Origin of the sequence: Pantoea sp. ACRSC (assembly GCF_022346785.1) — a bacterium.
GTDB lineage: Bacteria > Pseudomonadota > Gammaproteobacteria > Enterobacterales > Enterobacteriaceae > Pantoea > Pantoea alvi.
The window spans coordinates 57,672-115,342 of the sequence record NZ_JAKRNN010000007.1; the positions used below are offsets into that span (position 1 = coordinate 57,672).

The following is a 57,671-nucleotide window of genomic DNA, read 5'->3' on the forward strand; positions in this document are numbered from 1 at the left end:
AAGAGAGCCTGCCGGTCTCCATCAGCCTTGGGCTATGGAGCACGCTGATTATCTATCTGGTGTCGATTCCGCTGGGCATTAAAAAAGCGGTGCGCAACGGCAGCGCCTTCGACATCTGGAGCAGCACCTTTATTATCATCGGCTACTCGGTGCCTGCCTTCCTGTTCGGTATCATGCTGATCGTGCTGTTCGCTGGCGGCAGCTATCTTGACTGGTTTCCCCTGCGCGGCCTTACCTCGCCGCAGTTTGACTCCCTCTCCTGGTACGGCAAGATCGGCGATTACCTGTGGCACATCAGCCTGCCGGTGCTGGCGACGGTAATTGGCGGTTTCGCCACCCTGACCATGCTGACCAAAAACAGCTTTCTCGATGAGATCCGCAAGCAGTATGTGGTGACGGCGCGCGCCAAAGGGGTGAGCGAGCGGCGCATCCTCTATCACCATGTGTTCCGTAACGCCATGCTGCTGGTGATCGCCAGCTTCCCCGCCACCTTTATCAGCATGTTTTTTACCAGCTCGGTGCTGATCGAGGTGATGTTCTCGCTGAACGGCCTGGGCCTGCTGGGCTATGACGCCACCATCCAGCGCGACTATCCGGTGATGTTCGGCACGCTCTATATTTTTACCCTGATCGGTCTGCTGATGAATATCCTCAGCGACCTGACCTACACGCTGGTCGATCCCCGTATCGATTTCGAGGGCCGCTGATGCGCTTGTCTCCCGTTAATCAGCAGCGCTGGCTGCGTTTCCGCCACAACCGACGCGGCTACTGGTCGCTGTGGATTTTTCTGGTGATTTTCCTGCTGTCGCTCGGTGCCGATCTGCTGGCCAACGACAAGCCGCTGCTGGTGCGCTACCAGCAGCACTGGTACGTGCCGCTGCTGGTGAGCTACAGCGAAAGCGACTTTGGCGGCGCGCTGCCCACCGCGGCGGACTATCAGGATCCCTGGCTGCAAAAAAGGCTGGAGCAGCAGGGCTGGGCGCTGTGGGCGCCGATCCGCTTTAGCGACAGCACCATTAACTTTGCCACCTCGACCCCCTTCCCTTCGCCGCCCTCGGCGCAGAACTGGCTGGGCACCGACGCCAGCGGCGGCGACGTGCTGGCGCGCCTGCTTTACGGCACGCGCATTTCGCTGCTGTTCGGCATCTTGCTGACGCTGTTTTCCAGCGTTATCGGCATTATCGTCGGCGCCGTGCAGGGCTATTTCGGCGGCCGCGTCGATCTGATCGGCCAGCGCGTGATTGAGGTCTGGTCCGGCATGCCCGCGCTGTTTTTGCTGATCCTGCTCTCCAGCGTGATCCAGCCTGACTTCTGGTGGCTGCTGCTGGTGACGGTGATTTTCGGCTGGATGGGGCTGGTGAGCGTGGTGCGCGCCGAGTTTCTGCGCACGCGCAACTTCGACTATATCCGTGCCGCGCGGGCGCTGGGGGTGAGCGACGGACGCATTATGCTGCGGCATATGCTGCCTAATGCGATGGTCGCCACCCTCACCTTTCTGCCCTTTATTCTGTGCGGATCGATTACCACGCTGACCTCGCTCGACTTTCTCGGCTTTGGTCTGCCGGTGGGATCGCCGTCGCTCGGCGAACTGCTGCTGCAGGGCAAAAATAACCTGCAGGCGCCCTGGCTGGGGCTGGCGGGCTTCTTTACGCTGGCGATCCTGCTGTCGCTGCTGATCTTTATTGGCGAAGCGGTACGCGACGCCTTCGATCCGGCCAGAGGGGTCTGATTATGTCGCTGCTTGCTATTCATCATCTTTCCGTCGCCTTTACCCGCGGCGGCGTCACGCGCAATGTGGTAGAGGATGTTTCCCTGAGCGTCGACGCGGGCGAAACCCTGGCGCTGGTGGGCGAGTCGGGCTCGGGCAAGAGCGTGACGGCGCTTGCGACGATGCAGCTGCTGCCCGCGCCGCCGGCGAGCTATCCCACCGGCGAAATTATCTTTAACGGCGAGGATCTGCTGCGCGTCGGCGAGCGGCGGCTGCGCGCGCTGCGCGGCAACCAGATGGCGATGATTTTTCAGGAGCCGATGGTTTCCCTTAACCCGCTGCACACCCTCGAAAAGCAACTTTACGAAGTGCTCTCACTGCATCGCGGTATGCGGCGCGAGGCGGCGCGCGGGGAGATCCTCAGCGCTCTCGATCGGGTCGGCATCCGCAGCGCCGCCGCGCGGCTGAATGACTTTCCTCATCAGCTCTCGGGCGGCGAGCGCCAGCGCGTGATGATCGCCATGGCGCTGCTGACCGAACCCTCGCTGCTGATTGCCGACGAGCCGACCACCGCACTCGACGTCACCGTTCAGGCGCAAATTCTGCGACTGCTGCGCGATCTGCAGCGCGAACGCAATATGGCCATGCTGTTTATTACCCATGATTTAGGCATCGTGCGGCAGCTGGCGGATAAGGTCAGCGTGATGCGTCAGGGCAATATCGTCGAGCAGAGCAGCCGCCGCCTGCTTTTCAGCCAGCCGCAGCATCCCTATACGCGCCAGCTGCTGGCGGCGGAGCCGGAAGGCCGCGCCGTGCCGCTGCGCGACGGCGCGCCGCCGCTGTTGCAGGTGCGCAACCTGCGCGTCGGTTTCCCGGTGCGGCGCGGCCTTTTCAGGCGGCAGGTGGCGGAAAAGGTCGCCGTCAGCAACCTCAGCTTTACGCTGCGGCGCGGCGAGAGTCTGGGGCTGGTGGGCGAATCGGGCTCCGGCAAAAGCACCACCGGCCTGGCGCTGCTGCGGCTAATTGCCGCGCAGGGCGAAATCTGGTTTGACGGCCAGCCGCTGCACGCGCTGTCGCGCCGCGAGCTGTTGCCGCTGCGCCGCCGCATTCAGGTGGTGTTTCAGGATCCCAACTCGTCGCTCAATCCGCGTATGACGGTGCAGCAGATTATCGCCGAGGGGCTGGCGGTGCATCAGCCCGATCTCAGCGCTGCCGAACAGCAGGCGCGCGTTATCGCGGCGATGGAGGAAGTGGGTCTGGACGCGGAGAGCCGTCACCGCTATGCGGCGGAGTTCTCCGGCGGTCAGCGGCAGCGGATCGCCATTGCGCGTGCGCTGGTGCTGGAGCCGCAGCTGCTGGTGCTGGATGAGCCGACCTCATCGCTGGATCGCTCGGTGCAGAAACAGATCCTGACGCTGTTGCGCAGCCTTCAGCAGCAGCGTCAGCTGACCTATCTTTTTATCAGTCACGATCTTCAGGTGGTGCGCTCGCTGTGCCATCAGGTGATGGTGCTGCGCCAGGGCGAAGTGGTGGAGCATGGCGACTGCGAGACGCTGTTCGCCGCGCCTGCCGCAGGCTATACGCGTGAGCTGCTCGCCTCGGCGCAGCTCAGTGACCGTTGAAGGTTTCCGCGATCGCTACGCCCTGGTTTTTCAGGCAGCAGCTGGTGGCGCTTTCGTCGCTGCGCAGGATAAAGAGACAGGGCGAGCCTTCGCATTCGGCCACCCGGCACTCCACCTGAATCGACGCCAGCGCGTCCTGCAGCTGATGCATAATCTCCCAGCCGGGATGTCCGTCGTGGCTAATCAGGCGCAGCGCAATAAGATCCTGCTCATTGGCGACGCCCTCTTCCGCCACGATGGCGCTATGTAGCTCGCTGGCCCAGCGATAGCGCTGCGGCAGGCGGTGCACGATGGAAAGTTGCAGCATAGTTAATTGGTATCCCCAGAGCGATTCACTTCGGTCACGATGAACAACGCTTGCTGTTGCTGCTAAACGGCAGAAACGGACGTCAAGGCCTGCTCTCTCGTTTCCCAATATACGACGTGTGGAAAGATTGTTATTTGCGAGTCGGCTCGCATTTTGGCCTATTAGTACCGCGTTCATCGACAGTTAACAATCAGTTTAGACGCATTTTCGTTACTTTCTTAATCATTAATATTCACAACTAAGAAACATACTGGACTGAATACAGGGGAGCGGAGCGGAAAAAGGGATTTTTACTGCGCACCTCATCCCTGAGGTGCGTCCGTTAGCGGGCCAGGACCGGGTTAGTGTCCGGTCGCGCGAGGACGTGAGGCGTACAAAAAGAAAAGCATCGAACATGTGGCGCACGCCGCGATGGTGCCGACCATCGGCCAGGCGCTGTTAAAGGTGGCGGTCGACAGCAGCGCGCCAACCAGCGCGCCGACGCCAAACCGCAGCGTCCCCGCCAGCGACGACGCGGTGCCCGCCATATGGGGAAACTCATCGAGGATCACCGCCATGGCGTTGGAGGAGACCATCGACACGCAGCCGATAAACATCGCGACGCCCAGCACCATGGGAATAAACCCCATATGCAGCGCGCTCACCGCCAGCAGCCAGATCCCCATGGCAAACTGAATCACCAGCCCGGTGCGAAACATCGCCAGCGGACCAAAGCGGCGCACCGCCCGGCTGTTGATCAGCGTCATCACAAACAGAAACACCACGTTCAGCGCAAAGTAGTAGCCGAAGTTCTGCGGCGAAACGTGGTTCACCTCGATATAGACAAAAGGACCGGCGTTGAGAAAGGTAAACAGCCCGGCAAAGGAGAAGCCGCTCGCCAGCATATAGCTAAAGGCGCGCTTGTGGCGAAACAGCGTAACGAAATTGCCCAGCATGGTGCGCAGGTGAAAACGCTGGCGCTGCTCCGGCCTGAGCGTCTCGCGGATCTGCGTCATCACCATCACGGTAGTGATCAGGGCGGCGATCGAGAGCGTCCAGAAAATCGCGTGCCAGTCCCACGCCAGCAGCAGCCAGCCGCCGATAATCGGCGCCAGCAGCGGCGCGATGGTGGTGATCAGCATGACAAACGACATCATGCGCGAGAAGTCCTCTTTCGAGTAGCTGTCGCGCATCAGGGCGTTAATCACCACGCTGGCCGCCGCTGCGGAAAGGCCGTGCAGAAAGCGCATCAGAATCAGCTGGTCGATGGTCTGCGCCAGCGCGCAGGCCGCCGCCGCGCAGGCGAAGATCAGCGTGCCGAGCACGATCACCGGCTTGCGGCCGTAGCTGTCCGCCAGCGGGCCATATACCAGCTGGCCGATGGCGAATCCCAGGATATAGAGGTTAAGGGTCATCTGCACGCTGCCCGCCGCCACGCCGAATTCGCGGGCGATCTGCGGCATCGCGGGCAGATACATATCGATGGAAAGCGGCATCAGCATCGCCAGCAATCCCAGAATCACCACCAGTCCCGCAGCTGAATTTTTTTCCTTGCGCACGGCCGCTCCGCTATTTCTGCTTTAACTCGTCGGGCAGCCCAACGCTGTTAATTTCATCTTCCGTCAGCGGACGATATTCGCCCGGCTCCAGATCCGCATCCAGCACGATATCGCCGATGCGCTCGCGGTGCAGCCCGACCACGCGGTTGCCAACGGCGGCAAACATGCGCTTCACCTGATGATAGCGCCCTTCGCTAAGGGTCAGCAGCACCTCGGTCGGCGTAATTTCTTCCATTTGCGCCGGCTGGGTAAGCGATTTTTCGCCGTGCAGCTGAATACCCTCGGCGAACTGCTGCGCCACATCCGCGGCGACGGGATGCTCCAGCATCACGCGGTAGGTTTTCTCGCAGTGGTGGCGCGGCGAGGTAATGCGGTGTGACCACTGGCCGTCATCGGTCAGCAGCACCAGCCCGGTGGTGTCGATATCGAGACGGCCCGCGGCGTGCAGCTTCCACGCGGTTGGCTCTTCGATAAAGTAGAGGATAGTCGGGTGATCGGGATCGTCGGTGGAGCAGACATAGCCCTGCGGCTTGTTCAGCATAAAGTAGCGCGGCCCAACCTGCAGATGCAGCGGATTGCCATCATATTCCACCTCATGCTCGGGCTGGATTTTAAAGGCGGTGTCGCGTACCACTTCGCCGTTAACGGTGACTTTTTGCGCCCGGATCTCACGCCCGGCGATAGCCCGGCTGACTTCCAGTTGCTGAGAGATGAATTTGTCGAGTCGCATGAATTCGCTTTGCCTGTTACTGCGGAGGGAAACTGAAACGGGGTTTTACCCGTTGAAAAAGTATGGGAAGTATATCTTGAACCACCGCTGCCGCACAGAGCCGTTCCTGCGTTTCATCCATTTTCATGGCATAATCTCGCTCAGTTTCGCAAAAGTGATCGGCAATGGCTTTTACTCTACGTCCCTATCAGCAAGACGCGGTTAACGCGACCCTTAACCATTTTCGTCAACACGCCGAGCCGGCGGTGATTGTGCTGCCTACCGGCGCCGGCAAAAGCCTGGTGATCGCCGAGCTGGCGCGGCTGGCGCGCGGCCGCGTGCTGGTACTGGCGCACGTTAAAGAGCTGGTGGAGCAGAACCACAGCAAATATCAGGCCTACGGCCTGGAAGCGGATATCTTCGCCGCCGGCCTGCAGCGCAAAGAGAGCCAGCGCAAGGTGGTATTCGGCAGCGTGCAGTCGGTCGCGCGCAATCTGGCGCAGTTCGACAGCGCCTTTTCGCTGGTGATTGTCGACGAGTGCCACCGCATCAGCGATGACGACAACAGCCAGTATCAGCAGATCTTTACCCATCTGCGCCAGCATAACCCGCAGCTGCGCCTGCTGGGCCTGACGGCGACCCCGTTTCGCCTCGGCAAGGGCTGGATCTATCACTTCCACTATCACGGCATGGTGCGCGGCGACGAAAAGGCGCTGTTTCGCGACTGTATCTACGAACTGCCGCTGCGCTATATGATCAAGCACGGCTTTCTGGTGCCGCCGGAGCGGCTCGATATGCCGGTGGTGCAGTATGACTTCAGCCGCCTGACGGCGCAGGCCAACGGGTTGTTCAGCGAGTCGGATCTCAACCGCGAGCTGAAGCAGCAGCAGCGCGTGACGCCGCATATCATCAGCCAGATCCTTGAGTTCGCCGAAGATCGGCGCGGGGTGATGCTATTTGCCTCTACGGTAGAGCACGCGCGCGAGATCCTGACGCTGCTGCCCGCCAACAGCGCGCTGATTTCGGCGGAGACGCCGGCGAAAGAGCGCGATGCGACCATCGCCGCCTTTAAGGCGCAGCAGCTGAAGTTTCTGGTCAATGTCGCGGTGCTGACCACCGGCTTCGATGCGCCCCACGTCGATCTTATCGCTATTTTACGCCCCACCGAATCGGTCAGCCTCTATCAGCAGATCGTCGGCCGCGGGCTGCGCCTGTCGCCGGGCAAAACCGACTGCCTGATCCTCGACTACGCCGGCAACCCGCACGATCTCTTTACGCCGGAAGTGGGCGCGCCGAAAGGGGCCAGCGACAATGAGCCGGTGCAGGTGTTCTGCCCCGCCTGCGGCTTTGCCAACACCTTCTGGGGCAAAACCACCGCAGACGGCATGATTATTGAGCACTTCGGCCGCCGCTGTCAGGGCGTGCTGGAAGATGACGAAGGCCATCGCGAGCAGTGCGATTTTCGCTTCCGGTTTAAAAGCTGTCCCGACTGCGGCGCGGAAAATGATATTGCGGCGCGGCGCTGCCATCAGTGCGACAAAATACTGGTCGATCCTGACGATATGCTGAAGGCGGCGCTGAAGCTCAAGGACGCGCTGGTGCTGCGCTGCGGCGGCATGACGCTGACGCACGGCCGCGACGATAGCGGCGAATGGCTAAAAGCGACCTATTTCGACGAGGACGGCACCAGCGTTGACGAGCGCTTCCGTTTGCGCACGCCCGCGCAGCGCAAGGCGTTTGAGCAGCTCTTTATGCGCCCGCACCAGCGCGCGCCGGGCGTGCCGCTCGGCTGGCAAACCGCGGCCGACGTGGTGGCGCTGCAGCCGCTGCTGCGCCATCCCGATTTCGTGGTAGCGCGCGCTAAAGGGCAATTCTGGCAGGTGCGCGAGAAGCTTTTCGACTATCAGGGCCGCTTTCGTCGCGCCAATGAGCTGCGCTAAGCGGCGGAATCATTTGCCCGCCTCGCCCATTACCGCTATACTGCCGCCCGCTTTTGCATTCGCAATCGCCTTTGAACAACCTGCCTGCTGCTGGGTCGCCTGTAGCAGGAATTATTGAAGAGACATAACCATGTTGACCATCAACGCAGAAGTACGTAAAGAGCAGGGTAAGGGTGCGAGCCGCCGCCTGCGCACAGCGAACAAATTCCCGGCCATCATCTATGGTGGCAGCGAAGCCGCTGTTTCTATCGAACTGGATCACGACGCCGTGATGAACATGCAGGCTAAACCTGGGTTCTACACCGACGTGCTGACTCTGGTTGTCGACGGTAAAGAAACCAACGTGAAAGTGCAGGCCGTTCAGCGTCACCCGTTCAAGCCAAAACTGCACCACATCGACTTCGTACGCGCGTAATCGCCTGCGAATCGACATAAAAAACGCCGCTTATGCGGCGTTTTTTTTTGGCTGGCTGACGCCTACTTGCCGCTGGTGCGGCGCTGCAGCTGATCGCGCAGGTTCGGCGGCGTGCCTTTGATGGTTAAGGTATCGGTGGCCGGATCCCAGAAAACGCGCTCGCCCAGCAGCCCGGCGTCAAAATTGAGCGTCAGACCGCCGCCGCTGCCGGCAAATTTAGTCAGCTGGCGCAGCGTGCTGCGATCCGCCGGAAAATGCTCTTCCAGCTCGTAGCCCTGCTCCTGAGTAAAGGCCTGAAAGGATTTTTCGCCGAGCGGCGGCAGCTCTTTCGACAGCTCCTCCAGCGCGATCTCCTCGCCCGCCTGCAGCTGTTCGTTGCAGTAGCTGTAAACCTGCTGGCGATAGTTCTGCCGCTCGCTTTTATCCAGATCCGACTCGGCGCAGTAGTCATCTACCGCCTGCAGCAGACCGCGGTTTTGCGCTTTGGTATCCAGGCCAACGCTGGCGCCGAGGAAGTCCATAAAGAAATCGGCGACTTTGCGCCCTACCCGTCCGCGCAGGAAGGTCAGATAGCGGGTCGATTCCGGCGTCAGCTCCCATTCGGTCAGGTCGATGCGCGCCACGATATCGGCATGGTTGATGTCGAGATAGTGCGTGCTGCTGATGTCGAGCTGCTCGTTGACGCGCATGCTGCGCTGGCTGTTAAGCACCGCTATCAGCAGATACTCCACCGCCAGATAGCGGTAGTGAACAAAGAGCACCACCCCGCCTTCGGCGAAAGGATATTTAGCCAGTTCGTCGCGCAGGCGGCCGGTCGCCGCGCGGCTGAACGCCAGGAAGTCGTCATTGCCTTTGCGGCAGTTGCGCAGCGCCTCCGCCAGTTCGCTCTCCGGGTTAAACAGGCCGTAGGCTTTATTTTTTGCGCTGTAGACGCGGTGCAGCTCTTCTACCATCGCTTCCACGGTGGCGTTGGCGGGCAGCAGCGTATCGCGCAGCACCAGCTCAAGCTGATTCTCGTCGCGCTTGATCAGCTGATGCAGGGCAATCTGGTCGATATCCAGACTCATGGTAGACTCTCCTTTAAGTTCAGGCGCGTATTCAAACACCGCCCGCATCGGCTTTCAACTCCATGCTTTAGCCGATCGATGCGCTTTCGATAAAATTGCGGTAAAAACCCTGTTGTTACGGTACTATATCGCCTTTTGAAACGAGATTAGTCGACGATATGCCACAATCATCCCGTTACAGCGACGAACGCGTGGAAAAACTCCTCGCGCAACTGGCCCAGGTGCTGCAGAAAGACAATGCGCCGACCGACCTTTCCCTGATGGTGCTGGGGAATATGGTGACCAACGTGATCAACAGCGACGTTGCCCCGGCGCAGCGCCGTTCTCTGGCACGTTCTTTCGCGGAAGCCCTGCAGGCCTCCGTGCGCGACGACAACGCCCATTAATCGCCTATTTGATCGCATAATATGGTAACCAACCGGCAGCGCTACCGCGAAAAAGTGTCCCAGATGATCAGTTGGGGGCACTGGTTTGCTCTGTTTAATATTTTATTCGCGTTGATTTTAGGCAGCCGCTATCTGGTGGTTGCCGACTGGCCCGCGTCGCTCGCCGGGCGCATTTACGCCTTTAGCAGCTGGATCGGCCACTTCAGCTTTATTGTGTTCGCCGTCTATCTGCTGGCGATATTTCCGCTGACCTTTGTGGTGATGTCGCAGCGGCTGCTGCGCGTCCTGTCGGCGATTATCGCCACCGTCGGGCTGACGCTGATTATGGTAGACAGCGCGGTGTTCAACCGCTTCCACCTGCACCTTAATCCGGTGGTGTGGGAGCTGGTGATCAACCCCGACCAGAGCGAGATGGCGCGCGACTGGCAGCTGATGTTTATCAGCGTGCCGCTGATTTTCCTCGTGGAGATGCTCTTCGCCACCTGGAGCTGGCAAAAGCTGCGCAGCCTGAACCGGCGATCGTTCGGTAAGCCGCTGGCGGCGCTGTTTATCAGCGCCTTTTTTGCCAGCCATCTGCTCTATATCTGGGCCGATGCTAACTTCTATCGCCCAATCACCATGCAGCGCGCCAACCTGCCGCTCTCCTATCCAATGACCGCGCGACGCTTCCTCGAGCGCCACGGTCTGCTGGACGCGCAGGCTTACCAGCAGCGCCTGATCCAGCAAGGCGATCCGGAAGCGGTTTCGGTGCAGTATCCGCTCAGCGATATCGCCTTCCGCGACGGCGGCACGCGCAATAATTTGCTGGTGATCACCGTGAAGACGCTGAACGCAGGCGATATGGCGCAAGCGCTGCCGCAGCTTAATCAGTTCGCCAGCGATAATGTGCGCTTTACCCAGCACTTCAGCGCTGGCGACCTGCCGGAGAAAGGGCTGTTTGGCCTGTTCTACGGCATTTCCGCCAGCTATATGGATGGGGTGCTGGCGGCGCGTATGCCGTCGGCGCTGCTCGGCGCGCTCAGTTCGCAGGGCTACCAGTTCGGGCTTTTCTCATCGGAAGGCTTCAACCAGCCGCTCTATCGCCAGGCGCTGCTGACGGACTACACGCTGCCCACCACCGACAGCCAGCCTAACGCCAGCACCGTCACCCAGTGGCAGAACTGGCTGAACGGCCAGAAAGGCGACGGCAATCCCTGGTTCTCCTGGCTGGCGCTGGACGGCGTCGATCTGAGCGGCACCACGGTGAAAACCCGCCAGCGTAGCTACCTGCGCCAGGCTGCATCGATTGACGAGCAAATTCACCATGTGCTCGCCACCCTACAGCAGCGCGATCTGCTGAAAAATACCGTGGTGGTGATCACCGCGCAGCAGGGCGTGGCGCTGAATGGCAACCTCGACAGCGTGGGCAACCGCGCGACCCTGCAGGTTCCGCTGGTCATCCACTGGCCGGACACCCCTGCGCAGACCATCGATCGTCTTACCAATCATCAGGATGTGATGGCGACGCTGATGCTGCGCCTGCTGCACGTGCGCACCAACCCGGTGAACTATTCGCAGGGAGAAGATCTCTTCGCCGCCCAGCGTCGCCACGACTGGGTCGCCAGCAGCGAAGAGAATCGCCTGGTGGTAACGACGCCGCGGGTGACGCTGGTGCTTAACAATAACGGCAGCTATCGCGCTTACGACGCGCAGGGCAACGCCCTGAAAGATCATAAGCCGCAGCTGGCGTTACTGCTGCAGGTGCTGACGGAAGAGAAGCGTTTTATCGCTAACTGATTAATTATGAGGCAGTTAGACGGCCGCTGCTTGCATTCCGCCAGAGAAACAGTAGACTAAGCCCCACTGTTCGGCACGTAGCGCAGCCTGGTAGCGCACTGTCATGGGGTGTCAGGGGTCGGAGGTTCAAATCCTCTCGTGCCGACCAAAATTCCCAACTAAAGCAGCCTGTTAAGGCTGCTTTTTTTATGCCTGCCAGCCGTGGCGCCCCGCTCGCGCAACATCCTTTTTCACGCTCCGCATTAATAGCCGAAAACCCACCAGCGCCCTGAAAACCGGCCTAATGTCGCCCGTCGCCGCTTTTATCAGTGCGCTGCTGAACCCCGCCCGCTTCGCCACAGGATGAAAAAGGGGTCTATACTGACCTGTGTGTGGGTAAAAAGAGGAGAGTTTATGCATTACATTGAAAAAGACGATCCAAACAATGCGCCGGAGTCAGGCGACAAACGTCCTGAACCGGATCAGAAGTAGTGACCCACAAAGGCCGCCGCGTGCGGCCTTTTTACTGGCCGCAGCCCACCGGGCAAGCCGATCTCTCCCCGTCAGGTGCGACAGCGTCTCCTCTTCCAGCTTTCAACTTTTTGCAGTCGACTCTGATCTTTCTCACAAATTCCACAGACCGCTGCGCTTTTTAACCTTACTGAAACAAAAATGTCATAAAAGATCATTAATCTTAATGACTCTGAATATCGGATGGATATTACTATGGTTATCAAAGCGAAGAGCCTGCAGGATGCGGAAGAACTGCTTCACTCAGGCGTCAGCAAAGTGGAACTGGCTTACAATATCGGCAGCGACGATTTTTTTCGCCTGGCATCACGCTGGTGCGAGCGCGGCGCGCGTATCACCAGAGGTCACCATCACTTCGTTGTTTCCGTAAAGGGCTTTGCCATTCCGCCTAACGACTAAGCGGTTGCTCCAGCCATGGCGGGCTGCTTTAATGCCCTTTTGTGCGCCGCCGTGGACCCTGATGAATTCTCAGAACATTTCTCTGCCGCCTCCCGAAGGCGGCTTCATTCGCTGTGCGCATCTGCGAGGTGGCAATACCCTGCTGGCGCAGGCGCGCTTCGACCTTGATCGCTATGACGACAGTTTAGGCGTGCGCTGGAATCTGCCTTTTCCGCCCGCGCTGCAGCAGGCGGTAAAGAAGCGCCGCGCCGAATATCTGGCCAGCCGCTGGCTGGCGCGCGAGGTGATGGGCCAGATGGGCATCGCCGGTTTCCTGCTGCAAAACCACAGCGATCGCTCTCCCCGCTGGCCAGACGGCCTTCAGGCGTCGCTGTCGCACACCGACGGCGCAGTGGCGCTGGCGGCAACGCGCCAGCCGCGCTGCGTTGGCGTCGATATCGAAAGCGTGATGAGCCTGCGCACGGCTGAGGAGACCGCCGCGCTGCTGATGAGCAGCGATGAAAAAGCGCAGCTGCGCGCGCTCAGGCTGCCCTTTTCGCTGGCCGCGACGCTGCTCTTCTCGCTTAAGGAGAGCCTGTACAAGGCGCTTTGGCCGCAGCTGCATCAGCCGATGGATTTCCATCAGGCGAGCCTGCTGGAGGCGGATATCGCCGCAGGCAGAGCCGTGCTCGCATTGAACCAGACATTTAGCACCACCTTTGCCGCCGGTACGCGGCTGGAGGCGGAATTTCAGCTAGAGGCGGATCGGGTGCTGACGCTGCTGACCCATCCCGTGGCAGGCAATAAAAAACCGGCTGAGCAAAGGGGCTGAGCCGGTACAAACACAAGACGACAGAAAATATTCCAGGGAGGCAAAAACCGCTGTTTTTGCCGGGGTCAGCTTACCGCCTGCCGTGGGCGCTATGCCACTAACCCTTTCCGCTAAGCTTTCTCATCCTGCTGATAAAGCGCATCGGTGCGCTGCACCGCATCCAGCGTCGCCATCTCGCGCTCGCGTCCGGTCAGCTCGCTGAGTTTGCCTTCGCGCATCTCCAGCAGGCGATCGGCATGCATAAAGTAGTGGTCGTCATGGCTGATGGCGAACACGGTTTTGCCTGACGCCTGCAGCCAGGGCAGCAGCTCGCGATAGAAGACGCGCCGGAAATGGGGATCCTGATCCGCCGCCCACTCATCCAGCAGCAGCACGTCGCGCTCTTCCGCCGCCGCCAGCAGCAGCGCTACCCGCTTGCTCTGCCCTTTCGACAGCTGCAGGTTAAGGATTTTATTGCCTTCGATTTTCAGCTTGTCCTGCATTTTCAGGCGCTCAAGCCAGGCCTGCACCAGTTTAGGACTGGCGGGCGCGCCCTCGCGCCCAATCAGCCGATCGAACAGATGCACGTCGGTAAACACCGCGGAGAAGTGCTTACGCCAGCGATCGCGATCCTCCGCGCCGATAGGCTTGCCATCCAGCAGCAGCGTGCCGCTGAGCGGTTGATAGAGCCCGGTCAGCAGCATCGCCAGCGTCGACTTGCCGCTGCCGTTGCCGCCGATCAGAAATATCAGCTCGCCGCGCCGCAGCGTCAGGTTAATCGGCCCGACTTCAAAGCCGTTTTGTCCGTAGTGGAAGCGGACATCGCGCAGTTCCAGCGTGCGCCACGCCGCCAGCGGCGGCAGCGTATGGAAGCCCTCCTGATAGGGCGCCAGATCGAAGGCGTTCAGCTTGCGAAACGCCACCTGGGCGCTGAGCAGCGTCGGCAGCGCGCCGACCGCCGACAGCAGCGGCGTACGCAGGAACAGCAGCGTCAGCGAGAAGGTGGCCGCCACCGCGGTATTGGCCCAGCCCAGGCTGTTGGCCATGAAAAACACCATGCCAATAGCGCCGAGCGTCATAATATTCGACCAGTTTACCGCGCTGAGATGGTAGGTATCGGCGCGCACGATATGGTGACGGTAGGCGTTCGCATCTTCCTGATAAACGGTTTCGTAGATCAGCTGGGCGCGCTCGCGGTTGAGATGCAGCTCTTTACGCCCTTCCGTCACCGTCTGAAAATCGCGATAAAGGTCATCTTCGACCTCGCGCAGTTTCGCCATATGACGATAAACGCGCGACACCAGCAGCCAGCCGCCCACCAGCGTGACCGCCATCCACAGGCTGGAGACCATCAGCATTTTCGGCGAGAGCCAGGCGAGATAAAGCGCGCAGCCCAGGGTGATAATAATGCCCTGTATCAGCTCCGGCAGACGCACGAAGGCGATGGTGATCGCGCGGATATCGCTGGTCAGCCCGGCGAGCAGCTGCGCGTTGCCGATCTGCTCCAGCCGCTCGACGCGGGTATCCAGAATACGCTTGATAAATTCGCCGCGCAGACGCCAGACAAACTGGTGTCCCAGCAGCGTCAGCGCCAGCTGGGCGGCGAGCGTTACCGCCATCAGCAGCACCAGCTGTAGCAAAAAGCCAGGCAGCACCGAGAAAGAGGTATTGATGGCCGAGATCATTTCGCTGTTGATATAGGCGATCATGGCGATGCCGAGCGCGGCGCTGAGCAGCGTCAGCAGGATCACGCCAATGAAAGGCCAGCGAAACTGGCGAAAAACAACCTTAAGCAACGCCATAAAAAAGTCCAGCAGTCAGGAAAGCAGCCAGCAGTTTAAAGCGATGCGGAATGATAGCAATAGTTATTCGCAATCGCGCCGCGCTCAGAAGGCGCGGCGAAAGGTCAGGTTGTAGCGGAACGCCCCGGTCAGCGGGTGAACGCCGGGCTTGAGCGGTAATATGCCGTGATAGCGCAGGCGCGACGGCCCGCCCCACACCACGACGTCGCCATGCTCCAGCAGCACGCGCTGGGTGGCGTCACCGCGCGCGAAGCCGCCGAACTGAAACACCGCCGGCAGCCCCAGCGACACCGAGACGATGGGATGGCGCAGATCGCGCTCATCTTTGTCCTGATGCAGCGTCAGCTTGGCGCCTGGCTCGTAGCGGTTGATCAGACAGGCGTCGGGATTGAACTGCGGGAAGCCCGCCTCGCGCGCGCAGTCAAGCGCCAGCTGGCGAAACAGCGGCGGCATCGGCGGCCACTTGCGGCCGTTCTCCGCGTCCTGCTCGGTGTACTGATAGCCGCGCGAGTCGCTCGACCAGCCGAAGTCGCCGCAGTTGGTCATCGCCACCGACATGCGGTGGCCGCCCGGCGTAATGCGATGGTGGAATGGATTCTGCTGCGCCACCGCCAGCAGCGCCTCCATCAGCGCCGGCGCCGAATCGCGCGCGCGGCGACGCAGGATCACCGCCCCTTCTGCCAGCGGCTCCTGCCACGGCGCGTCTTCACTAAACAGATCAAGCATGATTTCCCCTTGCGCCGCTACTTGCCGTCGATAAGAAAGGCTTTGAACTGCGGCGACATCCAGCTGACGAATTTATCGCCCTCTTTACTAATAAGATAGACCGCCAGCTGCTGCTGCAGCGCCAGCGCTTTCGCCTTTTCGCTGCCCAGCACCATCAGGCCGGTGTCCCAGCCGTCTGCTTCCAGCGCCGTGGTGGCGATCACCGTGGCGGAGACCAGCTTATGCTCGATGGGACGGCCGGTCGCCGGATCGATGACGTGCGAAATGCGTTTGCCGTCCAGTTCATAATAGTTGCGATAGCTGCCGGATGTGCTGATGCCGTGCCCCTGCAGGTCAACGCGCGCCTGTACCGCGTTCTCGCTGTCGGTGGGTTTCTGGATCGCCACGCGCCAGCCCTGGCCCTGCGCATTCTCTCCGCGGCTCAATACCGCCCCGCCGACCGAAACCAGATAGTTGGCGATTCCTTCGCGCTCCATCAGGCGCGCCAGGTGATCGGTGGCGTAGCCTTCGCCCATGGTGGAGAGATCGACATAGAGCCCCGGCAGATCTTTCTGCAGCCACTGCCCTTCCACCGTCTGTACCACGCGCAGGTGCTGGAGCCCGGTTTGCGCCTTCGCCGCAGCGATCTCCGCCTCCGTCGGGCGGTGCGCTGGCTGTTTCGCCGGGCCGAAGCCCCAGAGATTCACCAGCGGCCCCACGGTGATGTCCATCGCGCCGCCGGTTTTGGCGCCGATACGCAGCGCTTCGGTAACGATATCGGCCATATCGGCGCTAATCGGCTGCGGCGCATCGCCCTGATAGCGGTTAAAGCGCGACAGCACGGAATCCTCTTTCCAGGTCGACAGCGTCCGATCGTCCGCGTCAAGCTGTCGCTGGATCGCCTGCTGTAGCGCCGCTTTGCGCGCCGCGTCGACGCCCGCCAGCGAAACCCGCCACACCGTGCCCATGGTTTTGCCTTCCAGCACCATCCCCTGCTGCGAACTTTTGCTGTCGCAGGCGCTCAGGGCGCCGAGCGCCGCTGTCATTAGCAGAATATTCCAGTATCGCATTCTTCTCTCATCTGTAACGCTATATTCCAGCCTGAAACAAAGCATAAGTCGTTAGTAAAGTAGTCAAAAGCGGCTTGTAAACCCGCCCTGCCTGACCCAGGCTCTGGCAGGCTACCGGCTGATAACAGGAGGCCCCATGATCTATCTGATTCTCGCGTTCGCAGGCGGACTATTTATTTTCAGTATTGTTAAGCTGCTGCAACAGCGGCGCCAAAAACGGCTCGCCTGGGGCGCGGCGCGTCAGCGTTGAGCAGCAGTGCACCAAAATGCTGCGGCAGTGTAGCAAACCAGGCGGGAAATCCGTGGCTGTGAGAGCGATCGAACTGGCATGAATGCTGCACGGTTTAGACCGGGTTTATTTCCGGGAGGTGCAGCATGCGTAAATCATCGTCTACGTTTGGCCAGTGGCAGCAGTGGCTGAGTTTTTCCGCGTTTACCCTGGCGGGGGTGGGATTTGAAGGCAGCGCCCCGCCGTCGCCAAAGGCGAAGCCCGCGGCAAGCCGCAGGCGGACGCTGCAGTCGTAATTACATACCCAGTTCACTCAGCCCCGGATGATCGTCCGGGCGTCTGCCGAGTGGCCAGTGAAAGCGTCGTTCGCTGGCCGCTATCGGCAGGTCGTTAATGCAGGCGAACCGCTCAATCATCAGGCCGTCAGCGCCGAAGCGCCAGTTCTCATTGCCGTAACTGCGGAACCAGTTGCCGCTGTCATCATGCCATTCATAGGCAAAGCGCACCGCCAGGCGGTCGTTGTGCCACGCCCATAGCTCTTTGATTAACCGATAATCCAGCTCTCTGGCCCACTTGCGGCTGAGAAACGCCACCACTGCGTCACGGCCCTGCACGCTTTCGCTGCGGTTGCGCCAGCGCGTGTCGGGAGTGTAAACCAGCGACACCCGCTGCGGATCGCGGCTGTTCCAGGCATCTTCCGCCAGACGGGCTTTTTCGGTGGCGCTCTGTTGGTTAAAGGGAGGAAGCAGCATAGTGATCTCCTGAGTAGGTAGACAGGATTGTCTACTTGCAATACTCTGCTGCATGTAGACAATTCTGTCTACTAAAAAAATTCAGAGGTCTGACTATGCTCGCTCCGCTTGTTTTTGATGCTGGCGCTTCCGCCCGCGACCGTATCCTGACCGCAGCGCAGCAACTCTTCTACCAGCAGGGCATCCGCGCCACCGGCGTCGATCGCGTGATCGCGGAGGCGGGCGTGACCAAAGTGACCTTCTACCGCCACTTCCCGGCGAAAAATCAGCTGATCGCGGCGGCGCTGGAGCAGCGCCACCAGCGCTGGATGCAGGGGTTTCAGCAGGCGCTGGCGCAAAATACGCCGCTGCGGGACGCCCTGCCGGCCGCGCTGAAAAGCTGGTTTAGCGAAGCGGACTTTCGCGGCTGCGCCTTTATTAACGCCAGCGCGGAGCTGGGCGAGAGCCTGCCTGAAGTGGGCGCGCTGATTCGGCGCCATAAGCAAGAGATGGCGGACGCCATAGCCCTCAGGCTGGCGCAGGCGGAACGCGGCAAAACCGGACAGATTATGTTACTGGCGGAAGGCGCCATCGTGCGGGCGCAGCGGGGAGAAGAGGCGGAAGCGGTAACGGCGGATCTGGCTGCCGCGCTGGCGGCGATTCTGCAAACGGGAGCGTAGCCCGCAGGCTACGCTCCTTAGCGGTTTAGAACTGATAAACCAGACCCAGCGCCACGGTATCGTCGGTGTTGATGCCGGCCGCGTCGGTGAAGTCGTTGTCGTCCATCAGGTTGATCTGGTAATCAACGTAGGTGGACATGTTTTTGTTGAAGTAGTAGGTCGCGCCCACATCAACATACTTTTTCAGGTTCTGTTTGCCCCAGTTCTGAATGTCGGTGCCGCGTGAGGTCACGAACGCCAGAGAGGGACGCAGGCCGAAGTCGAACTGATACTGCGCCACCAGCTCCCAGTTATCCGCCTTGTCGGCGAAACCGTAGATAGCGTCATCCGTCGAACCGAAGCGGGTCGCGTTGTAGGAACGGCTGTACATCGCCGCCAGGTAGATATTGTTGGCGTCATATTTCAGACCGCCGGTGTAGACTTCCGCCTTGTCGCCGCGGCCCAGGATGCCCGGCGCTGCGCCGTTCTGGTTGTTGGTGCGGTCAGACTGGAACATGGCGGCACCGATGCCCAGGCCAGAGCCGAGATCGTAAGTGGTGCTCAGGCCCCAGCCGTCGCCGTTCTCGCCCAGCACGTCGCGCCCTGTGGTTTCACGGCTCGGGTTGTCGTTTTTGCCCTGATACTGAACGGCGAAGTTCAAGCCGTCCACCAGGCCAAAGAAATTAGAGTTGCGGTAGGTCGCCAGGCCATTGCTGCGCTGGAACATAAAGTTGTCCGCGCCATAGGTGTCGCCGCCAAATTCCGGCAGCACGTCGGTCCATGCGCCGATGTCGTATGCTACGCCGTAGTTACGGCCGTAGTCGAATGAGCCCGCATCGCCGAACTTGATACCCGCGAAGCCAACGCGCGTGTAGCTTTTCGCGGTGCCTTCGCTTTCCGCCGTGTTCAGTGCCGCCTGATATTCCCACTGGCCGTAACCGGTTAGCTGGTCGGAAATCTGGGTTTCGCCTTTGAAACCGAAACGCAGGTAAGACTGATCGCCGTCATTACCGTCGTTATCTGAGAAATAGTGCAGACCGTCGACTTTGCCGAACAGGTCTAATTTGTTGCCGTCTTTGTTGTAGATTTCCGCTGCGCTTGCAGAACCCGCTGCGACCAGCAGCGCAGGGATCATCAGGGAGAGAACGCGACGTTTCATTTTATTGCCCTCTGTTATATGCCTTATTTTTGCCACTGCGAGCTGAACGCTTAAAAATTCAGCCGGCACGCCATTGTTATTTTATAAAGGGCAATAAGCCATCACGAAAATGCTACGAAATTTCCAAATCTGTTTCATAATGCGAAATAGTTATTTCCAGGTGTAAATTTTGCGGAACTAATAACCAGCACATATCGATAAAAATTATCGCACAAAATATCAAACCAATTTTAACACCATTAATTTCAAACAGTTATGATTGATTTTATCTGAGCACTGAATGACAAAACATATGCGTCATCTGAGAATACAATAGATCCCGCTATCATCATTTATTTCATTATTACCTTCATTCACCCCGAATGAGATGTTTACCCTAATTCCCGCCGGACTGTTAAGTCCGGCATTTTTTTGCCCAAAACCTGCCCCTTGCGCTCCCCGATAGTAAAGTTAATTAACGCGCTGAAAATAACATCACCGCTTATGGGCATTTATTGCTAATAACCGCACGCGTTGTTAATTAATTCGCTGAATATTGTCCGTGTTAATTTATCACCGTAATAAAGTTTTATCATACCTCTGCGCCTGCCTTATTCATTTTCGTTGCGCCGCCCGGCAGGATATATAGCCAACAGGCGCACAGAATATCATCGACTTAATGCCGCAGAGAGCAAGCGCCGGGTCAGGCCAGCGATGTTTCAGGCGGGTTAACCGCGTAGCGCGCCGGCCTGCAAAGCAGCATGAAGGCTATCAGCCTGTCGCGAGAGGCCAGGAAAGTTCTGGAAAAGTTTAGCGTCAGGCTAAAAGTCGTTAAAATGGCGGCTTTCACGCCGGCTTATCGCCGCCCTGCCCTTTCGGGTAGCGCATGCGGCTGCGGCTTTGATGCTACACTTCGTCGCTTTGACACTCACGAATATGACTATGACCGCACTGGACGCTGCACCACCCAGGAAACTTCACAACCGTGTCAGTCTGGGGACACGCCTCGTTTTTCTTATTGCCGGTCTTGGCATGTCCACCTGGGCGCCGCTGGTGCCGTTCGCCAGCCAGCGGCTGGCGCTGAGCGGCGCATCGCTGGGTGCGCTGCTGCTCTGCCTGGGCATGGGTTCGCTGGCGGCGATGCCGGTTACCGGCGCGCTGGTAGGCCGCTTCGGCTGCCGTCGCGTTATCTTCGGCTCGACGCTGGTAACGCTGGCGACGCTGCCGCTGCTGGCGACGCTGGCGACCACAGGAAGCATGGCTGCGACGCTGATAATTTTCGGTGCCGGGCTGGGCATGCTCGACGTGGCGATGAACGTGCAGGCGGTCGAGGTAGAAAAAGCGGCCAGCAAGCCGATGATGTCCGGTTTCCACGGCTTCTTTAGCCTCGGCGGCATTCTGGGCGCGGGCGCAGTCAGCCTGCTGCTCAGCGTCGGCCTGTCGCCGCTGGCGTCGGTGGCGCTGGTACTGCTTCTGATGGCGCTGCTGCTGGCGGCGAGTCTGCCAACGCTGATGCGCGAGCGCCTGCATCAGCCCGATCAGCCCTGGCTGGTGATGCCGCGCGGCTTTGTCGCCTTTCTCGGTCTGCTCTGCTTTATTCTGTTTCTCGCCGAAGGGGCGGTGCTCGACTGGGGCGCGCTGCTGCTGCTGCAGAGCCCTGAGATGTCGACCGCGCACGCCGGGCTTGGCTATGCGGTCTTTTCGGTGGCGATGACCATCGGCCGTCTGACCGGCGATCGGATCATTGACCGTTTCGGCCGTTTCCCGGTGATGCTGACGGGCGCGCTGACCGCGTCGGCTGGTCTGGCGCTGGCGGTTTACCTGCCCTGGCCGCAGATGGCGCTGCTCGCTTTTCTGCTGGTGGGCTTCGGTTTATCCAATACGGTGCCGATGTTATTCAATGCTGTCGGGAATCAACGGGATATGCCCTCGAATCTGGGGATTTCCGCCATGACAATGCTGGGATATGCGGGTATTCTCTCAGGTCCGGCCTTAATCGGATTTATTTCTCAATGGCTGAGCCTCAGCGGTGCCTTTCTGCTTATCGCGCTGCTGCTGCTGGCTGTGGCCGCCAGTGCCCGACTGGTTGCGCGATGATTTCAGGTGCCTGACACGCTATGTTGCCCTTTAAGTTTCCAGTGACATCCGGCAATGTCACCCGCTTTTTTGTGATTTTCAATCTGGTGCTGCTGCTGGCGCTGGGCTTTATGGTTCACAACTCGGTCAACACCTGGCTGACCGAGAAACGCTATGCCATGGCCGATCTGGCGCGCGCGACGCAAAAGCGTATCGACGCCTATCGCTTCGCCACCTGGCAAATTTATGAAAATCTCGCCACCAGCGCGGCGGGAAGCTCGCCGAACAGCAGCCTGCAGGAGACGCGGCTGCGTCCTGACGTCTACTATCTGGAAAAAACCCGGCGCAAAACCGAAGCGCTGATCTTTGGCTCGCACGACAGCAGCACGCTCGATATGACCATGCGCATGTCGAGCTACCTGGATACCCTGTGGGGCGCGGAAAATCCGACCTGGTCGATGTATTTTCTCAACGGTCAGGACAACAGCCTGATTATGATCTCCACGCTGCCGCTGAAGGATATGGCGACGCGCTATAAAGAGAGCGCCATCAGTTCGCTGGTGGATGGCCGTCGCGCCGAAATGCTGCAGCAGGCCAATGCGCTGGACGAGCGGGAAAGCTTCTCGCCGCTGCGCCACTTCGCCTTTCAGAACGACCACTACTTTACGCTGCGCACCACCTTTAATCAGCCGGGCCATCTGGCAACGGTGGTCGCCTTCGATCTGCCGATCAACGACCTGACGCCGCAGAACATGCCGATCGAAAACTTCCAGCTGCGTCAGGACGCTGCGCTGCCTGCTGCTAACGATCAGACAGAGGGCGAAAGCACGCAGATCGCGATGGTCAATCCTGACCTGGAGATTGCCGCCACCCTGCCGAGCACGCCGCTGCAGCTGGTCTATCGCGTGCCGATCACCAGCCTGATGATCGATACGCTGCATAATTTGCTCTGGCCGCTGCTGGTTAACCTGCTGCTGTTTCTGCTCTCCTTTACCGGAATGACGCTGCTGCGCCAGCAGTCGCTGCGCCCGAGCGAGAACCAGAGCGCGGAGCTTGACTCGCTGCGCGTGCTGAATGAAGAGATTGTCGCCAGCCTGCCGGTCGGCCTGCTGGTGTATGACTTCGCCAGCAACCGCACCATTCTCAGCAATAAGATTGCAGAACATCTTTTGCCGCACCTTAACCTGCAAAAAATTATTAATATGTCCGACCAGCATCAGGGCGTGCTGCAGGCGACCATCAACAATGAAGTGTATGAGATCCGCCACGCGCGCAGCGTGCTGTCGCCCCATACCCAGCTGTTTTTGATGCGCGATCAGGATCGCGAGCTGCTGGTGAATAAAAAGCTGCAGAAAGCGCAGCAGGTGCTGGATCGCAACCATCAGATGCGTCAGCAGCTGCTGCAAAATCTGGGTCACGCCCTTAACCGTCCGCTGGAGAAGGTGGTGGCGCAGCTGGTGCAGCTAAGCCAGCGCGACGAAGATGAAACCGTGCTCGACCTGCTGGACGAAAGTCAGGGCCTGGCGCGGCTGGTGGACGATATCGTGCTGCTTAACCGCCTTGAGGCGCACGACTGGTCGCCAGACGCCAGCGTTTTCAACCTGCAGGAGCTGCTGGACGAGATCGCCCTGGAAAGCCTGCCGCTGATGCGCCGCAAGGGGCTGTCGCTGGTGGTGAACAACCTGCAGCCTAATGACGAGCAGCGCTTTGGCGACCGCCGCGCGCTGCGTAAGGTGCTCGCCACGCTGATGCACTATGCGCTGACCACCACGCGCTGGGGCAAGATCTCCCTGACGGTAAGCGCCGACGAGGCGCGGCCGGAGCGTCTGCTGATTGAGCTGGTGGATACCGGCGCGGGTCTGACCGTCGATGAGCTGGCCAACGCCGACTTCCCGTTCCTCGGCGAAACCAGCCAGGATCGCTACGGTCAGGCCTCCGGCATGGCCTTTTTCCTCTGCAAGCAGCTCTGCAAGCAGATGGGCGGCAGCCTGGAGATTATCGCCAAAGCCGATATCGGCACGCGCTACAGCATTCAGCTTCCGCTGGCGGTAGAGCCGCGGCCGGAAGAGGAAGAGGAGAAGCTGCTGGACGGCGTGACGGCGCTTATGGAGATCGAGGTAGAGGATGTCTATAAAATCGTCTGCCGCCATCTGGAGAACTGGGGCGCACGCTGCCTGTCGCCCGAAGAGCGGCTGTCAGGCCAGGAACATGACGTGCTGGTGACCGACGACCCCAACAAGCTAAGCGGCTGGGCGCTGCTGCTGGCGGAGGATGAGCTGGGTCACCACGCGCTTAACGATCGGCAATACCGGGTCAACTTCAATCTCAGCAACGCGCTACAGGATGCGCTGCTGGCACTGATTGAACAACAGCTGGCCCATGATTCCATGGATGAGATTACAGAAGACGAGGAACTGACCCCGCTGCTCAGCGGCGGCTACTTCCAGCTGTTTACCGAGACAGTACCGCCTGATGTAAAGAGACTGTATACTGAGTCGGCGGAAAAGGACTACGCCATGCTTGCTCAGACAGCGCATCGCCTGAAAGGCGTGTTTGCCATGCTTAACCTGACGCCAGGCAAACAGCTTTGTGAAGAGTTGGAACTGCACATCAAAGCATGTGACGATTCAAACATTACAAATACCACCAGTGACATCGACGCTTACGTCAATGAACTGCTGCAGCAAGGTAACCAATAAGATGAATAACTTAAATGTAATTATTGCCGATGACCATCCAATTGTTCTTTTCGGTATCCGAAAATCTCTGGAACAAATTGAGTGGGTCAACGTTGTAGGTGAGTTCGAAGACTCAACAGCACTGATTAACAGCCTGTCAAAGCTTGACGCCAACGTCCTGATCACCGATCTCTCCATGCCCGGCGAGAAATATGGCGACGGCATCACGCTGATCAAATATATCAAACGTCACTATCCGGACCTGTCGATTATTGTTCTCACCATGAACAACAACCCGGCAATCCTGAGCGCCGTGCTGGATCTCGATATCGAAGGTATCGTGCTGAAACAGGGCGCGCCGACCGATCTGCCAAAAGCACTGGCCGCGCTGCAAAAAGGCAAGAAGTACACGCCGGAAAGCGTAGCGAAGCTGCTGGAGAAGATCAGCGCCGGCGGCTATGGCGACAAACGCCTGTCGCCGAAAGAGAGCGAAGTGCTGCGCCTGTTCGCTGAAGGCTTCCTGGTGACGGAGATCGCCAAGAAACTGAACCGCAGCATCAAAACCATCAGCAGCCAGAAGAAATCGGCGATGATGAAGCTGGGCGTAGATAACGATATCGCCCTGCTGAACTACCTCTCCTCCGTCAGCGCAACCCAGATCGACAAAGACTAACGCGTTGTACAGACGGCGCTCAGGCGCCGTCTGGTTTTCTGCCTCAGCATACTGACCTCTCCCTACCCTTCCCGCGCTTTTCTCACCCGCTCCGCGTAGACCGCCAGCGTAGTTTTCAGCACGTCCAGCGTAACCGGCTTCGACAGGCAGTTATCCATGCCGGCTTCCATACAGCGCTGCTTCTCTTCCGCCAGCGCGTTGGCGGTGACGCCGATGACCGGGAAAACGTGGCCGAGCCGGCGCAGCCGCTGCGTCAGCCGGTAGCCATCCATATTCGGCATATTAACGTCGCTCAGCACAATGTCGATTTCGCTGCGGCTGATAACGTTGAGCGCGTCGACGCCGTCCTGGGCGGTTTTAACCTGATAGCCCAGGGTGCCGAGCTGCTCCGACAGCAGCATGCGGTTAATAGGATGATCGTCAACAATCAGGATCATAATGTCATCGTTGCCGATGACCTCTTCCGCTGGCGCAGAGAGCGCGAGGTTGGTCGCCGTGTCGCTCTGAATGGCGATGCGGTAGATGCGCGCCAGCAGGCTCGGCAGCTCGTGCGGCGTCGCCGTGCTGTGCAGCCAGCGTCCCGGCGCGATTTCGCGCGGCATATCGATATGGGCGCCGCTAAAGATAATTACCGCGCGCAGCGTCGTCTCCCCTTCCGGCTCATAGTCGGTGATCAGCACGTCGTCGCTGCCGCCTTTGCCGTTATAGGGCAGGATGGCGATGCCCTGCTGCTGCAGGTCGCGCTCGATAAAGCTGGCGAGATAGTCGTTGCGCATATCGATCCACAGGGTTTTTTCGTGCAGCCCGTCGAGCAGCGGCACCGCAGGATGCTGGCCGTTATAGATCGGAATACGCACGATAAACTGGCTGCCCATGCCAGGCTCGGAGTCCACTTCGATATCGCCGTCCATCATATTGGTCAGCTTTTCGCAGATGGCCAGGCCCAGGCCGGTGCCCTGGAAGTTGCGCTGCACGCCGTTGCCCACCTGGAAGAAAGGATCGAACAGCCGCGTAACCTCTTTGCCGGGAATGCCGACGCCGGTATCGCGAATGCGGAACGCCAGATAGCCCTCTTTCACATAGGCGTGCAGGATAATGCAGCCGGTATGGGTGAATTTGATGGCATTGTTAAGCAGGTTGGAGATCACCTGCTGCAGCCGCAGCGGATCGCCATCCAGCGCCAGCGGCACGTCATGCTCGATAAAGCAGTAGAGCGTCAGCCGCTTTTTCATCACCAGCGAGAGGTAGTTGCCGGCGATATGGCTAAGGACTTCGCGCGGCGAGAAGGGACGCGGCTCAATCTTCAGCTGCTCCGACTCAATCTTGGAGAAGTCGAGAATGTCGCTGATGATCTTCAGCAGCAGGCTCGATGAGTTATTCATCGCCGTCACCAGCGAATCGACCTCTTTTGGCAGCTGCTTGGTCTGCAGCAGATCGAGGTTGCCGATAATGCCGTAGAGCGGCGTGCGCAGCTCGTGGCTGACGGTGGCGAGGAACATCGACTTCGACTGGCTCGCCTGCTCCGCCGCCTGCGCCATCTCCTGCAGCGACTGCTCCATGCGCACGCGCGCGGAGACGTCCACCAGCACGCAGATCGCCACGTTTTCGTTGCGGTAGCGCGAGTGAACGAAGCTGATCTGCAGGTTGGTGTTGCTGCCGGTCAGCACGTCAACAAAGTTAACCTGCTGGGTACCGATAATTTCATTGAGCCGCTGGCGATCTTCCTGCGTCAGCAGCGTCAGATAGTTGTGCGCCAGCTCGTTGCTGAGGATATTGGTGCCGTCGCGGGTGCGCAGAATGCAGATGCCCACCGGCGCCGAGGCGACGATTTTGCGGTTGAACTGCTCATGCTCCTCCAGCCGGTGCGCATTCTCTTCAGCCGGCAGGAACATCCGGCGCTCAAACAGCCAGGCCAGGGTGAAGAGCACAATCGCGCTGAGCAGGTTGAGCAGCAGCGCGTTGATAATCATCAGTTTGAGCTGATCGACCAGCACCCGGGTCGACACCGACCACACCACGTTTAAATCAGAGGGCGGTAAGGGCTTTTTCAGCACCAGCTGGCGATAGCCGTCGAGGTAGCCAAACCAGCTGGGGTCGTCCGACAGATCGTTAAGCGAGAAGCCGACGCCGCCGCGGCGCGACGTCAGCAGCGGACGGTAATTCTCATCGACGATGGTGGCCACCACCGGCAGGCTGCCGGGCTGAATAAACTCGTCCAGCCGGATATTTTGCTCGACGCCCAGCAGCGCCTGCAGCTTATTGGCGACATAAACCGGCACCATCATATAAAAGGTGCCGACGCCGGGCTGCGCGCTGGCGTTGACCCAGTAGATGGGATTGCGGCGCTCTTCGTCGTTGCCGTTGCGGTAGCGTAACACCCGCTCGCGCAGCATCTTGAGGCTGCGTTCGCGATCCACATTGCCGCTGCCGATGGTGAAGTCCGCCAGACACTGGCTTTCGCCGCCGATAAAAAAGACGCGGTTCAGCTCGTAGGTAGAGGCGAAGTTGCTTTTCCAGTAGTTGATGTAGTAGCTGAGGGAGTCGAGCGAGTTGCGCCAGGTGTTGCTCATTGAGGAGCAGTCGCCGTCGGAGAAGAGCGGCGTAAACTGCGGCAGCGTCGACTTGCCCGGCAGCACGCCGTTGATCATATCGAGGCCGCTGCTGGCGCTGGTCAGGCGGTTTTCAGTGATGTACTTCAGCTCGCGCATCACGTCGGCGGAGTGACGCACATACCATTCTGCCTGGCCGTAGTTGCTGGCGAACTCTTGCCGCACGCTGGTCTCTTTTTCATGCAGCACGCTGATGATAAAGAACGTGGTCAGCACCGCGCCCAGCGTCCAGAGCAGCAGCGCCAGCGCACGGAACAGGTAGCGCGAGATGCGCAGCGTGGTTCGGAAAGAGACCAGATATTTCAAGGGAAACTCACTACGGCAAGGTTAATAACGGGCTGGCTTCAGAATGCTCATTACACTAGCTTTATCAGGGAAGAAAAGCCAGTCGGCATCTGCGTTTAAGGTGCTGCGCCACAAAAAGCAACGGCAGGTCGGGTCGCCCTTTCCTGCCGTAAAATTCAGTGCCGCCTTCCCTGGCGGCGTAAGCGCGAAGCGTTACTCTTCTTCGTCCGCTTCCGGCGCGTCGTCGTCAGTTTCCGCTTCCGGCGCGATATCGTCCTCGCCTTCCGCTACGCTGCCGTCGATGGCGTCGAGCTCTTCCTCTTCCACCGGTTCAGCTACGCGCTGCAGACCCACAACGTTCTCATCTTCCGCGGTGCGGATCAGGATAACGCCCTGGGTGTTACGGCCGACGATGCTGACCTCAGAGACGCGGGTACGCACCAGGGTGCCGGCATCGGTGATCATCATAATCTGATCGCTGTCGACCACCTGCACCGCGCCAATCACCGGACCGTTACGTTCGGTGACCTTGATGGAGATAACGCCCTGGGTGGCGCGCGAACGGGTCGGGTACTCGCTAATCGCGGTACGCTTGCCGTAGCCGTTTTGCGTCACGGTAAGAATGGCGCCCTCTTCGCGCGGCACAATCAGCGAGACCACGCGATCCCCTTCCGCCAGCTTGATGCCGCGCACGCCCGAGGCGGTACGGCCCATGGCGCGAACGGCGCTCTCTGCGAAGCGCACAACTTTACCGCCGGCAGAAAAGAGCATCGCCTCGTCGTTGCCGTTGGTCAGCGCCACGCCGATCAGCTCGTCATCTTCGCGCAGGTTAACCGCGATGATGCCCGCGCTGCGCGGACGACTGAACTCCTGCAGCGCCGTTTTCTTCACGGTGCCGCTGGCGGTCGCCATAAAGATGTTGAAGCCTTCGGTATATTCGCGCACCGGCAGGATCGCGGTGATGCGTTCGTCAGGCTGCAGCGGCAGCAGGTTGACGATCGGACGACCGCGCGCCCCGCGGCTCGCTTCCGGCAGCTGGTAGACCTTCATCCAGTAGAGACGGCCACGGCTGGAGAAGCAGAGGATGGTGTCGTGGGTGTTGGCCACCAGCAGACGATCGATGAAGTCCTCATCTTTCGTGCGCGCGGCCGACTTGCCTTTGCCACCGCGACGCTGCGCTTCATAGTCAGAGAGCGGCTGATATTTCACATAGCCCTGATGCGACAGCGTGACCACCACATCCTGCTGGTTGATCAGATCTTCAATGTTGATGTCAGCGCTGTTGGCGGTGATCTCGGTGCGGCGTTCGTCACCGAACTGGTCGCGCATGGCGATCAGCTCTTCACGGATCACTTCCATCAGACGTTCAGCGTTCATCAGGATATTAAGCAGCTCGGCGATCTGCTCCAGCAGCTCTTTGTACTCGTCGAGCAGTTTTTCATGCTCAAGTCCGGTGAGCTTCTGCAGACGTAAGTCGAGGATCGCCTGCGCCTGCTGTTCGGTCAGGTAGTAGCGACCGTCGCGGATGCCGAACTCGTCGTCCAGCCACTCCGGACGCGCGGCGTCATCGCCCGCGCGCTCCAGCATGGCGGCAACGTTGCCCAGATCCCACGCCTGCGCGATCAGGCCCGCTTTCGCTTCGGCCGGGTTCGGCGCACGGCGGATCAGCTCGATAATCGGATCGATGTTGGCCAGCGCGATCGCCAGACCTTCAAGGATATGCGCACGGTCGCGCGCTTTACGCAGTTCGAAAATCGTGCGGCGCGTCACTACTTCGCGACGATGACGGACAAAGGCTTCAAGGATCTCCTTCAGCGTCATGATCTTCGGCTGGCCCTGATGCAGCGCCACCATGTTGATACCGAACGAGACCTGCAGCTGCGTCAGCGAGTAGAGGTTGTTGAGCACCACTTCGCCGACCGCATCGCGCTTCACTTCGATCACGATGCGCATGCCGTCTTTATCCGACTCGTCGCGCAGCGCGCTGATGCCTTCAACGCGCTTCTCTTTCACCAGCTCAGCAATTTTCTCAATCAGGCGCGCTTTGTTCACCTGATAGGGAATTTCATGCACCACGATGGTTTCACGGCCGGTTTTCGCATCGGTTTCCACTTCGCCGCGCGCGCGGATATAGATCTTGCCGCGCCCGGTGCGATACGCCTCTTCAATGCCGCGACGGCCGTTGATGATGGCGGCGGTCGGGAAATCGGGCCCAGGAATGTGCTCCATCAATCCTTCGACGCTGATATCTTCGTCGTCGATATAGGCGAGGCAGCCGTTGATCACTTCCGTGAGGTTGTGCGGCGGAATATTGGTCGCCATCCCTACCGCGATGCCGGAGGAGCCGTTCACCAGCAGGTTAGGGATTTTGGTCGGCAGCACTTCAGGGATCTGCTCGGTGCCGTCATAGTTCGGCACGAAGTCGACGGTCTCTTTTTCCAGGTCTGCCAGTAGATCGTGTGCGATACGCGACATGCGCACTTCGGTATAACGCATCGCCGCGGCGGAGTCGCCGTCGACGGAACCGAAGTTGCCCTGTCCGTCCACCAGCATGTAACGCAGGGAGAAAGGCTGAGCCATGCGGACGATGGTGTCGTAAACGGCGGAATCCCCGTGCGGGTGATATTTACCGATAACGTCACCGACCACACGGGCGGATTTCTTATAGGGTTTGTTCCAGTCGTTACCCAGTTCGCTCATCGCGTAGAGCACGCGGCGGTGGACCGGCTTCAGGCCGTCACGAACATCGGGTAAGGCTCGGCCAACGATGACCGACATGGCGTAATCGAGATAGGAGCTTTTTAACTCTTCTTCGATATTGACCGGTGTTATTTCTCTTGCAAGGTCGCTCATGGAGCCGCATTCCCTCTACATATGCCCGGATTTTAAAGGTGCGAAAGTATATCACACACCAGCCCGCTGGTGAACGTTAACCACCGTTTTCACGCGCTTTTCGTCGCGCCGGAAAGGTGCCCCCGAAAGCAATAAGCGTTTATACTCAGTCAACATTTTTTCTGGAGTAATGATTCAATGAATGCACAACCGCAGGAAACGCAGCCCAACGTCGATGCGCAGGAAATCGCTAAGTTTGAGGCGGTAGCCTCGCGCTGGTGGGATCTGGAGGGCGAATTCAAGCCTCTGCACCGCATCAACCCGCTGCGACTGGGCTTTATCGCGCAGCACAGCAACGGTCTGTTCGGCAAAAAAGTGCTGGACGTCGGCTGCGGCGGGGGCATCCTGGCGGAAAGCATGGCGCGCGAAGGCGCAGAGGTCACCGGTCTCGATATGGGTGCCGAGCCGCTGCAGGTGGCGCGCCTGCACGCGCTGGAACAGGGGGTGACGCTCGACTACGTGCAGCAGACGGTGGAAGATCACGCCGAGGCGTTTGCCGGCCAGTATGACGTGGTGACCTGTATGGAGATGCTGGAGCACGTCCCCGATCCGCGTTCAGTGGTACACGCCTGCGCGCGTCTGGTGAAGCCAGGCGGCGAAGTGTTCTTCTCAACTATCAACCGCAACCCGAAAGCCTGGCTGATGGCGGTGTTCGGCGCGGAATATGTGCTGCGCATGGTGCCGCGCGGCACCCACGACGTGAAGAAGTTTATCCGCCCTTCTGAACTGCTGGGCTGGGTCGACGAAACCCCGCTGCGCGAGCAGCATATTACCGGCCTGCACTACAACCCGCTGACCAACAAGTTTCGCCTCGGCCGCGGCGTCGACGTGAACTATATGGTGCACACCCGCCACGTTAAAAAGTAACCCGCCGGCGCGCAAGGCGATTGCGCGCCTGCTCTCTCCCCGTCACGCTTTTTCACTCTCTGCCGCTTCGTCGCTAGACGGTTGTCGGGAAAAAACACAGCGATGTGCGAAAAATCAGCGGTCGATCAAAATCTCGAATTTTTTACTCTGGCAGTTGACACGCCATCGGGCCTTATAAGTCGCGGGGTTAAGAAATTTCCCACAAAACGCAAGCCCCATAGCCATCATTTTTCTGTCTTGTTATCTGGCCACAGGTCACTAGAATAACCTCCATATTGTTACTCATTCTCTTCCAACCCCCAACATATAGTGTTTATCCACAGAATTATTCACATTGAATAACCCTGTGAATAAACAGGGGACTCTTTTTCACTTACGGATGGTATAACGCGACATGAATCAAAGTCTGCTCGTTACTAAACGCGATGGCCGCCAGGAACGCATTGATCTCGATAAAATTCACCGGGTACTCGACTGGGCCGCTGAAGGGCTGAATAACGTCTCTGTCTCCCAGGTTGAACTGCGCTCCCATATCCAGTTCTACGATGGCATCAGAACCTCTGACATTCATGAAACCATCATCAAGGCCGCAGCAGACCTGATCTCACGCGACGCGCCGGACTATCAATATCTGGCTGCCCGCCTGGCGATCTTCCACCTGCGTAAAAAAGCGTACGGTCAGTTCGAGCCGCCGAAGCTGTACGATCAGGTCGTGCGCATGGTGGAGATGGGTAAATATGACCCTCACCTGCTGCAAGACTACACGGTTGAAGAGTTTGAGCAGATGGACGGCTTTATCGACCACTGGCGCGATATGAACTTCTCCTACGCGGCGGTCAAGCAGCTGGAAGGCAAATATCTGGCGCAGAACCGCGTCACCGGCGATATCTATGAGAGCGCGCAGTTCCTCTATATCCTGGTCGCTGCCTGCCTCTTCTCCGGCTACCCGCGCGACACGCGTATGGACTATATCAAACGCTTCTACGACGCGATTTCGACCTTTAAAATTTCGCTGCCGACGCCGATCATGTCCGGCGTGCGCACCCCGACGCGCCAGTTCAGCTCCTGCGTGCTGATCGAGTGCGGCGACAGCCTCGACTCCATCAACGCCACCTCCAGCGCCATCGTGAAGTATGTTTCCCAGCGTGCCGGTATCGGCATCAACGCCGGCCGCATTCGCGCGCTGGGCAGCCCGATCCGCGGCGGTGAAGCGTTCCATACCGGCTGTATTCCGTTCTACAAGCACTTCCAGACCGCGGTGAAATCCTGCTCGCAGGGCGGCGTTCGCGGCGGCGCGGCGACGCTGTTCTACCCGATGTGGCATCTGGAAGTGGAAAGCCTGCTGGTGCTGAAAAACAACCGCGGCGTTGAAGGCAACCGCGTGCGTCACATGGACTACGGCGTGCAGATCAACAAGCTGATGTATCAGCGTCTGCTGAAGGGCGAAGAGATTACCCTGTTCAGCCCGTCCGACGTGCCTGGCCTCTACGACGCGTTCTTCGCCGATCAGGAAGAGTTTGAGCGCCTCTACACCAAATATGAGCAGGACAGCAGCATCCGCAAGCAGCGGGTGAAAGCGGTCGATCTCTTCTCGCTGATGATGCAGGAGCGCGCCTCTACCGGCCGTATCTACATTCAGAACGTCGACCACTGCAACACCCACAGCCCGTTCGACGCCAGCATCGCGCCGGTGCGCCAGTCTAACCTCTGCCTGGAGATTGCGCTGCCGACCAAACCGCTGGAAGACGTCAACGACGAGAACGGCGAAATCGCCCTCTGTACGCTGTCGGCGTTCAACCTCGGCGCCATCGACAGCCTGGACGATCTGGAAGAGCTGGCGACCCTGGCGGTACGCGCGCTCGACGCCCTGCTCGACTATCAGGACTACCCGATTCCGGCCGCCAAACGCGGCGCGATGGGTCGTCGTACCCTGGGCATCGGCGTCATTAACTTCGCTTATTACCTGGCGAAGAACGGCGTGCGCTACTCCGACGGCAGCGCCAACAACCTGACGCACAAAACCTTCGAAGCGATTCAGTACTACCTGCTGAAAGCCTCGAACGAGCTGGCGAAAGAGCAAGGCGCCTGCCCGTGGTTCAACGAAACCACCTATTCGCAGGGCATTATGCCGATCGATACCTATAAAAAGGATCTCGACAGCATCTGCAACGAGCCGCTGCACCTGGACTGGGACAGCCTGCGTGAGTCGATCAAAACCCACGGCCTGCGCAACTCAACGCTCTCTGCGCTGATGCCGTCTGAGACCTCGTCGCAGATCTCCAACGCCACCAACGGCATTGAGCCGCCGCGCGGCCATATCAGCATCAAAGCCTCGAAAGATGGCATTCTGCGCCAGGTGGTGCCGGAGTATGAGCGTCTGAAAGATCAGTACGAGCTGCTGTGGGAAATGCCGTCCAACGACGGTTATCTGCAGCTGGTCGGCGTCATGCAGAAGTTTATCGATCAGGCGATCTCGTCAAACACCAACTACGATCCGTCGCGCTTCGCCAACGGCAAGGTGCCGATGAAGCAGCTGCTGAAAGATCTGCTGACCGCGTATAAGTTCGGCGTGAAAACGCTCTACTATCAAAACACCCGCGACGGTGCGGAAGACGCGCAGGACGATCTGGCGCCGTCTATCCAGGATGACGGTTGCGAAAGCGGCGCCTGTAAGATTTAAGGTTGGGCGGGAGCGCGTCTCCCGCCTGCGTTATTTCACGGGGCCGCGCTGCGCCCCGTCTACATTTGGACAGTTTGTATGGCTTACACTACGTTCTCACAGAATAAAAACGATCAGCTAAAAGAGCCGATGTTCTTTGGTCAGTCCGTCAACGTGGCGCGCTTCGACCAGCAGAAATATGACATTTTCGAAAAGCTGATTGAAAAACAGCTCTCCTTTTTCTGGCGCCCGGAAGAGGTTGACGTCTCGCGCGACCGCATCGACTATCAGGCGCTGCCGGAGCATGAGAAGCACATCTTTATCAGCAACCTGAAATACCAGACCCTGCTCGACTCCATTCAGGGCCGCAGCCCGAACGTCGCGCTACTGCCGCTGATTTCGATCCCCGAGCTGGAAACCTGGGTCGAGACCTGGGCGTTTTCCGAGACTATCCACTCGCGCTCTTACACCCATATCATCCGCAATATCGTCAACGACCCGTCGCTGGTGTTCGATGATATCGTCACCAACGAGCAGATCCTCGCGCGCGCGCAGGATATCTCTAAGTACTACGACGATCTGATCGAGATGACCAACTACTGGCATCTGCTGGGCGAAGGCACTCATCAGGTTAACGGCAAAAGCGTGACCGTGAACCTGCGCGCCCTGAAAAAGCAGCTCTATATCTGCCTGATGAGCGTTAACGCGCTGGAAGCGATTCGCTTCTACGTCAGCTTCGCCTGCTCTTTCGCCTTCGCCGAGCGCGAGCTGATGGAAGGAAACGCGAAAATCATTCGTCTGATTGCGCGCGACGAGGCGCTGCACCTGACCGGCACCCAGCATATGCTGAACCTGATGCGCACCGGTGAAGACGATCCAGAGATGAAAGAGATCGCCGCCGAGTGCCGCGACGAATGTTTTGAGCTGTTCAAGAAGGCGGCCGAGCAGGAGAAAGAGTGGGCGGAATATCTGTTCAGCGGCGGTTCGATGATCGGCCTGAACAAAGACATTCTCTGCCAGTACATTGAGTACATCACCAATATCCGTATGCAGGCCGTGGGTCTGGATCTGCCGTTCCAGACGCGCTCTAACCCGATTCCGTGGATCAACTCCTGGCTGGTGTCGGACAACGTGCAGGTTGCGCCGCAGGAAGTGGAAGTAAGCTCCTATCTGGTGGGTCAGATCGACTCGGAAGTGGGCGAAGACGACTTTAACGACTTCCAGCTGTAACCATGAGCCGTGCCGTTGTTATCCTGCGCAGCTCCGGCCAGCGGCTGGAGTGCGCAGAGCATCACCCTAACCTGCTGACGACGCTGGAAGCGCACAACCTGTGCGTGGAGTTTCAGTGTCGGGAAGGCTACTGCGGCTCCTGCCGCACGCGCCTGCTGAAAGGTGAAGTTCACTATGCCGAAACGCCGCTGGCGTTTGTGCAGCAGGGTGAGATTCTGCCCTGCTGCTGTCTGGCGAAAGGTGAGATTGAAATCGAGCTGTAGCTGGCTTCTTTACTCTCACAGACCACGCAATAGTCAAAACGCGGAAGGCAGGAAGCGAAGAGCAAAGCGTCCCGCGCCAGGGATGGCGCGGGCCGAGCTGGCATGGATGCCGCTTTTTGCGTCTTTGCGATCGCTTCCTGCCTTCCGCGTGGGCTCACGAAGCGACAGACGCCTCCGCTACCCTGTTTTACAGCTTCACCGACTCCAGCACATCAATCCAGCCGTGGCCGGTGCTGACCTCGCTGCCGTGCAGCCAGCGGCGCAGCATATTCATCGCCATCATCGCCACCACCTTCTGCCGCGTCTCCAGATTGTGACGCCCGTGGGTAAACTTCACCCGCTGTCCCCAGCTCGCTTCCGGCGTATGCAGCGCCAGCGACACTTCGCCCTCTTCCAGCGCGCCGGTCGACAGCGCCAGCACCGTGCCCTGGTGCGCCGCCAGCGCCCGCGTGCGCTGTACCTGCTGCTCCAGCCCCTCTGCGTGCGCCGGGAGGATCTCCGCCGCGCTCAGCGGCACCTCAGCCGCCGCCAGCTGCCAGTGCAGCAAGCCCGCGGTGTACTGCTCGCTAAGCGCCAGACGGAAGCCGCGATCCTTTAGCTCTCGCGCCAGCAGCGCCGGTAACCCCTCGGTGCCCTCAAAAATGGTGCACTCCGCCAGCAGCAGGCGCACCTGCTGCCAGACCTGCTCCATCGCCACGCGCTGGCTGGCCGGGCCGGTAAGCTTGATCTCGATAATCGGCATTGATGAGCGATAGCCCATCACTACCCCTTCCGGCAGCGCCAGCGGCTCCAGCTCGGCGGCAATATCGCTCTCGCCGCGGCCGAAGGTAGTAAGACGCAAACAGAGCGGCGGTTCAGGCAGGTCGAACTGCTGTTTAAGGCGCGGCAGAATCTGCTGCTCTGCCATCACCTTGAATTCAGAGGGGACGCCGGGCGTAAAGAAGATCCAGCAGCGATTCAGCCGCAGCGCAAAGCCGCAGGCGGTGCCAACCGGATTATCCAGCATCTCGGCATTGGCGGGGATCTCCGCCTGCTTGCGGTTGCTCGGCGCCATTACGCGGCCGCGGCTGGCGAACCACGCCTCGATATTGTCCAGCCACGCCTGATGCAGCACCAGCTCGACGCCGCTGGCTTTTGCCGCCGCCAGCGCGCTGAGATCGTCGCTGGTCGGCCCGAGGCCGCCGTTAACGATCAGCACATCCGCTATCTGACTGCGCGCCTGCAGTGTCTCCACCAGCGACGACAGGGAGTCGCCAACCGTGGTGCGGCTGGTCATCGGCAGACCGTGCTGAAACAGCAAATCCGCCAGCCAGGCGGCGTTGGTATCGACGATTTGGCCGTGCAGCACCTCATCCCCGGTAGACAGCATCTCGACTCTTATCACGTGTTCATCTCCTTTTGTCCGTCGATCTACTGTAGGAAGCGCGCTGGGTAAACTCAACTCAATAGTGCGCTTTTCGCGTCAGCGGGCAGTCAGCATGGGGAGAAGAACGAAGCGGGGGTAACGCAAAGAGGGAGAAAACAAACGGCGGGAGAGCCCCGCCGTTTTCAGTGGCGACCGATTAGCGACGCGCCAGCAGCAGACCGAGCACCAGACCGGCGGCTGCGCCGATACCGATACCCTGCCAGGGCTTCTCATGCACGTAATCATCGGCGCGGTAAGCGACATTTTTTGCGCGATAGTAGTAGCTGTCGGAGGCCTGGCTGACGCGTGCTTTTACATCTTCCAGCGCCTGCTCCGCTTTGGTTTTCAGCTCGATATATTTCTGATCGGTCGGATCGCCTGACGACTTCAACACCTCTTCCAGCGTCTCGGTCAGCAGCGCCAAATCATCATCCAGATTGGTGTCAAAAGCTTCTGTCTCTTTTACCATCATTTCCTCCGTGTCATTTACAAAGCAGTCTTTTAACTATAGCGGTTAAATCGCCGTTTGCAGGATGGTTTATCCAGGATTCCCCTGAGTTTCCTCTGGCGTGACCTGAGACGAAATTCCTCGGCCTTCTTGATTAATCTGATAAATTTAAGGCGGACTGAATTTTTCACCTGGCCGACTGTCGTACTCTGCTGTTATCTGCGCTTTTTCATCACCTGCGCGCAGAGCAGGACAGTCACAACACACTCGAACGCTAAGGAATAATTTCTGGCATGAATCGAAGAATGTTTATGAAAGCGTCAATGGCCTTCTCCGCCGTCAGCGGCATGACCGGCCTGTCCACGCTGTTTGCGCAATCCGCCTGGGCAGAAGATGGCATTGCAGACGGTGCCGCCGTGCGCTTCGATTTCGATGTACTGAAAAAGAAAGCCGCCGCGCTGGCGAAACAGCCCTGGGGCGGCGCGCCAGGCGCGCTGCCGGAGACGCTGGCAACGCTGACGCCGCAGGCGTACAACGAAATTCAGTACGACGCCGGTCACTCGCTGTGGAACAACATCCCCGATCGTCAGCTCGACGTACAGTTTTTCCACGTCGGCATGGGCTTTAAGCGCCGCATCCGCATGTTCTCCGTCGACGCCGACAGCCGCGAGGCGCGTGAGATTCACTTCCGTCCTGAACTGTTTAACTACAATAACGCGAAGGTGGATACCCAGCAGCTGGTGGGCAAAAACGATCTCGGCTTTGCCGGCTTCCGCGCCTTTAAAAAACCAGAGCTGGCGCGCCGCGATATCGTCTCTTTCCTTGGGGCGAGCTACTTCCGCGCCGTGGACGATACCTATCAGTATGGCCTCTCCGCGCGTGGCGTGGCGGTCAACACCTTCAGCAACGGCGGCGAAGAGTTTCCTGACTTCACCGCATTCTGGTTCGAAACGCCGAAAGCGGACGACACCACCTTTGTTGCCTACGCCCTGCTGGATGGTGCCAGCCTCACCGGTGCCTATAAGTTCACCATCCACTGCGAGGCGAGCCGCGTGGTAATGGAGGTGGAAAACCATCTCTACGCGCGCAAAGATATCCGCCAGCTCGGCATCGCGCCGATGACCAGCATGTTCAGCTGCGGCACCAACGAGCGCCGCATGTGCAACACCTATCATCCGCAGATTCACGACTCCGATCGCCTGGCGATGTGGAGCGGCAGCGGCGAGTGGATCGCGCGTCCGCTGAATAACCCGCAGAAGCTGCAGTTCAACGCCTATCAGGATGAGAACCCGCGCGGCTTTGGCCTGCTGCAGCTCAACCACGATTTTAAAGACTATCAGGATGTTATCGGCTGGTATGACAAACGTCCCAGCCTGTGGGTCGAGCCGGTTGGCAAATGGGGCAAAGGCGCCATCAATCTGATGGAGATCCCGACCACCGGCGAAACGCTGGATAATATCGTCTGCTTCTGGCAGCCGGCCGAGCCGGTGAAGGCGGGCAGCGAATTCAGCTTCTCCTACAAGCTTTACTGGAGCGGGCTGCCGCCGGTGCGCAGCGGTCTGGCGCGCGTCGACGCTACCCGTACCGGTATTGGCGGCTTCCCGGAAGGCTGGGCGCCGGGCGAGCACTTCCCTGAGAAGTGGTGCCGTCGTTTCGCCATCGATTTCGTCGGCGGCGATTTGAAAGCGGCCGCGCCGAAGGGCATCGAACCGGTAATTACCCTCTCATCCGGCACCTTTAAACAGGTGGAGATCCTCTTCGTCGAGCCGATGAACGGCTATCGCATCCTGTTCGACTGGTATCCAGACAGCGACGCCACCACGCCGGTGGAGATGCGTCTCTTCCTGCGCACCAAAGATGAAACCCTGAGCGAAACCTGGCTCTATCAGTATTTCCCGCCGCCGGCGGATCAGCGTAAATATGTAGACGACCGTCAGATGACGGTGGGCTAAAAAGAGAAACGGCGAGCATCTGGCTCGCCGTTTTTATTTGCGCATCTCAATATGCGGAATAGCGTCTTCCAGATAGATCTCGCCGACCGCCTGAAAGCCGAGACGCCCATAGAAACCCTGCAGGTGCGCCTGCGCCGAAAGATAAATCTCGCGTGACGGCCAGTGCTGCTCGCAGCTGCGCAGCGCCTGCTCCATCAGCCGGTTGCCGAGATTCAGGCCGCGCGCGCTGGCGGAAACAATCACGCGTCCGATCGCTACCGGCGCGGCCTCATCCGCAGGCGTCAGAATACGCGCGTAAGCCACCAGCTCCTCGCCGCGCATCCCCAGAATATGACGGTTATCCGCCACCAGATCCTGACCGTCAACGTCCAGATAGGGACAGGTCTGCTCAACGATAAAGACTTCGCAGCGCAGCGCCAGCAGCGCATAAAGCTGCTGCGCGCTCAGTTCGCTGTGATGCCGATCCTGCCAGCGGATATCCATAGGCTCTCCTGAAGACAAAAAAAATCAGGCCCGAGGGCCTGATTTCACAAGGGTAAACGCAGTTTACATCAGCGGCTGCGCCATCTGCACCAGCGAGATCAGCGGCTGCGGGTAAACGCCGAGCAGCAGAACCAGGATCGCCGAAATCAGCACCACTACCCCGCCTGCGGTCAGCGCCCAGTTAGCCGGCGTGTCGCGCGTATGCAGCTCTGGCGGACTGAGGTAGAGGCTGACGGTCACGCGCAGATAGTAGTAGAGGCCGATGGCGCTGCCGACCACTACCGCCGCGGTGAGCCACCACAGCTGAGCATTCACACCCGACGCAATCACGTAGAACTTACCGATAAAGCCAAGCGTGGCCGGAATACCCGCCAGCGACAGCATCATAATCGTCATCACCGCCGACAGTACCGGACGATGCCAGAACAGGCCGCGATAGGAGTAGAGCGAGTCGGCGTCCGGACCGCGGTACGGGCTGGACATCAGGCTCACCACGCCAAACGCGCCCAGGCTGCTGAACAGGTAGCCCGCCAGGTAAACCCCTGCGGTCTCCAGCGAGAGCTGATGGGTTTTCACCGCAATCAGCGCCACCAGCAGATAGCCAAGATGGGCGATAGAGGAGTAGCCGAGCAGACGTTTGATGTTGCTCTGCGAAATCGCCATCAGGTTGCCGAACAGAATCGACACGAAAGCGATCAGCCCCAGCACGGTGCGCACGGCCTCGCTGTCGGTCAGCGGCGCGTACATAAACAGACGCATGATGACGCCGAAGATGGCGATCTTGCTGGCGGTGGCGAGGAAGGTCGACACCGGCGCAGGAGCGCCCTGATAAACGTCAGGCGTCCAGAGGTGGAACGGCACCAGCGACAGCTTAAAGCCAAGGCCGATAATCATCATGCCGAGACCAACCAGCAGCAGCGGCTGCTGGATCACGGCGTCGTTCAGGCTCTCACCCAGCTTCACAAAGCTCAGACTGCCGGAGTCGGCATAGATCAGCGCGATACCGAACAGCAGGAAAGAGGAGGCAGCCGCTGACAGAATGGTATATTTCAGCGCCGCTTCCAGCGAGCGTTTCTGGCGGAAGGCGTAGCCGATCATACCGAACAGCGGCAGCGACAGCAGCTCGACGCCGATAAACAGCGACGCCAGATGATTAGCGCTCGCCAGCACGATACCGCCCAGCGTGGCGATCAGCACCAGCAGATAGAACTCATCCTTGTTGTCCGGGAAACCGGCCAGCCAGGGATAGGCAAAGGTGCAGGTCGCCAGACTCGCCAGGATCACCAGCGCGGTGTAGAACACGGCGTAAGGATCGATCCGCAGCAGCGGCGTTACGTCCATCGCCCCCGCCTGCGCCACAAACCAGAGCGAAACCAGCGCCAGGTTCAGTCCGATAACCGTCAGCGTGGCGTTAACAAAGTGGTTGCGTCGCCAGGCAATGGACAGCATCACAACCACCACCGTCAATCCGACGATCAACAGCGGCAGCAACGCGATCAATTGTTGAAATGTTATTGTCATGGCGAATTACGGCCTTGTAGTTGGAATTGAAGCGGTAAACCACTGCTGAATATTGCTCATGGCGGCATGGGAAGTATCCAGAATCGGCTGCGGGTAAACGCCCAGCAGCACCAGCAGAACCACCAGCACCATAATCATCGTAAATTCACGCGGCGACATGCCCGGCAGCGGATCTTTCGACTTCGCTTCGCCGTAGTAGGCGCGCTGCATCATGATCAGCGAATAGACCGAGGCGAACACCAGGCCAAAGGTAGCGATGACGATAATCACCGGCACCACCTGGAAACTGCCCGTCAGGATCATAAATTCGCCGGCGAAGTTACCGGTGCCCGGCATCCCCAGGTTCGCCACCGCAAAGAAGAGAGACAGGCCCGGAATCCACTTAATGCGCGACCAGAGGCCGCCCATCTGACGCATATCACGCGTGTGCAGACGCTCATAGAGCTGACCGCACAGAATAAAGAGCGCGGCGGCAGAGAGGCCGTGCGCAATCATCTGCACCACCGCACCCTGGAAGGCGAGCTGGCTGCCGGTGTAGATGGCGATCAGCACGAAGCCCATATGCGAAATTGAGGTGTAGGCGATCAGGCGTTTGATATCGGTCTGCGAGAAGGCCATCCAGGCGCCGTAGAAGATACCGATAATGCCCAGCCACATAGCGACTGGCGCGAACTCCGCCGAGGCGTTAGGGAACAGCGGCAGGCTGAAGCGCAGCAGGCCGTAGGCGGCAGTTTTCAGCAGGATGCCGGCGAGGTCGACCGAACCCGCGGTCGGCGCCTGGCTGTGCGCATCCGGCAGCCAGCCGTGCAGCGGCACCACCGGCATTTTGACCGCGAAGGCGATAAAGAAGCCCAGCATCAGCAGATATTCCACCGTATGCGACATCGGCGTCTTCAGCAGCTGTTCGTAGTTAAACGTCCAGACGCCGGTGGCGTTGTAGTGCACAAACACCAGCGCCAGAATCGCAATCAGCATCACCAGACCAGAGGCCTGGGTGTAGATAAAGAACTTGGTGGCGGCGGTGATACGGGTTTTACCGTCAGATGCCTTATGTCCCCAGAGCGCGATGAGGAAGTACATCGGCACCAGCATCATCTCCCAGAAGAAGAAGAACAGGAACATATCGATCGCCAGGAAGACGCCGATAACGCCGCCCAGAATCCACATCAGATTAAGGTGGAAAAAGCCCTGATACTTCTCGATTTCGTTCCAGGAGCAGAGCACCGCCATCAGGCCGAGCAGGCCGGTCAGCACCACCATCAGCAGCGACAGGCCATCCAGCGCCAGATGGAAATTGATGCCGAAACGCGGGATCCAGGCGGCGGAGAACTCCGACTGCCACTGCGGCATACCCGCGGCCTGCGTCAGTGAATAGCCGCCCTGCAGCCAGAGCTGCAGCGAAATCGCCAGCGTCAGGCCCATGGTGATCAGGGCTATCCAGCGCGGCGTTTTCGCGCCGAGGCGCTCAGCCAGCCAGCAGAGCAAGCCGCCGACGAATGGAATGATTATTAGCCAAGGTAGTAGCACTGAAGTCTTTCCCTTTTTTCTGCCTGTCTTCGGGCTATCCTGCTGGTCAGCTTTGCCCCCGGCCCGGCTTGCAACCCTTACGTACCTGAGTACCATCCGGTTGCTGCGCTGGCGGTAGCGAAACTGACTGCGCCGATAACGCCCTCATAATGGGCAATTTTTAACATTCTTGACCTGGGGCGACTCGCCGAGCCGCCCCGCTCATCAACCTTAAACCACCAGCATCAGCGCCAGCACCACCACGGCGCCGATGCTCATTGAGGCGACATACCAGCGCAGATAGCCGTTTTCGCTGACCACCAGGCCTTTATTGCCGATACGCGACACCAGCGCAGGCAGATTCATCAACGCATTCAGCGGGTCGCGCTGCAGCAGCCAGGCGATACCGAGATAGGGTTTGACGAACACTTTGTCATAGAGCCAGTCGAAGCCCCATGCGGCGAACCACCAGGTGCCGAAGAAGCGGCCCGGGGCGCTGCTGGCGACGCGGCTCACCAGCTGGCGTTTGCCCAGCCAGAGCGCGGCGGCGATCAGAATGCCCACTACGGCGACCACGCCGGAGGCGATCTCCAGTCCGACCTTGCCCGCTTCGCCGGTTTCGCTGTGCGGCAGCACGCCCGCCAGCGGCGGCGTAATCAGCGCGCCAACAAAGGTCGACAGCACCAGCAGCACAATCAGCGGCAGATGATGAGTAATGCCTTTACCCGCATGGGCGTGAATCTGCTCTTTACCGTGGAACACGATAAAGATCATGCGGAAGGTATAGATCGAGGTCAGGAAGGCGCCCACCAGGCCCGCCACCATCAGGTTGATGTGGCCGTTCGCCAGCGCGCCAAACAGAATCTCATCTTTACTGTAGAAGCCTGCCGTAATCAGCGGCAGCGCAGCCAGCGCGGCGCCGCCCACCAGGAAGCAGACATAGACCAGCGGAATGCTTTTACGCAGGCCGCCCATTTTAAAGATGTTCTGCTCGTGATGGCAGGCGAGGATCACCGAACCAGAGGAGAGGAACAGCAGCGCTTTAAAGAACGCGTGCGTCATCAGGTGGAAAATCGCTGCGTCCCACGCCTGTACGCCGAGCGCCAGGAACATATAGCCGATCTGGCTCATGGTCGAGTAGGCGAGCACGCGCTTGATATCGGTCTGTACCAGCGCGGCGAAGCCCGCCAGCACCAGCGTAACCGCGCCGACGATACCCACCAGATGCAGCACATCCGGCGTCAGCAGGAACAGGCCATGGGTGCGGGCGATCAGATAGACGCCTGCCGTTACCATGGTCGCGGCGTGGATCAGCGCCGATACCGGCGTCGGACCGGCCATCGCGTCCGCCAGCCATGTTTGCAGCGGCAGCTGCGCCGATTTACCTACCGCGCCGCCCAGCAGCATCAGCGTCGCCCACTGCAGCATATGGTTGTCCGCCGCAAAGTGCTGCGGCGCCAGTTCCATCATCTCGCGGAAGTTGAGCGTGCCCAGTTCGTTGTAGAGGATAAACAGCGCAAAGGCGAGAAAGACGTCACCGACGCGGGTGATGATAAAGGCCTTCATCGCCGCCTTGCCGTTTTCCGGATTGCTGTAGTAGAAGCCGATCAGCAGATAGGAGCAGAGCCCTACCCCTTCCCAGCCCAGATACATCAGCATCAGGTTGTCGGCCAGCACCAGCACCACCATGCTCGCGATGAACAGGTTGGTGTAGGCGAAGAAGCGGGAATAGCCCTCTTCACCACGCATATACCAGGAGGCGAACATATGGATCAGGAAGCCGACGCCGGTCACCACCGACAGCATGGTAAGAGAGAGGCCGTCCAGCGTCAGATTGACTTTAATGTCGAAGTTGCCGACCTGCATCCAGGTCCAGAGCGCCTGGCTAAAGGGCTGCTGGCCGTTGGCGAAAAAGTCGATGCCGACATAAAGCGTCACCAGCGCCGCCAGGCCCACCGAGCCCATACCGATTGCGGCCGACAGGTTCTCCGACCAGCGACCACGCGAAAACGCCAACAGCAGGAAGCCGATTAGCGGAAACAGGATTGTTAAGTAGAGAAGATTCATCCGCGCATCTCGCTCACAGTATCAATGTTCAGCGTCTGACGACGACGATAGAGCTGGAGCAGCAGCGCCAGGCCAATGCTGGCTTCCGCCGCCGCCAGGCTGATCGCCAGGATATACATCACCTGCCCATCCGCCTGTCCCCAGTAGCTGCCTGCTACCACCAGCGCCAGCGCGGCCGCGTTGATCATAATCTCAAGGCCGATCAGCATAAACAGCAGGTTGCGGCGCATCACCAGTGATGTCAGTCCAAGGACAAACAGCACGGCGGCAAGAATTAAGCCGTGTTGTAACGGGATCATGCGTGCTCCTCCTTATTGGCGTCACGGTTGCTCAGCACTTCGCCCTGACGCTCTTCGCGTCCGACGTGGAACGCGACCACCAGCCCTGCCAGCAGCAGCATTGAGGCGAGCTCAACCGCCAGAACATAAGGACCGAACAGGCTGATGCCTACCGCTTTGGCGTCGATAACCGTGCCGTCGATGCCCTGATCGTTGGCGGTCAGAATGGCGTAAACCATAACCACCAGCAGCAGCAGAGAGACGATGCCCGGACCAATCCAAAGCGACGGCTGCAGCCAGTCGCGCTCCTGCTTCACCGTGGCGTTGCCCATGTTAAGCATCATCACGACGAAGACGAACAGCACCATAATGGCGCCGGCGTAAACAATGATCTCCAGCGCGCCGGCGAAATAGGCGCCGAGCGAAAAGAAGACGCCCGCGACGGAGAGCAGCGACACGATCAGGTACAGCAGCGCATGTACCGGATTGGTGTGGGTAATGACGCGCAGCGTCGTCAGCACCGCCACCAGTCCGCAAAGATAAAACGCAATTTCCATGCCGGGCTCCTTAAGGTAACAAGCCTTTAACGTCGATGGGTTTGGCTTCGTTTTCGGCGTCGCCCTTCTCTTTCCCTTCGATCGCCATACCTGCCATGCGGTAGAAGTTGTACTCGTGGTATTTGCCCGTACCGGAGATCAGCAGATCCTCTTTTTCATACACCAGATCCTGGCGTTTGAATTCGCCCAGCTCGAAGTCGGGCGTCAGCTGGATCGCGGTGGTCGGGCAGGCCTCTTCGCACATCCCGCAGAAGATGCAGCGCGAGAAGTTGATGCGGAAGAACTCCGGGTACCAGCGGCCATCTTTGGTCTCTGCTTTCTGCAGCGAGATGCAGCTGACCGGACAGGCCACCGCGCAGAGGTTACAGGCGACGCAGCGCTCTTCGCCGTCGGGATCGCGCGTCAGCACGATGCGTCCGCGGTAGCGCGGCGGCAAATAGACCGGCTCTTCCGGGTACATCTGAGTTTCGCGTTTGGCGAAGGCATGCATGCCAATCATCCAGATACTGCGCACTGTCGTGCCGAAGCCAACGACAATATCTTTTAAAGTCATCTCAACACCTCTTACTGCGCGTTGTACAGAATCACTGCGGCGGTCGCCAGCAGGTTCAACAGCGTCAACGGCAGACAGACTTTCCAGCCGAACGACAGCACCTGGTCATAGCGTGGACGCGGGAGCGCAGCACGAATCAGGATAAACATCACCATAAAGAACGCCGTTTTCAGGGCGAACCAGATGAAAGGCGGCAGGAACGGCCCCTGCCAGCCACCGAAGAACAGCGTCACAATCAGCGCCGAGACGGTGGTGATAGCCACATACTCGCCGACGAAGAACAGGCCGAACTTCATACCGGCATATTCGATGTGATAGCCGTCCGCCAGCTCCTGCTCCGCTTCCGGCTGATCGAATGGATGACGGTGACACACCGCTACGCCTGCGATACAGAAGGTCAGGAAGCCGAAGAACTGCGGGATGATGTTCCACAGATGCGTCTGGCTCTCAACGATCGCGGTCATATTGAACGAGCCCGCCTGTGCCACCACGCCCATCAGCGACAGGCCGAGAAAGACTTCGTAGCTCAGCGTCTGCGCGGAAGCGCGCATCGCGCCCAGCAGCGAGTATTTGTTGTTACTCGACCAGCCGGCGAACAGCACCGCATAGACAGCCAGACCCGCCATCATCAGGAAGAAGAGCAGCCCGATGTTAAGGTCGGTCACCATCCAGCTCGGCGACACCGGCACGATGGCGAACGCCAGCAGCAGGGAAACGAAGGCAATGACCGGCGCCAGGGTAAAGATAAAGCGGTCGGTAAAGGGCGGAACCCAGTCCTCTTTAAAGAACATTTTGATCATGTCCGCTGCCAGCTGGAGCGAACCGCCCCAGCCTACGCGGTTCGGCCCGTAGCGGTTCTGCCACAGCCCGAGCAGGCGACGTTCGGCGAAGCTCATAAAGGCGCCGCACGCCACCACGACCAGCAGAATGACAATCGCTTTGACCACGGTCAGAATGATGTCGATAACGTCCGGTGTTAACCAGCTCATTGCGCCGCCTCCTGCAGTTTGTCAATGTGCGCGCCCGCCAGGAACGGCGGCACGCCCGGCATACCCAGCGGCAGGCCAATCTGGCCCGGCTGCAGCGCGCTGGAGATGCGCACCGGCAGACGCAGGGTCTCGCCCGAACAGCTGAACTCCACCGCCGCGCCTTCTTTTACGCCCAGCTTCGCCGCGTCCTGCTGGTTGATGACCAGCATCGGCTGCGGCATGCGCTTCTGGAATACCGGGGAACGCTGAGACATCTCCTCGCTGCCAAACAGCTGGTAGCAAGGCGCTACGCGCCAGCGAGCGCCGCTGATAAACGCGGCTGGGACCTCGGTGAACCACGGCAGCGACGCGTCGCCCGCCTCAAACAGACGCACGCCGGGATCGCCGTTGCGCAGCTTGCCGCCCACTTCAGCCTGGAACTTGTTCCACGCCTGCGGGGAGTTCCAGCCTGGCGCCCAGGCGAACGGAATTTGCGAACGCGGCGCGCTCGGCTGGTTGTTCCCTTCCATGGAGAAGGCGAACATCGTGTCCCGATCCTGCGGCTGACGCGGCTCGTGCACGCTGATATTGGCGCGCGCGGCGGTGCGTCCGCTGGAGCGAATCGGCGAACGCGCCAGTTTTTGTCCACGGATACGGAAGCTGGCGTCCGGCGCCGCCTCTTTAATGCCTTTCAGCTGCGGCAGCTTCGCTACCACGGCGTCGATAACGTGATCGAGCTGCGTCCAGTCGGGATGACGGCTCTCCAGCGTGCTGTGCAGCGAGTGCAGCCAGCGCCAGCTCTCCAGCATCACGATGCTGTTGTCGTAGTAGGCGGGATCGTAAACCTGGAAGAAGCGCTGCGCGCGACCTTCATGGTTAATCGAGGTGCCGTCACTTTCGGCAAAGCTGGCGGTAGAGAGCACAAGGCCCGCTTTCTCCAGCGTGGCGGTGCGCTGATGATCGACCACAATCACATTGGTGGCGTTAGCCAGCGCCGCATCCACCAGCGCCTTCGGCGCGTGACGGTAGAGATCGTTCTCCAGCACCACCACCGTATCCGCTTCGCCGCTTCGCAGCTGTTCCAGCGCGCTGTCGAGGGTGTTGCCGCCCATCAGTCCCAAGCCCATGCTGTTGGCCGCACTGGCCAGCAGCGTGATGCCGACGTCCGCGCCGCGCGCTTTCAGCGCTTTCGCCACGTTGGCCGCCGCTTCGATCATCGCCGTGCTGCCCGAGTGAGTGCCGGAAATAATCAGCGGTTTTTTCGCACCGGCGAGCGCCTGCACCACCACGTCCAGCTTGCCGTTCAGGCTGCTGTCAAAATCGCTGACCGCTGGCGCACTTTCATCCAGCGCGCTGGCGATAGCGAAGCCGAGACGCGCCTGATCTTCCACCGGGGCGCGATAGCTCCACGCGGCGATATCGTCGAGTCGCGTCTCATCGACGTGGGTGACGAACAGCGGATGTTTGGCGTGCTGACCGATATTCATAATTGCAGCGATCTGCCAGTCGGCGACTTTCTGCGCCGCGGCCATATCGCGCGCTTTGCCTTTTACCGCCTGTCGCACCGAGAGCGCCACGCGCGCGCCGACCTGGGTCAGATCTTCGCCCAGCACCAGCACCGCGTCGTAGCTTTCCATTTCACGCAGCGACGGCGTATAGATGCCGCTTTCGCGCAGCACTTTCAGCATCAGCTCCAGGCGCGCCTGTTCTCCCGCCGGCATGCCGGTAGAGAAGTTTTCCGCGCCAACCAGCTCGCGCAGCGCAAAGTTGCTCTCAACGCTGGCGCGCGGAGAGCCGATGCCGATCGCGCGCTTCGCCTGACGCAGAACGTCAGCCGCCGCGTTAACCGCCTGCTCTGCATTCAGCTGCACCCAGTCGTTGCCGCGCAGCAGCGCTGGGTGACGTGGGCGATCCTGACGGTTGACGTAGCCGTAGCCGAAACGACCGCGGTCGCAGAGGAAGTAGTGGTTAACCGTGCCGTTGTAGCGGTTTTCGATACGACGCAGTTCGCCGTAGCGCTCGCCCGGGCTGGTGTTACAGCCGACGCTGCACTGCTGACAGATGCTCGGCGCGAACTGCATATCCCATTTACGGTTGTAGCGTTCAGAGTGGGTTTTATCGGTGAAGACGCCGGTCGGGCAGATCTCCACCAGATTGCCGGAGAATTCGCTCTCCAGCGTGCCCTCTTCCGGACGGCCGAAGTAGACGTTGTCGTGCGCGCCGTAGACGCCCAGATCTTTACCGTCGGCATAATCTTTGTAGTAACGCACGCAGCGGTAGCAGGCGATACAGCGGTTCATTTCATGAGAGATGAACGGGCCGAGATCCTGATTCTGGTGGGTGCGTTTAGTAAAGCGGTAGCGGCGGAAGCTATGACCGGTCATTACCGTCATATCCTGCAGGTGACAGTTGCCGCCCTCTTCGCACACCGGGCAGTCGTGCGGGTGGTTGGTCATCAGCCACTCCACCACGCTTTCGCGAAACTCTTTCGCTTCGCTGTCGTCAATGGAGATAAAGGTGCCGTCGGAGGCCGGCGTCATGCAGGACATGACGAGACGGCCGCGGGTATCCTCGGCGTTCTGAAATTGCTTCACCGCGCACTGGCGGCAAGCCCCAACGCTTCCCAGCGCCGGATGCCAGCAAAAATAAGGAATATCAAGGCCCAGAGAGAGACACGCCTGCAGCAGGTTGTCCGCCCCGTTCACATCATATTCTTTACCGTCTACATGGATTGTAGCCATAGTGAACATGCTTCCGTAAGGCTCGTCAGAGACGAGCGTTAATCATATTCTCGCCCCGGTCAGGGGGCTGCGGCGCAGAGCCGGTTCCGTGTGCTGCGGCGAATTACCAGCGTGCTTTCAGCAGGTTAGGCTGAATACCGCTAATCGCGCGCGTATTGCCAAACACCTGCGGTGCCATGCCGGCTTCAAACTCTTCACGGAAATATTTAATCGCGCTCTGCAGCGGTTCCACCGCGCCAGGCGCGTGGGCGCAAAAGGTTTTACCTGGGCCGAGCTGGCGGCAAAGCTGCAGCAGGGTTTCGATATCACCCGGCTGACCTTTGCCCTGCTCCAGCGCGCGCAGGATCTTCACGCTCCACGGCAGGCCGTCGCGGCACGGCGTACACCAGCCGCAGGATTCGCGTGCGAAGAACTCTTCAAGGTTACGCACCAGCGACACCATATTGATCTCGTGATCCACCGCCATTGCCAGCGCCGTGCCGAGACGGCTGCCCGCTTTGCCAATGCTGGCAAATTCCATCGGCAGATCGAGATGCTGCTCGGTGAGGAAGTCGGTGCCCGCGCCGCCCGGCTGCCAGGCTTTAAAGCGCAGACCGTCGCGCATCCCGCCAGCGTAATCTTCCAGAATCTCGCGTGCGGTGATGCCGAACGGCAGTTCCCACACCCCTGGGTTTTTCACGCGGCCAGAGAAGCCCATCATTTTGGTGCCGGCATCTTCGCTTTTCGACAGGCCTTTGTACCACTCGACGCCGTTCGCCAGGATCGCCGGAACGTTCGAGAGCGTCTCTACGTTGTTAACGCAGGTCGGCTTGCCCCACGCGCCCGCGCTCGCCGGGAATGGCGGCTTGGAGCGCGGATTGGCGCGACGCCCTTCCAGCGAGTTGATCAGCGCCGTCTCTTCGCCGCAGATATAGCGGCCAGCGCCGGTGTGGACAATCAGCTCAAAGTCAAAGCCGGTACCGAGAATGTTCTTGCCGAGAAAGCCCGCTTCGGTCGCTTCTGCGATGGCGCGACGCAGGTTGACCGCCGCCTCGATATATTCGCCGCGCAGGAAGATATAGCCGCGATAGGCTTTCAGGGCGAAGGCGCTGATCAGCATGCCTTCCACCAGCTGGTGCGGCATCTGCTCCATCAGCAGGCGGTCTTTATAGGTGCCCGGCTCCATTTCATCGGCGTTACACAGCAGGTAACGGATGTTCATGGACTCATCTTTCGGCATCAGGCTCCACTTAAGACCGGTGGAGAAGCCCGCGCCGCCGCGCCCTTTCAGGCCGGAATCTTTAACTGCCGCAACAATCTCGTCCGGTGCCATGCCTTTCAGCGCTTTTTCCGCGCCGGCATAGCCGTTTTTGCTGCGGTACTCTTCGAACCATACCGGCTGCTTGTCATCGCGCATGCGCCAGGTCAGCGGGTGCGTTTCCGCAGTACGAATGATCTGTTTGATGGTCATTGATACTGCTCCAGTAGCGAGGCGATGCCTTCCGGCGTCAGATGAACGTGGGTATCTTCATCCACCATCATGGTCGGGCCTTTGTCGCAGTTGCCCAGGCAGCAGGTGGGCAGCAGCGTAAAGCGACCGTCCGCCGTGGTCTGGCCAGGCTTGATGTTGAGATTCTGCTCCAGCGCCGCCTGAATGCCCTGATAGCCGGTGATGTGGCACACGACGCTGTCGCAATAGCGGATAACGTGACGGCCAACCGGCTGGCGGAAAATCTGGCTGTAGAAGGTGGCGACCCCTTCAACGTCGCTGGCCGGAATGCCCAGCACCTCGGCGATGGCGTTGATGGCACCGTCTGGCACCCAGCCGCGCTGCTTCTGCACGATCTTCAGCGCTTCAATTGACGCCGCGCGCGCATCTTCATAGTGGTGTTTCTCGTGCTCGATGGCGTGATGCTCTTCCGCGCTCAGCACGAAGACCTCAGTTGGGTCGATCGTATGAATGGCAATTTTTTGATCGTGCATAATTAGCGGTCCACGTCTGACATAACAAAATCGATACTACCGAGGTAAACGATCAGGTCGGATACCAGGCTGCCGCGGATCACCGACGGGATCTGCTGCAGGTGCGGGAAGCTCGGCGTACGCACGCGGGTGCGGTAGCTCATGGTGCTGCCGTCGCTGGTCAGGTAGTAGCTGTTGATTCCTTTGGTCGCCTCAATCATCTGGAAGGATTCATTGGCCGGCATCACCGGACCCCATGAAACCTGCAGGAAGTGCGTGATCAGCGTTTCGATATGCTGCAGCGTACGCTCTTTCGGCGGCGGCGTAGTCAGCGGGTGATCCGCTTTAAACGGCCCTTCCGGCATATTGTTCAGGCACTGCTCAAGAATGCGCAGCGACTGCCACATCTCTTCCATCTTCAGCTGTACGCGGGTATAGGCGTCGCTGATGCCGGCGCCAACCGGGATCTCAAAATCGAAGTTTTCATAACCTGAGTACGGACGCCATTTACGCACGTCGAAGTCCAGCCCGGTGGCGCGCAGCGCGGCGCCGGTGGTGCCCCAGGCCAGCGCCTCGTCCATGTTATAGGCGGCGACGCCTTTGGAACGGCCCACCAGCACGCTGTTGCGCAGCGCGGCCTTGTCATACTCTTTCAGACGCTTCGGCATCCAGTCGAGGAAGTCGCGCAGCAGGCGCTCCCAGCCCTTCGGCAGATCGTGCGCCACGCCGCCGATGCGGAACCAGGCCGGGTGCATACGGAAGCCGGTAATGGCTTCGACCACGTCATAAATCTTCTGGCGATCGGTAAAGGCAAAGAACACCGGCGTCATCGCGCCGACGTCCTGAATAAAGGTTGAGATATAGAGCAGATGGCTGTTGATGCGGAACAGCTCGGAGAGCATAACGCGGATTACGTTGACGCGATCCGGCACCACAATGCCAGCCAGCTTTTCTACCGCCAGCACGTAAGGCATCTCGTTAACGCAGCCGCCGAGATACTCCACGCGGTCGGTATAGGGGATGTAGCTGTGCCACGACTGGCGCTCGCCCATCTTCTCTGCGCCGCGGTGGTGATAGCCGATATCCGGCACGCAGTCGACAATCTCTTCGCCATCCAGCTGCAGGATGATACGGAAAGCACCGTGCGCCGACGGGTGGTTCGGGCCCAGGTTGAGGAACATAAAGTCCTCGCTGTTGGTGCTGCGCTTCATGCCCCAGTCTTCGGGTTTGAACGTCAGCGCCTCCATCTCCAGGTCTTCTTTCTGCTTGGTCAGCGTAAAGGGATCGAACTCTGTCGCGCGCGCCGGGTAATCTTTACGCAGCGGATGGCCTTCCCAGGTCTGCGGCATCATGATGCGCGTCAGGTGCGGGTGGCCGTCGAAGGTTACGCCGAACATCTCCCAGGTTTCGCGCTCGTACCAGTTGGCGTTCGGGAAGATTTTCGTCAGCGTCGGCAGATGCAGATCGTTTTCCGCCAGCGCTACCTTGAGCATGATGTCGCGGTTACGCTCGATTGACAGAAAATGATAGAAAACAGAAAAATCCGCGGCAGGCAGACCGGCGCGGTGGGTACGTAAACGCTCGTCCATACCATGCAGGTCATACAGCATGATGTACGGCTTCGGCAGTTTACGCAGGAAGGTCACAATCTCCAGCAGCTGTTCGCGCTTTACCCAGACCACAGGAATGCCGGTGCGGGTTGGCTGAACGGTAAAGGCATCCGGCCCAAAACGGTTACGCAGCTCGCCGATCACCGGGTCATCCAGGTGATCCCGGGTTTGCCATGCAGGCTGAGCGAGATCGTGCGTGGTTAAATCTGTCATACGTTACTCACCATTCCGGCCTGTCGCCAGGCACTCAAAAGAAGGCGTCAGGATGGGCCGCGCATTAAATTGTCATGTTTTGCTGCGGGCGTGGAATCCATCCATGTACGGTGTTCTTACACTTCGTCAGGGGCGCGAAGAGTGGTTACGGCAATGCGCTCACCGCGTTTTCTTTCACGTTCCGACTGCATATTGGCGCGGTAAACGCCCTGATCGCCGACAACCCACGACAGCGGACGGCGCTCTTTGCCAATCGACTCGCGCAGCAGCAGCAGCGCCTGCATATAGGCTTCCGGGCGCGGCGGGCAGCCGGGGATATAGACGTCAACCGGCAGGAATTTGTCCACGCCCTGCACCACGGAGTAGATGTCGTACATGCCGCCGGAGTTGGCGCAGGCACCCATCGAAATCACCCACTTCGGCTCCAGCATCTGGTCATAGAGACGCTGAATCACCGGCGCCATTTTGGTAAAAGGCGTTCCGGCGATAACCATAAAGTCCGCCTGACGCGGCGAGGCGCGCATCACTTCCGCACCGAAACGCGCAACGTCGTGCACGGCGGTAAAGGAGGTGGTCATCTCTACGTAGCAGCAGGACAAACCAAAGTTATAGGGCCACAGGGAGTTCTTACGGCCCCAGTTCACCATGTCATGCAGGGCATGCTCGAGCTTGCCCATGTAGACGCTGCGATGAACGTGCTGCTCAAGGGGATCGGTAACGATCTCCTGTTTTTGCAGAGGATAACGGTCGTTCTCACCACCGTTGGGGTCTATGCGGGTGAGCGTATAGTCCATCAGATTGCCTCGCTTTTACTGCTTATGAGGGTTGGTGTGACCGATCGGGCTGGATTTGACCACCACGCGACGACGTGCAGGCGCCCAGTCCAGCGCGCCGATACGCACCAGATAGACCAGCCCCGCCAGGAGCACCAAAATGAAAATTGCGGCTTCCACAAAGCCGACCCAGCCGCTTTCGCGGATTGAGGTCGCCCATGCGTATAAAAAGAGCGCTTCTACGTCGAAGATGACGAAGAACATCGCGACGAGATAGAACTTCGCCGAGAGACGGATATGGGTGTCGCCAACGGATTCGATACCGGATTCAAACGGCGTCTCTTTATGACGGGCGCGGGCGCGGCCGCCTAAGAGCCATCCTCCGGTAAGCATAAAGGCGCAAAGGCCGAAAGCGATAATGACAAATATGATAAACGCCCAGTGATGAGCGACGACTTCGGTGGCTGTTGACATACTCTTTGCTTACTCATCAAAAGTGGCGATGGCATCCTGCGCGGGTCACTTGCAGCAAACGCACCACATCGATTCAAGGGAAGGAAAAAAACCTTATAAATTATGCTGTCATTATCAATTAGGCAGCAATTTTATGGGGTTTTTTACTCCTTTCTATAACCTTTTGTCAACTTTGACAAAAGTATCCAAACATTATTTTACACGCGCATCAAAATTTTAACATATGATGCGCGCGTTGCCAGCTAAATCGCTTCAGTCTGTATGGTCTTTTAGAATGTCGCGTGAATTCAAATGCATGGATCGTGCATTTTACCAACGTATTCTGGCAGGCTTTTGCGCTTTTTCCTTCCCCTTGTCAGGGGTATTTTTTTGATCCAGGACACAAAACTGGCCTTTTTGTCCTTTTTTTCAGCAAATGTTGCCTAAATACGGAACAGAGTTTTCACATCTTCAGAAAGAGAATTTCATCTTTGCTCAGAACGGAATAGCGCTTTGCTTTGGTCAACGGACGCAGAGAGCTTGTATGAGATAACGGCGAGAAAAAGGGTGCGTTAAGGAGATAAAAAAAGCCCTTCGATGCAAAAGCATAACGAAGGGCTTTTTTATTACAGTTTTAACAACTGGCAGGCAGTAGAAAGCGAGTTGAACAGCAGCCTCTGCCGCTTACTCCTCATCATCCAGCAACAGCGTCCCATCCGGATTGGCGCTCAGGTTGTAGGGATCGTTGGTGGACTGCATGGCGTTGAAAATCGCCAGCGCCAGCTCGTTATCGCTGTCTGGATTGCGGCACAGCAGATACTGCGTATCCGGCAGCACCGGCAGCCCTTCCGCCGCACCCATCACGCGCAGTTCTGGACTCATCATCTCAACCGGACGTGCCGTCACGCCCAGACCCGCTTTTACCGCGGCGCGCACTGCAGCCAGGGTAGAGGCGACGTAGGAGATGCGCCACGGAATGCCCGCTTCATTGAGGTGATCGATCGCCATATCGCGATACGGGCTGGGTTCGTCCAGCAGCACCAGTGGAATTGCTTCGCCGCGCTGAAAGATATAGTCCGCCGCGCAGTACCACAGCGTCGGCGACGTGCGCAGCACCTGATGGGTAAAGCTGCCAGGACTGGAGGTGGTTACAACCAGATCCACTTCGCCCTGGTTCAGCATCTCCATCATAAAGGGGTTACGTTTTACCCGGACGTCGATCGCCAGCTTCGGATAGACCGAGGTCACGCGGTTAAGCAGGAACGGCAGGATGGTATCAGAGGTATCATCTGAGGCGCCGATAGTCAGCACGCCCTGAATGTTGCTGTACATCAGCGATGTGCAGGCCTCGTCGTTGAAGCGCAAAATTTTCCTGGCGTAGCCTAAAAGCTGAATACCGTGTTCGGTTAATAATTTATTACGTCCATGTCTGGCAAACAGCTCTTTACCTACCAATTGCTCCAGACGCTGCATCTGCTGGCTGACGGCCGACTGGGTTCGGCACACAGCGGCAGCGGCCGCCGCAAACGTATTCAGGTCCGCAACGGCCACAAACGTTCTCAGCAGATCGAGGTCGAGATTCAGTATCGGACGATTTGCATTAGTCATGTTTTCTTCACTTATAAGATTTTTAAAAAACTACTACCCTGGTGTTATTACGCTACTTATCAAAGAGATAAGTGGTAATTATGCTCATTGCCGGTCCTGTGTGAGACCGCCAAAGAAATTCGTGTCAGACGTATACCGACAAACGCGCATCCCGAAGTAGCGAGAAAGCAGCGTTGAGTAGACAGAAACAACTTCTGGACCGACAGCGCGGGAGCGCAATTGCAGGAAGCTGCGTTGGTGTCTAGGGTTCCGTACCTACAGCGGACGGAAAAAGCCGACTACAGGATTATGAATTGCGTAGCAGCTAAATGCGACAAATAATAAATTATACTTAATCATTTTTAACTTCAAAATGGAAATGATTTTGTGAAAAGCATCGTAATTTTTGACCAGATCGCATTTCAGGGCCATTCTGGCACATCGCTGCCCACTTTTTAACCGACCCGTATCTGAAAGTCGAGATAAAGTGAGAAGATACGCCTTAAATACCTTTTATCGGGTATGGAGTGGCCCTTTCGCACAGGGAACTTTTCCGGCTATTCAGAGCCGCTAAGCCGCCCCGGCGGGCGCAATCGTTTGCCGGTTGGCTTACTGGACGATCGCCTCGGCTGTTTTTTTAAACATTCGTATAAAATAGCTTAACTATTTCCTGATTCATCTAACTGCTCACCTGCTCATCTTTCAGCCAGAAACTTCTCATTCGTTTCTCTGGCCGCCGGACAGCGCCGTTTACACTCAAAAAGGCGTATTCCAGTGAAAAATATTGCCTGCACGCCAAAAATCAGCCTCTTTAACCAGTTAATTGCAAAGAAATTAGGCTTTACGCCATCAGGGCCGCAAAAAGATGGCAAAGACGCCAAA

Annotated in this window: 48 protein-coding genes and 1 tRNA gene (2 of these 49 cut by a window edge); 21 read left to right on the forward strand and 28 right to left on the reverse strand. The window is 59.0% G+C overall.

Annotated elements, in window-relative coordinates:
• The 3 genes in view from MHZ97_RS09230 to yejF are tightly spaced (at most 2 nt apart) and all read left to right on the forward strand, a layout consistent with a single transcriptional unit that may run on beyond the window.
• On the forward strand, window positions 1-707 hold the 3' portion of the coding sequence (locus MHZ97_RS09230) for a microcin C ABC transporter permease YejB (RefSeq protein ID WP_239314407.1). 379 nt of this gene lie to the left of the window's left edge; only the last 707 of its 1,086 coding nucleotides appear in the window; its start codon lies beyond the left edge, outside the window; its stop codon occupies window positions 705-707.
• Complete coding sequence (locus MHZ97_RS09235) at window positions 707-1,729, forward strand: ABC transporter permease (protein ID WP_103794125.1); 1,023 nt, start codon at window positions 707-709, stop codon at window positions 1,727-1,729. The genes MHZ97_RS09230 and MHZ97_RS09235 overlap by 1 nt, the downstream gene beginning before the upstream one ends.
• Window positions 1,730-1,731: 2 nt before the next feature.
• Window positions 1,732-3,330: a microcin C ABC transporter ATP-binding protein YejF gene (yejF, locus tag MHZ97_RS09240; RefSeq protein WP_374044220.1), complete on the forward strand. Its 1,599-nt coding sequence runs from the start codon at window positions 1,732-1,734 to the stop codon at window positions 3,328-3,330.
• Here the strand turns inward: yejF and MHZ97_RS09245 are convergent.
• From MHZ97_RS09245 to rsuA, 3 genes are all read right to left on the reverse strand, one after another.
• Entirely contained in the window at window positions 3,317-3,637 is a 321-nt protein-coding gene (locus tag MHZ97_RS09245) for a hypothetical protein (RefSeq protein WP_033750373.1), read from the reverse strand. The two genes, yejF and MHZ97_RS09245, sit on opposite strands and share 14 nt — an antisense overlap.
• Before the next feature lie 341 nt (window positions 3,638-3,978).
• Complete coding sequence (locus MHZ97_RS09250) at window positions 3,979-5,175, reverse strand: Bcr/CflA family multidrug efflux MFS transporter (protein WP_103794127.1); 1,197 nt, start codon at window positions 5,173-5,175, stop codon at window positions 3,979-3,981.
• Window positions 5,176-5,185: 10 nt separating this feature from the next.
• Window positions 5,186-5,905 (reverse strand): 16S rRNA pseudouridine(516) synthase RsuA, encoded by a 720-nt coding sequence (gene rsuA, locus MHZ97_RS09255; RefSeq protein WP_103794128.1) that lies wholly within the window; start codon window positions 5,903-5,905, stop codon window positions 5,186-5,188.
• A gap of 164 nt (window positions 5,906-6,069) precedes the next feature.
• Here rsuA and MHZ97_RS09260 point away from each other — a divergent pair, with 164 nt between their 5' ends.
• Window positions 6,070-7,824 carry a DEAD/DEAH box helicase gene (locus MHZ97_RS09260; RefSeq protein WP_239314406.1) on the forward strand — a complete coding sequence of 585 codons (1,755 nt, stop codon included), beginning with the start codon at window positions 6,070-6,072 and terminating at the stop codon, window positions 7,822-7,824.
• 130 nt (window positions 7,825-7,954) lie between these two features.
• Window positions 7,955-8,239 (forward strand): 50S ribosomal protein L25, encoded by a 285-nt coding sequence (gene rplY, locus MHZ97_RS09265; RefSeq protein WP_103794130.1) that lies wholly within the window; start codon window positions 7,955-7,957, stop codon window positions 8,237-8,239.
• Between the two features lie 62 nt (window positions 8,240-8,301).
• On the opposite strand, the gene yejK is transcribed toward rplY, so the two are convergent.
• On the reverse strand, window positions 8,302-9,306 hold the full coding sequence (gene yejK / locus MHZ97_RS09270; RefSeq protein ID WP_239314405.1) for a nucleoid-associated protein YejK: 1,005 nt from the start codon (window positions 9,304-9,306) through the stop codon (window positions 8,302-8,304).
• 158 nt (window positions 9,307-9,464) lie between these two features.
• Here yejK and MHZ97_RS09275 point away from each other — a divergent pair, with 158 nt between their 5' ends.
• The 5 genes from MHZ97_RS09275 to MHZ97_RS09295 all read left to right on the forward strand — a co-directional run bounded on the left by MHZ97_RS09275 (window position 9,465) and on the right by MHZ97_RS09295 (window position 13,188).
• Window positions 9,465-9,692: a YejL family protein gene (locus MHZ97_RS09275; protein ID WP_033750387.1), complete on the forward strand. Its 228-nt coding sequence runs from the start codon at window positions 9,465-9,467 to the stop codon at window positions 9,690-9,692.
• Window positions 9,693-9,713: 21 nt separating this feature from the next.
• The gene (yejM, locus tag MHZ97_RS09280) at window positions 9,714-11,468 is read left to right on the forward strand and encodes an LPS biosynthesis-modulating metalloenzyme YejM (protein ID WP_103794132.1); all 1,755 of its coding nucleotides are present in this window, start codon (window positions 9,714-9,716) and stop codon (window positions 11,466-11,468) included.
• Between the two features lie 71 nt (window positions 11,469-11,539).
• A tRNA-Pro gene (locus MHZ97_RS09285) sits at window positions 11,540-11,616 on the forward strand.
• Window positions 11,617-12,173: 557 nt separating this feature from the next.
• Entirely contained in the window at window positions 12,174-12,377 is a 204-nt protein-coding gene (locus MHZ97_RS09290) for a hypothetical protein (RefSeq protein WP_103794438.1), read from the forward strand.
• Window positions 12,378-12,438: 61 nt separating this feature from the next.
• A complete protein-coding gene (locus MHZ97_RS09295; RefSeq protein WP_239314404.1) occupies window positions 12,439-13,188 on the forward strand; it encodes a 4'-phosphopantetheinyl transferase in 750 nt (249 codons plus the stop codon).
• 110 nt (window positions 13,189-13,298) lie between these two features.
• Here MHZ97_RS09295 and MHZ97_RS09300 read toward each other — a convergent pair whose 3' ends face one another.
• The 3 genes from MHZ97_RS09300 to apbE all read right to left on the reverse strand — a co-directional run bounded on the left by MHZ97_RS09300 (window position 13,299) and on the right by apbE (window position 16,744).
• Window positions 13,299-14,969 carry a multidrug ABC transporter permease/ATP-binding protein gene (locus tag MHZ97_RS09300; RefSeq protein ID WP_239314403.1) on the reverse strand — a complete coding sequence of 557 codons (1,671 nt, stop codon included), beginning with the start codon at window positions 14,967-14,969 and terminating at the stop codon, window positions 13,299-13,301.
• Between the two features lie 84 nt (window positions 14,970-15,053).
• Complete coding sequence (gene alkB, locus MHZ97_RS09305) at window positions 15,054-15,695, reverse strand: DNA oxidative demethylase AlkB (RefSeq protein ID WP_103794134.1); 642 nt, start codon at window positions 15,693-15,695, stop codon at window positions 15,054-15,056.
• Between the two features lie 17 nt (window positions 15,696-15,712).
• Window positions 15,713-16,744, reverse strand: coding sequence for an FAD:protein FMN transferase ApbE (apbE, locus tag MHZ97_RS09310; protein ID WP_103794135.1), 1,032 nt, complete (start codon window positions 16,742-16,744; stop codon window positions 15,713-15,715).
• Window positions 16,745-17,119: 375 nt separating this feature from the next.
• On the opposite strand from apbE, the gene MHZ97_RS09320 reads away from it, so the two are divergent.
• Complete coding sequence (locus tag MHZ97_RS09320) at window positions 17,120-17,269, forward strand: hypothetical protein (RefSeq protein ID WP_239314402.1); 150 nt, start codon at window positions 17,120-17,122, stop codon at window positions 17,267-17,269.
• Here MHZ97_RS09320 and MHZ97_RS09325 read toward each other — a convergent pair whose 3' ends face one another.
• Window positions 17,270-17,725 (reverse strand): nuclear transport factor 2 family protein, encoded by a 456-nt coding sequence (locus tag MHZ97_RS09325; protein WP_199187280.1) that lies wholly within the window; start codon window positions 17,723-17,725, stop codon window positions 17,270-17,272.
• Between the two features lie 95 nt (window positions 17,726-17,820).
• Here MHZ97_RS09325 and MHZ97_RS09330 point away from each other — a divergent pair, with 95 nt between their 5' ends.
• A complete protein-coding gene (locus MHZ97_RS09330) occupies window positions 17,821-18,384 on the forward strand; it encodes a TetR/AcrR family transcriptional regulator (RefSeq protein ID WP_103794136.1) in 564 nt (187 codons plus the stop codon).
• A 25-nt stretch (window positions 18,385-18,409) separates the two neighbouring features.
• Here the strand turns inward: MHZ97_RS09330 and ompC are convergent, their stop codons facing one another.
• Window positions 18,410-19,522: a porin OmpC gene (gene ompC, locus MHZ97_RS09335; RefSeq protein WP_239314401.1), complete on the reverse strand. Its 1,113-nt coding sequence runs from the start codon at window positions 19,520-19,522 to the stop codon at window positions 18,410-18,412.
• A gap of 921 nt (window positions 19,523-20,443) precedes the next feature.
• Between ompC and MHZ97_RS09340 the strand changes: the two genes are divergently transcribed.
• Genes MHZ97_RS09340 through rcsB form a run of 3 tightly spaced genes read left to right on the forward strand, consistent with a single transcriptional unit; the run spans window position 20,444 to window position 24,928 of the window.
• Window positions 20,444-21,598: an MFS transporter gene (locus MHZ97_RS09340; protein ID WP_239314400.1), complete on the forward strand. Its 1,155-nt coding sequence runs from the start codon at window positions 20,444-20,446 to the stop codon at window positions 21,596-21,598.
• 23 nt (window positions 21,599-21,621) lie between these two features.
• A complete protein-coding gene (rcsD, locus tag MHZ97_RS09345) occupies window positions 21,622-24,276 on the forward strand; it encodes a phosphotransferase RcsD (protein WP_103794441.1) in 2,655 nt (884 codons plus the stop codon).
• A gap of 1 nt (window position 24,277) precedes the next feature.
• Window positions 24,278-24,928, forward strand: a complete 651-nt coding sequence (gene rcsB, locus MHZ97_RS09350; protein ID WP_033750421.1) for a response regulator transcription factor RcsB — start codon at window positions 24,278-24,280, stop codon at window positions 24,926-24,928.
• Window positions 24,929-24,990: 62 nt separating this feature from the next.
• On the opposite strand, the gene rcsC is transcribed toward rcsB, so the two are convergent.
• Complete coding sequence (gene rcsC, locus MHZ97_RS09355; protein ID WP_239314399.1) at window positions 24,991-27,843, reverse strand: two-component system sensor histidine kinase RcsC; 2,853 nt, start codon at window positions 27,841-27,843, stop codon at window positions 24,991-24,993.
• Between the two features lie 192 nt (window positions 27,844-28,035).
• Window positions 28,036-30,675, reverse strand: a complete 2,640-nt coding sequence (gyrA, locus tag MHZ97_RS09360; protein ID WP_103794139.1) for a DNA topoisomerase (ATP-hydrolyzing) subunit A — start codon at window positions 30,673-30,675, stop codon at window positions 28,036-28,038.
• A 177-nt stretch (window positions 30,676-30,852) separates the two neighbouring features.
• Here gyrA and ubiG point away from each other — a divergent pair, with 177 nt between their 5' ends.
• The 4 genes from ubiG to yfaE all read left to right on the forward strand — a co-directional run bounded on the left by ubiG (window position 30,853) and on the right by yfaE (window position 35,733).
• A complete protein-coding gene (ubiG, locus tag MHZ97_RS09365; RefSeq protein WP_103794140.1) occupies window positions 30,853-31,581 on the forward strand; it encodes a bifunctional 2-polyprenyl-6-hydroxyphenol methylase/3-demethylubiquinol 3-O-methyltransferase UbiG in 729 nt (242 codons plus the stop codon).
• Window positions 31,582-31,975: 394 nt separating this feature from the next.
• Complete coding sequence (gene nrdA, locus MHZ97_RS09370; protein WP_103794141.1) at window positions 31,976-34,261, forward strand: class 1a ribonucleoside-diphosphate reductase subunit alpha; 2,286 nt, start codon at window positions 31,976-31,978, stop codon at window positions 34,259-34,261.
• Between the two features lie 78 nt (window positions 34,262-34,339).
• The gene (gene nrdB, locus MHZ97_RS09375) at window positions 34,340-35,470 is read left to right on the forward strand and encodes a class Ia ribonucleoside-diphosphate reductase subunit beta (protein WP_103794142.1); all 1,131 of its coding nucleotides are present in this window, start codon (window positions 34,340-34,342) and stop codon (window positions 35,468-35,470) included.
• Window positions 35,471-35,472: 2 nt separating this feature from the next.
• Window positions 35,473-35,733: a class I ribonucleotide reductase maintenance protein YfaE gene (yfaE, locus tag MHZ97_RS09380; RefSeq protein WP_081140402.1), complete on the forward strand. Its 261-nt coding sequence runs from the start codon at window positions 35,473-35,475 to the stop codon at window positions 35,731-35,733.
• A 187-nt stretch (window positions 35,734-35,920) separates the two neighbouring features.
• Here the strand turns inward: yfaE and MHZ97_RS09385 are convergent, their stop codons facing one another.
• Together MHZ97_RS09385 and elaB are read right to left on the reverse strand one after the other, a co-directional pair.
• A complete protein-coding gene (locus MHZ97_RS09385; RefSeq protein WP_239314398.1) occupies window positions 35,921-37,117 on the reverse strand; it encodes a nicotinamide mononucleotide deamidase-related protein YfaY in 1,197 nt (398 codons plus the stop codon).
• A 178-nt stretch (window positions 37,118-37,295) separates the two neighbouring features.
• Window positions 37,296-37,607, reverse strand: a complete 312-nt coding sequence (gene elaB / locus MHZ97_RS09390; protein ID WP_103794144.1) for a stress response protein ElaB — start codon at window positions 37,605-37,607, stop codon at window positions 37,296-37,298.
• Window positions 37,608-37,879: 272 nt separating this feature from the next.
• On the opposite strand from elaB, the gene MHZ97_RS09395 reads away from it, so the two are divergent.
• Window positions 37,880-39,538 carry a glucan biosynthesis protein D gene (locus MHZ97_RS09395; RefSeq protein ID WP_224481689.1) on the forward strand — a complete coding sequence of 553 codons (1,659 nt, stop codon included), beginning with the start codon at window positions 37,880-37,882 and terminating at the stop codon, window positions 39,536-39,538.
• 33 nt (window positions 39,539-39,571) lie between these two features.
• Here MHZ97_RS09395 and MHZ97_RS09400 read toward each other — a convergent pair whose 3' ends face one another.
• The 15 genes from MHZ97_RS09400 to lrhA form a co-directional block, all read right to left on the reverse strand.
• The gene (locus tag MHZ97_RS09400; RefSeq protein ID WP_103794146.1) at window positions 39,572-40,021 is read right to left on the reverse strand and encodes a GNAT family N-acetyltransferase; all 450 of its coding nucleotides are present in this window, start codon (window positions 40,019-40,021) and stop codon (window positions 39,572-39,574) included.
• Window positions 40,022-40,084: 63 nt separating this feature from the next.
• Window positions 40,085-41,542: an NADH-quinone oxidoreductase subunit NuoN gene (gene nuoN / locus MHZ97_RS09405; RefSeq protein ID WP_103794147.1), complete on the reverse strand. Its 1,458-nt coding sequence runs from the start codon at window positions 41,540-41,542 to the stop codon at window positions 40,085-40,087.
• Between the two features lie 6 nt (window positions 41,543-41,548).
• Window positions 41,549-43,069, reverse strand: coding sequence for an NADH-quinone oxidoreductase subunit M (nuoM, locus tag MHZ97_RS09410; protein ID WP_239314397.1), 1,521 nt, complete (start codon window positions 43,067-43,069; stop codon window positions 41,549-41,551).
• 210 nt (window positions 43,070-43,279) lie between these two features.
• Entirely contained in the window at window positions 43,280-45,115 is a 1,836-nt protein-coding gene (nuoL, locus tag MHZ97_RS09415) for an NADH-quinone oxidoreductase subunit L (protein ID WP_103794149.1), read from the reverse strand.
• Window positions 45,112-45,414: an NADH-quinone oxidoreductase subunit NuoK gene (gene nuoK, locus MHZ97_RS09420; protein WP_103794150.1), complete on the reverse strand. Its 303-nt coding sequence runs from the start codon at window positions 45,412-45,414 to the stop codon at window positions 45,112-45,114. Before nuoK ends, nuoL begins: the two co-directional genes overlap by 4 nt.
• A complete protein-coding gene (gene nuoJ, locus MHZ97_RS09425; RefSeq protein WP_103794151.1) occupies window positions 45,411-45,950 on the reverse strand; it encodes an NADH-quinone oxidoreductase subunit J in 540 nt (179 codons plus the stop codon). Before nuoJ ends, nuoK begins: the two co-directional genes overlap by 4 nt.
• A gap of 10 nt (window positions 45,951-45,960) precedes the next feature.
• The gene (nuoI, locus tag MHZ97_RS09430; RefSeq protein ID WP_103794152.1) at window positions 45,961-46,503 is read right to left on the reverse strand and encodes an NADH-quinone oxidoreductase subunit NuoI; all 543 of its coding nucleotides are present in this window, start codon (window positions 46,501-46,503) and stop codon (window positions 45,961-45,963) included.
• A gap of 11 nt (window positions 46,504-46,514) precedes the next feature.
• On the reverse strand, window positions 46,515-47,492 hold the full coding sequence (nuoH, locus tag MHZ97_RS09435; protein ID WP_103794153.1) for an NADH-quinone oxidoreductase subunit NuoH: 978 nt from the start codon (window positions 47,490-47,492) through the stop codon (window positions 46,515-46,517).
• Window positions 47,489-50,212, reverse strand: coding sequence for an NADH-quinone oxidoreductase subunit NuoG (gene nuoG / locus MHZ97_RS09440; RefSeq protein ID WP_239314396.1), 2,724 nt, complete (start codon window positions 50,210-50,212; stop codon window positions 47,489-47,491). Before nuoG ends, nuoH begins: the two co-directional genes overlap by 4 nt.
• 103 nt (window positions 50,213-50,315) lie before the next feature.
• Complete coding sequence (nuoF, locus tag MHZ97_RS09445; protein ID WP_199187289.1) at window positions 50,316-51,656, reverse strand: NADH-quinone oxidoreductase subunit NuoF; 1,341 nt, start codon at window positions 51,654-51,656, stop codon at window positions 50,316-50,318.
• 2 nt (window positions 51,657-51,658) lie between these two features.
• Window positions 51,659-52,174, reverse strand: a complete 516-nt coding sequence (gene nuoE / locus MHZ97_RS09450; RefSeq protein WP_081140392.1) for an NADH-quinone oxidoreductase subunit NuoE — start codon at window positions 52,172-52,174, stop codon at window positions 51,659-51,661.
• Between the two features lie 2 nt (window positions 52,175-52,176).
• Entirely contained in the window at window positions 52,177-53,976 is a 1,800-nt protein-coding gene (gene nuoC / locus MHZ97_RS09455; RefSeq protein WP_103794156.1) for an NADH-quinone oxidoreductase subunit C/D, read from the reverse strand.
• Between the two features lie 116 nt (window positions 53,977-54,092).
• Window positions 54,093-54,770 carry an NADH-quinone oxidoreductase subunit B family protein gene (locus MHZ97_RS09460; RefSeq protein ID WP_103794157.1) on the reverse strand — a complete coding sequence of 226 codons (678 nt, stop codon included), beginning with the start codon at window positions 54,768-54,770 and terminating at the stop codon, window positions 54,093-54,095.
• 15 nt (window positions 54,771-54,785) lie between these two features.
• Window positions 54,786-55,223 carry an NADH-quinone oxidoreductase subunit A gene (locus MHZ97_RS09465; protein WP_033750490.1) on the reverse strand — a complete coding sequence of 146 codons (438 nt, stop codon included), beginning with the start codon at window positions 55,221-55,223 and terminating at the stop codon, window positions 54,786-54,788.
• 663 nt (window positions 55,224-55,886) lie between these two features.
• On the reverse strand, window positions 55,887-56,810 hold the full coding sequence (gene lrhA / locus MHZ97_RS09470; protein ID WP_033791641.1) for a transcriptional regulator LrhA: 924 nt from the start codon (window positions 56,808-56,810) through the stop codon (window positions 55,887-55,889).
• Between the two features lie 753 nt (window positions 56,811-57,563).
• On the opposite strand from lrhA, the gene MHZ97_RS09475 reads away from it, so the two are divergent.
• Window positions 57,564-57,671 carry the 5' portion of a hypothetical protein gene (locus MHZ97_RS09475; protein WP_158253380.1) on the forward strand. The gene runs 69 nt beyond the window's last position, so only the first 108 of its 177 coding nucleotides appear in the window; the start codon lies at window positions 57,564-57,566; its stop codon lies beyond the right edge, outside the window.

What these genes read in the sequence shown, in the direction of transcription:
- ompC (WP_239314401.1), bottom strand. Translation starts at nt 19,522, where the DNA reads ATGAAACGTCGCGTTCTCTCCCTGATGATCCCTGCGCTGCTGGTCGCA.
- MHZ97_RS09275 (WP_033750387.1), top strand. Translation starts at nt 9,465, where the DNA reads ATGCCACAATCATCCCGTTACAGCGACGAACGCGTGGAAAAACTCCTC.
- nuoJ (WP_103794151.1), bottom strand. Translation starts at nt 45,950, where the DNA reads ATGGAAATTGCGTTTTATCTTTGCGGACTGGTGGCGGTGCTGACGACG.
- yejF (WP_374044220.1), top strand. Translation starts at nt 1,732, where the DNA reads ATGTCGCTGCTTGCTATTCATCATCTTTCCGTCGCCTTTACCCGCGGC.
- rsuA (WP_103794128.1), bottom strand. Translation starts at nt 5,905, where the DNA reads ATGCGACTCGACAAATTCATCTCTCAGCAACTGGAAGTCAGCCGGGCT.
- alkB (WP_103794134.1), bottom strand. Translation starts at nt 15,695, where the DNA reads ATGCTTGATCTGTTTAGTGAAGACGCGCCGTGGCAGGAGCCGCTGGCA.
- nuoH (WP_103794153.1), bottom strand. Translation starts at nt 47,492, where the DNA reads ATGAGCTGGTTAACACCGGACGTTATCGACATCATTCTGACCGTGGTC.
- elaB (WP_103794144.1), bottom strand. Translation starts at nt 37,607, where the DNA reads ATGGTAAAAGAGACAGAAGCTTTTGACACCAATCTGGATGATGATTTG.
- MHZ97_RS09330 (WP_103794136.1), top strand. Translation starts at nt 17,821, where the DNA reads ATGCTCGCTCCGCTTGTTTTTGATGCTGGCGCTTCCGCCCGCGACCGT.
- nuoC (WP_103794156.1), bottom strand. Translation starts at nt 53,976, where the DNA reads ATGACAGATTTAACCACGCACGATCTCGCTCAGCCTGCATGGCAAACC.
- nuoE (WP_081140392.1), bottom strand. Translation starts at nt 52,174, where the DNA reads ATGCACGATCAAAAAATTGCCATTCATACGATCGACCCAACTGAGGTC.
- rcsB (WP_033750421.1), top strand. Translation starts at nt 24,278, where the DNA reads ATGAATAACTTAAATGTAATTATTGCCGATGACCATCCAATTGTTCTT.
- MHZ97_RS09465 (WP_033750490.1), bottom strand. Translation starts at nt 55,223, where the DNA reads ATGTCAACAGCCACCGAAGTCGTCGCTCATCACTGGGCGTTTATCATA.
- MHZ97_RS09395 (WP_224481689.1), top strand. Translation starts at nt 37,880, where the DNA reads ATGAATCGAAGAATGTTTATGAAAGCGTCAATGGCCTTCTCCGCCGTC.
- nuoN (WP_103794147.1), bottom strand. Translation starts at nt 41,542, where the DNA reads ATGACAATAACATTTCAACAATTGATCGCGTTGCTGCCGCTGTTGATC.
- MHZ97_RS09245 (WP_033750373.1), bottom strand. Translation starts at nt 3,637, where the DNA reads ATGCTGCAACTTTCCATCGTGCACCGCCTGCCGCAGCGCTATCGCTGG.
- MHZ97_RS09400 (WP_103794146.1), bottom strand. Translation starts at nt 40,021, where the DNA reads ATGGATATCCGCTGGCAGGATCGGCATCACAGCGAACTGAGCGCGCAG.
- MHZ97_RS09460 (WP_103794157.1), bottom strand. Translation starts at nt 54,770, where the DNA reads ATGGACTATACGCTCACCCGCATAGACCCCAACGGTGGTGAGAACGAC.
- MHZ97_RS09320 (WP_239314402.1), top strand. Translation starts at nt 17,120, where the DNA reads ATGCGTAAATCATCGTCTACGTTTGGCCAGTGGCAGCAGTGGCTGAGT.
- MHZ97_RS09290 (WP_103794438.1), top strand. Translation starts at nt 12,174, where the DNA reads ATGGTTATCAAAGCGAAGAGCCTGCAGGATGCGGAAGAACTGCTTCAC.
- nuoL (WP_103794149.1), bottom strand. Translation starts at nt 45,115, where the DNA reads ATGAATCTTCTCTACTTAACAATCCTGTTTCCGCTAATCGGCTTCCTG.
- MHZ97_RS09300 (WP_239314403.1), bottom strand. Translation starts at nt 14,969, where the DNA reads ATGGCGTTGCTTAAGGTTGTTTTTCGCCAGTTTCGCTGGCCTTTCATT.
- yejM (WP_103794132.1), top strand. Translation starts at nt 9,714, where the DNA reads ATGGTAACCAACCGGCAGCGCTACCGCGAAAAAGTGTCCCAGATGATC.
- MHZ97_RS09260 (WP_239314406.1), top strand. Translation starts at nt 6,070, where the DNA reads ATGGCTTTTACTCTACGTCCCTATCAGCAAGACGCGGTTAACGCGACC.
- nuoK (WP_103794150.1), bottom strand. Translation starts at nt 45,414, where the DNA reads ATGATCCCGTTACAACACGGCTTAATTCTTGCCGCCGTGCTGTTTGTC.
- nuoI (WP_103794152.1), bottom strand. Translation starts at nt 46,503, where the DNA reads ATGACTTTAAAAGATATTGTCGTTGGCTTCGGCACGACAGTGCGCAGT.
- MHZ97_RS09325 (WP_199187280.1), bottom strand. Translation starts at nt 17,725, where the DNA reads ATGCTGCTTCCTCCCTTTAACCAACAGAGCGCCACCGAAAAAGCCCGT.
- ubiG (WP_103794140.1), top strand. Translation starts at nt 30,853, where the DNA reads ATGAATGCACAACCGCAGGAAACGCAGCCCAACGTCGATGCGCAGGAA.
- yfaE (WP_081140402.1), top strand. Translation starts at nt 35,473, where the DNA reads ATGAGCCGTGCCGTTGTTATCCTGCGCAGCTCCGGCCAGCGGCTGGAG.
- nrdA (WP_103794141.1), top strand. Translation starts at nt 31,976, where the DNA reads ATGAATCAAAGTCTGCTCGTTACTAAACGCGATGGCCGCCAGGAACGC.
- nuoG (WP_239314396.1), bottom strand. Translation starts at nt 50,212, where the DNA reads ATGGCTACAATCCATGTAGACGGTAAAGAATATGATGTGAACGGGGCG.
- nrdB (WP_103794142.1), top strand. Translation starts at nt 34,340, where the DNA reads ATGGCTTACACTACGTTCTCACAGAATAAAAACGATCAGCTAAAAGAG.
- lrhA (WP_033791641.1), bottom strand. Translation starts at nt 56,810, where the DNA reads ATGACTAATGCAAATCGTCCGATACTGAATCTCGACCTCGATCTGCTG.
- gyrA (WP_103794139.1), bottom strand. Translation starts at nt 30,675, where the DNA reads ATGAGCGACCTTGCAAGAGAAATAACACCGGTCAATATCGAAGAAGAG.
- MHZ97_RS09340 (WP_239314400.1), top strand. Translation starts at nt 20,444, where the DNA reads ATGACCGCACTGGACGCTGCACCACCCAGGAAACTTCACAACCGTGTC.
- MHZ97_RS09295 (WP_239314404.1), top strand. Translation starts at nt 12,439, where the DNA reads ATGAATTCTCAGAACATTTCTCTGCCGCCTCCCGAAGGCGGCTTCATT.
- MHZ97_RS09235 (WP_103794125.1), top strand. Translation starts at nt 707, where the DNA reads ATGCGCTTGTCTCCCGTTAATCAGCAGCGCTGGCTGCGTTTCCGCCAC.
- yejK (WP_239314405.1), bottom strand. Translation starts at nt 9,306, where the DNA reads ATGAGTCTGGATATCGACCAGATTGCCCTGCATCAGCTGATCAAGCGC.
- rplY (WP_103794130.1), top strand. Translation starts at nt 7,955, where the DNA reads ATGTTGACCATCAACGCAGAAGTACGTAAAGAGCAGGGTAAGGGTGCG.
- apbE (WP_103794135.1), bottom strand. Translation starts at nt 16,744, where the DNA reads ATGCGATACTGGAATATTCTGCTAATGACAGCGGCGCTCGGCGCCCTG.